Origin of the sequence: Streptococcus sp. k-402 (genome assembly GCF_013277515.1) — a bacterium.
In the GTDB taxonomy this organism is placed as follows: Bacteria; Bacillota; Bacilli; order Lactobacillales; family Streptococcaceae; genus Streptococcus.
This window is the reverse complement of sequence record NZ_VMNB01000003.1, coordinates 1-57,671: the sequence shown is the minus strand read 5'-3', so window position 1 is coordinate 57,671 and position 57,671 is coordinate 1. Positions and strand designations below refer to the sequence as shown.

Sequence of the window (57,671 nt, the reverse complement as noted above, 5' to 3'; positions counted from 1 at the left end):
CTTGTCAGCTACTGTACGATGGCGTTGGCGTAGAGCCTTGAGGTCTTCACGAGTCCAGCCTGCACGTTCTTCTAGATTTCGACGTAGGGCAGCAATCTTAACCTGATCTTTCTTGTCTTCATAAGAAAAACCAGCCCTCTCCAAGATACGAGTCGCCAAGGCATTTCCATCATGCAAAATCGCATAAAGGACGTGCTCCGTCCCTAGCACCTTAGCATGGACCACTGACGCTACATACTCTGCTTCATCAAGAAGGACCTGCAAACGATGAGAAAACGGCAATTCCGTAAAGATTTCATCCTGGCTATAGTCCGTTTCAGTCAGTTCCAAAGCGACTTCTTCTAAACGGTCCATCTCATATGGATAATCATTTAAAGTTGCCCCTGCCACACTATAACTGTGATTGGACATGGCAATCAACAAGTGCCAAGACTCTAGATAATGAGCTCCAAAATGGCCAGCCACCATGTAGGCACTTTCGATACATTCATTCAATGCTTTTGAATAGTTCATCTTACTTCCCTTTTCTATCTACCTCTTGTATAACCTGTCGTAGCATGTTTGCACGAAGGACTGGAGCTTCTTCTCCTAGAACGCGATCCAAAGCTACTGATACTAGCAAATTCATCTCCTGCTTGGTCATCAATCCCTGCTCAACCAAAAGCTGTAGAATATCCTCATAAATTTCTTGACTGACCCGCTCACCAATCGAGTAAAGCAGCTCCCTGAGCATTTCATGATGACTAGAAAACTCAATCCGTCCTATACGAATATAGCCTCCGCCACCACGCTTACTTTCAACCAAGTAGCCTCTACTTTCAGTAAATCGTGTCTTGATCACATAGTTAATCTGACTAGGGACAACCTGAAAGGTATCTGCCAACTGACTACGTTGCAACTCCACGATACCAGATTGATCTAAAATCGCCTTGATGTAGGCCTCAATATGATCCGATGTATTTTTAAATCTCATTACAAACCCACCTCTCTCTTTAAACCTTGACTATCTTTGACTATTATACCGAAATTTTCTCATTTTTAAAAGAAAAAGGGCGCTGGTAAAGGATAATCTTCACCAACTCCCTATTTTTCTACTTATCTAAGCCTAATTCTGCTAAGATTTGACGTTTGTAGGCAATCTTTTGGACTTCCTTGTCCTCATCTTCAGACCAATCTAGTTTAATTTCTGAAACAATCTGCCCAGGGCGATTTTTCAAGATATAGATGCGGTCGCTGAGACTGAGGGCCTCCTCGATACTATGCGTGATGATCAAGGTTGTTAGCTGCAACTGCTTGTGAATCTCAAGGTACCAAGCGTGTAGTTCCATCTTGGTCATCTCATCCAAGGCGCTAAAGGCCTCATCCAAGAGAAAGAGCTTGTGCCCGAAAAGGTAGGTTCGAAGCAAGGCTACACGCTGGCGCATCCCACCACTAAGTTCATGAGGATACTTGTCCCGTACAGCTGTCAACTGGAAGGTCGCAAGAATTTCATCCGCGCGAGCAATAGCTTCCGCCTTATCCACCTTTTGAATCAAGAGGGGCAGAATGATATTACCAAGCACCGTCTTGTGCTCCAAGAGCAAGTCCTTTTGCAACATATAACTCACGCGCCCCTTGGGATTTTCTTCACCATCAAGGACAATTCTCCCTGACTGAACTTCTAAAATCCCTGCGATCAGATTAAAGAGGGTGGTCTTTCCTACACCACTTGGACCTAGGATGGAAACCACTTCACCTGAAGTCACTTTCAGATTGATGTCCTCTAAAATCCTCTCCTGACCATAGGCATAACTGACGTGTTCTAGTCTAATTTCTGTCATTATTTCACAAATTCGTTAGTGAAGCCTTTATCTGTCAAGTCTTCTTTAAGGATACCATTTTCTTTATCCCATTTGTAGAAGGCATTCCAGCGAGCTGCATCAAATTGACCCCATTTTTCCTTGTCGCTTGCGTATTCTTTTGACAAGTATTTTTGAGATTCGATGACAAAGTCACGTTTTTCCTTGAGTTCAGGTGCATTCTTAATGAGGATACCCGCAGCTTCTTCTGGATGTTCCATAGCGTATTGGTAGCCTTTTTTGATAGCTTGGATAACTTTGCGAGCTTCTTCCTTGTTGTCTTTCAAATAGTCGTTGTTGGCGATGATAACTGGTGAGTAGTAGTCAAATTCTTTAACGTAGTCTTTCAAGTACATGAAATTAGCATCTACACCTTGAGATTTAGCAAGGATACCATCCCAACCGTAGTAGATCCAAGCAGTGTCAAATACTCCATTGGCAATCGGTGTGATAGAGTTTGAATCGTTGTTTGGTACTTTTTCGACTTTATCAAAGTCCCCACCTTGTGACTCTACCAATGTTTTCAACATAGCAAGTTCAGTTGGGTCATTCCAAGTTCCGTATTTCTTCCCAACCAAGTCTTTAGGACTATTGATATTGTCAGACTTACGAGAGATGATTCCTGATGTATTGTGTTCAACAATAGCTGCAACGGCAGTAATTCCTGCCCCTTTTTCCAATTTCTTAGCCATGTAGTCTTGGAAATAAACTGCAAATGGTGCCTTTCCGTTAATAACCAAGTCAGAAGAACTTTCTTCTGGTGGCAATTTCAAATCAACATCCACTCCAGCTTCCTTGAAATAGCCTTTTTCCTTGGCAACATAAAGCCCTGTGTGGTTGGTATTTGGTGTCCAGTCTAGGATAAAGTCGATCTTCTTGAGTTCTGCCTCTTTGTTGTCCTTAGAAGCAGTTCCTTGACCACAGGCTACAAGCACAACAGCTACAAGAGCTGTCACAAGCGTTAAAAACACTTTCCATGTTTTCTTCATTTTGATTTCCTCTTTTCTTTTTCAGAAACATTCTAATTCTACGAACGTTTCCATTTAATAACATATTTTTCACTGACATCGACCAATTTCATACCCAGAAGGCTGATAATCGATACCAGAATAATAATAGCAAACATGGTATCATACTGAAACAGTTTCTTGGACTGAATCATGTAGACACCTAGTCCTTCAAAGCCTCCCAACCACTCAGATACCACTGTTGTGATAAAGGCGTAGGAGACACTGACCCTCAGACCTGCATAAAAGTAAGGCAGACTGACTGGAATTTTAAAATGCCACAGGATTTGCCAAGGCTTGGCCCGCATCAGACTAAACAAGGTCAGCATATCCTTGTCACAATGCCTAAAACCGTCCAAAATGCTGACGATGATGGGGAAGGTTGTCGTCAAGATAATCAAGACAATCTTGGGCAGAATGCCATAACCTAGCCACAAGACCAGGATAGGGGCTATAGCAATAGTCGGGATAGTCTGAACAACCACCATCATAGGGTAAATCAGGTCATTGAGCCAAGTCAAACTATCCATAAGTACAGCCATGAGACAGGCAATCAAGACTCCCAAAATTAGACCTAGCAAAGCCACTCTCAAGGTCGCCCAGCTATGGTGCCAGAGAAATTCTCTATCACGCACAAAAGACTGGAGGATTTCAAGAGGTGTCGGCAGGATAAACTTGGGGAGAAGTTTAAGCAAACCTGCTAACTGCCAGATTGACAAAACTCCGAGAAAGCCCAATAGACTAATGTGTCGTCTCAGTATACTTTTCAAGTTTCTCATCAATACTTAAAATCTCTCCTACATTTATTTTGACATTGGCAAAGACATTATCTGCCTCCTGCCCTGCCACTTCCAGCGCTTCTTTGAGAATGCGCATGAGCTCATCAAACTCCCCTTCCAAGACCGTTTCAAATGGTGTCACCACCATGGTCACTTCTTGAGCTTGCAGATAAGCAATGACCTGATCGATAACAGCTATCCGATCAATCCCCTGTGCTAGGGGTAAAACTTGCAAGGCAATGCTTGCTTTCATAAAAACCTCCTCTTCTCGTTTTCCTTTGACAAAAAGAAAAACCTTTACCATATATGGAAAAGGTCAAGAATAGACTAAGTATCGTTCCCTACGCTGGCATTACCCAGATCAGGTGCGGTCGAAGTTTAACACTTCCTCTCAGACTGTACACAGACTCCCATATATTATATAGATATATGATAGCGCAAAATAAGAAAAATGTCAAGGAAACTGCTTACAGAAAAGAGCAGGAAAAATTTTCTACTCCAATTTTCTATACTCGTTCTCCATCACTGTTTACTCTGTAGCCATCCACCGTCGTATTGACAGCTAAGACGCCTGAAGAGTAAGAATAATACCACTTACCAGAAACTTGATACCAGCCTGTTTTCATTGCCCCTGGACTATCCAGATAATACCACGAGCCATTTTCCTTTAACCATCCTGTCTGCATTTCACCAGATGATTTCAAATAATACCAGCTAGAACCATCTTTCAACCATCCCGTTGATTTAGACCCATTTGATTTGAAATGATACCAACTACCATTTATTTTCTTCCAACCGACAGTCAATCCAGTATTTGAGCTATAATTAGAGCTATTTCCTGATTGATTCTGATAATTCTGTGAAGAAGTCACCCCCTCTAGCTGTATATAACGACGACTTCCGTTATAAGCCGTATAACTCAACCACTTGTAGCCATCTTTTTCGAGAATTTGATCATAATGAACCTTCTCCCCAGGATAATAGTAATCAATCGCAGTTGCGCTAACTAATGGCTGATTTTTGATAGCAGACTTAGACTTGAAATAATGTGTTCCTCCTGTTGAAACTGAGGTTTGACTATTCCCAACACTGCCACCAGCCAAATCTTTAAAATGAATAAATCCTGTCATCATATTTGCTTTTATACTTCGTTTATTATAGGCTTCTGTATAACCATAGTTATATTCCTCGATCTCAATCTGATCTCCCATTACATTTGACACCCAGGCAACATGCCCATAAATTCCTGCAGTAGACCAAGCAATAGAGCCAATCGTCGGTGTATTATCTACACGATAGCCTTCACGACGAGCACGATGTCCCCATTCATTCGCATTTCCATAAGCCTTTGCAATCTCAAAACCATTGACACTACTCAAACGAAAGGCTGCAAAAGAAGTACACTGACGAGAGTACATGCGCCACTGATCAATTTCCTGACTCCCATTTTTATAGTAAGCAGGATAATCATCCCCACGCGCAATCGATCCATTTCCTCCAGAATAGGCATATACACTATTACCCGCTGCTAACATCAATCCTACTACTAAAAAGGGAACAATCTTTTTAGCTGATTTTCTGAAAGAAAACCTTGTCTCTGTTACTTTAAACGGTAAAATTTTAATTCTTCCTCCTTGAAAAATAATATAAATCGAAGATTGCCTTCACTTAAACTATTCGGAGAAAAAAGAAAAAGTGAGAAAATTTCTCACTTTAGTCAAGATAATGAATCAAATTCTTTTCAGTAAGGATATCTGAGTAAGTAAAGGATTCAACGTAAACATTAGCTTGTTTATCTCCTTCCACATTCCCAAATTCCACAATAAATAGGGATGGATACACTTCAATTAACTTACCCAATCTATTTTTTTGGCGCTTACGTCCATTTTCCAAGGTCATTTCAATTACATGACCCTCATGTGCCTTGATTTCCTCTTTGATTTTTTTCATCTTAGCTACATCTGTAAATGCATCTGTCATTTTATGCCTCCCTTTTTGAGATACTTGAAAATTTATTGTATTCTTTTTGGAAAATCAATTCCACTGTTCCACGAGCTCCACTACGGTTTTTCTCGATAATAACTTCTACCTTATTATTTGGTATGCCTTCCTCTTCTTCACCACCACGCTCATAGTAGTCATCGCGATAGAGAAAAGCTACGATATCAGCATCCTGCTCAATAGACCCAGATTCACGAATATCAGACAAGACTGGTCTTTTATCCTGACGTTGTTCTACACCACGAGAAAGCTGACTTAGAGCAATTACAGGAACTTTCAGTTCCTTGGCTAAGATCTTCAACTGACGTGAAATTTCTGAAACTTCTTGTTGACGATTTTCTCGGCCAGTTCCCGTGATAAGCTGCAAATAGTCTATCAAAATCAAACCAAGATTTCCAGTTTCTTGAGCCAGTTTACGAGAACGAGAACGAATCTCTGTAATCCGAATCCCTGGTGTATCATCAATATAGATACTTGCATTCGCTAGATTCCCTTGAGCAATGGTATACTTTTGCCATTCCTCATCGGTCAATTGCCCCGTACGGATAGAATGCGACTCAACCAACCCTTCTGCCGCAAGCATACGGTCTACTAGACTTTCCGCACCCATTTCGAGTGAAAAAATAGCAACCGTTTTGTCCAACTTAGTCCCAATATTCTGAGCAATATTCAAGGCAAAGGCTGTCTTACCAACCGCTGGACGGGCTGCTAGAATAATCAACTCCTCCTCGTGCAGACCAGTCGTCATATGATCCAGATCACGATAACCTGTCGCAATCCCTGTAATATCGGTCGTTTGTTGCGAGCGAGCTTCCAGATTTCCAAAGTTGACATTCAACACATCTCGAATATTCTTAAATCCACTTCGATTAGCATTTTCGCTGACATCAATCAGCCCTTTTTCTGCCTGAGCAATGATTTCATCAGCTGGTTGCGAAGCCTCGTAAGCTTGATTGACAGACTCTGTCAACTTGGCGATTAAACGCCGTAGCATTGCTTTTTCTGCAACAATCTTAGCATAATACTCCGCATTAGCAGAAGTTGGCACAGAATTGACAATCTCAACCAAGTAAGACAAGCCACCAATATTCTGTAAATCACCTTGATTATCAAGAATGGTACGAACCGTTGTTGCATCTATAGCATCGCCACGATCGGATAAATCAACCATAGCTTGGAAAATCAAACGATGGGCATACTTAAAAAAGTCCCGAGACTCAATATATTCTCGTACAAAAACAAGCTTACTCTCATCAATAAAGATAGCCCCTAAAACGGATTGCTCAGCTAAGATATCTTGAGGTTGTACTCGTAACTCTTCTACTTCTGCCATCAGACTTCCCTTCCTTTTACAATCTTGTCAAGAAGGTGTAAATTTATCCTTCTTTCACACGAAGATTGATTACACTTGTGATATCTTGATAGATTTTCACTGGCACATCAATCAAACCAACTGCTCGAATCGGAGCTTGTACTTGGATATGACGTTTATCAATCTTAATTCCAAATTGCTTTTGCAATTCTTCTGCAATCTTCTTATTGGTAATAGAACCAAAGGTACGGCCATCTGGACCAACTTTTTCAACAAATTCTACAACCGTTTCTTCTGCTTCAAGTTGGGCTTTAATTGCTTTTGCTTCTGCAATCATCTCAGCGTGAGCTTTCTCTTCGGATTTTTGTTTACCACGAAGTTCACCTACAGCTTGAGCAGTCGCTTCTTTGGCTAGGTTCTTTTTGATAAGAAAGTTTTGCGCATACCCTGTTGGTACTTCCTTAATTTCGCCTTTTTTACCTTTTCCTTTAACATCTGCTAAAAAGATTACTTTCATTCTTCTTTCTCCTTTTCCTTTATTTCATTTAATACAATTTCTGTCAGTTTTTCACCTGCTTCTGACAAGGTTAAATCTTTAATTTGAGCTGCTGCCAAATTAAAGTGACCTCCACCGCCTAACTCTTCCATAATCCGTTGCACATTCAGTTTACTACGACTCCGAGCTGAGATGGATATAAAGCCTTGTGTATTTTTCGCAAGAACAAAACTCGCTTCAATACCTGACATAGCTAACATGGCATCTGCTGCCTTACTAATAACAACTGTATCATAGCATTTCGTGTCCTTAGCCTCTGCTATTAGTACATCTGAACCTAATTTACGCCCCTGTAAAATCAGTTCATTGACCTCACGATATTCTTCAAAATCTGTCGCAGCGATTTCCTGGATAGCAATACTATCGCTTCCGCGCGTTCTGAGATAGCTAGCAACATCAAATGTCCGACTGGTAACTCGCGAGGTGAAATTTTTAGTATCCAACATCATACCAGCCATTAAGACACTTGCTTGCATACGACTCAAACGATTTTTCTTAGAATTCTGGAACTGAATCAATTCTGTTACCAACTCGCTGGCACTGCTTGCACCACTTTCGATATAAGTAATAACTGCATTGTCTGGGAAATCCTGATCCCTTCTATGGTGGTCAATGACGATGGTTTGGGTAAATAAATCATAAAATTCTTTTGATAATGTTAAGGCTGTCTTTGAATGGTCTACAAGAATCAACAAAGAACGATTGGTCACCATCCCCATTGCATCCTTAACAGACAACAACTTCGTAACTCCTTCTTTTTCTAAAAATGAAACAGCTCGTTCAATATCTGGAGACATTTGTTCTTCATCATAAAGAGCATAGCTATTTTCAATCACATTGCTGGCGAACAACTGCATACCTACAGCAGAGCCCAAAGCATCCATATCTAAATTTCTATGCCCAACTACAAACACTTGATCCACACTACGAATCTTATCAGATATGGCTGTCATCATTGATCGAGTACGGGTACGAGTGCGCTTGATGGACGCAGCCGACCCACCGCCAAAGTAGACTGGATTTTTCGTTTCATCATTCTCCTTGACAACCACCTGGTCGCCACCACGTACTTCAGCCAAGTTCAAGTTGAGCAAAGCAACTTTCCCTATTTCATCATGATTTCCATCGCCATAAGAAAATCCCATGCTTAAGGTCAAGGGCAACTGTCTTTGTTTCGACTCTTCTCTGAAAGCATCAATAACAGAAAATTTATCATTCATCAAGCCCTCAAGCACCGTGTAGTCAGTAAATAGATAAAATCGATCCATACTTACCCGACGAGAAAACATCATGTATTTTTCTGAAAACTCTGATATAAAATTAGCTACAAAACTATTGATTTGACTAATATCTGACTCAGAAGTTGCATCCTCCAAATCATCATAATTATCCACAGACACAACTCCAATCACTGGTCGACTCGTTACTAATTCATCTGTTATGGCTTGTTCCCTGGATACATCTACAAAATACAAAACACCGGAAGAAGCATCCATATGAACAGCATAACGCTTCTCACCCAGCTTGGCATAAGTAGACGGATTTCCTACTGAAGCCTTGATAATCGTTTGAACAGCTTCCAAATCAAAATCGCCATCTTCCTTGGTCAAAATCAATTCGGCATAGGGATTAAACCACTCAACCTCTCCAGAAGATAAATTCAATTTCATAACACCTACAGGCATCTGTTCCAATAGAGATGTCAAACTTTCTTCCGCTTGGTGGTTTACATACTGTATCTGTTCTACATCACTCCTTGTATAATGCACTCTCAGTTTCTTAAATAAAAAAACATAGCCTCCTACAAAAAGAAACAAAATGAAAACCGTCAACAGATTATTATTAACAAAAATAATGAAAGTGGATAAGACTCCAAACGCAATCAATCCTACTAGAATAGGAAAGAATGGACTTACATAAAATTTTTTCATTCCAAACCTCTTGGCACCCATTATACCATAATACCCCTCAAAAAGCGACTTTTTAAAAGTGTAATCAGTAATTCTATCAATTATAAGAAAAAGGAGGTTTACAATTCAGCAAACCTACCTTTACACATATTGAAATTAAGATTCTTTAACTTCTAACAGACCAATTTCACCATCTTCACGACGATAAATCACATTGGTTGTTTGATCTTCAACATCCACATAGATAAAGAAATCATGTCCTAACAAATCCATTTGTAGAATAGCTTCTTCCAAATCCATTGGTTTTAAATCAATTTGTTTTGAACGAACAACTTTAGACTGGACAACATTTGAATCTTCCACCAAAGCATCTGTAAATAATTGACTAGTTGCTACCTTATTTTTATTTTTACGCTCAATTTTTGTTTTGTTTTTACGAATCTGACGTTCAATTTTATCAGTTACAAGGTCAATTGAACCATACATATCTTGAGACACATCTTCTGCGCGGAGAGTAATAGATCCAAGCGGAATCGTTACTTCCACTTTAGCCGTTTTTTCACGATAAACTTTTAAGTTAATTCGGGCATCCAACTCTTGTTCTGGCTGGAAGTACTTTTCGATCTTTTCGAGTTTAGAAACTACATAATCACGAATTGCTTCTGTTACTTCTAGGTTTTCACCACGGATACTATATTTAATCATATGAGTACCTTCTTTCTAAACATTTTTGTTTTTATGATTTTATTATAACGCTTTCATTCTATTTTTGCAAATTTTTTCCTCATCTTACAAGGGAAAATGTTTTTACATCCTCAGCACCAGCTTCTTCCAGCAGTTTCTTCACACGATTTATAGTTGTTCCTGTAGTATAAATATCATCTATAAGTAGGATTTTCTTAGGAATGCGGACTCCACTTTTAATAAAGAAAGGAAATTCTGTCTCCAAACGCTCTGAGCGACTTTTAGAAGAACTAGCTCGCTCTTCTCTCTTTTCTAATAAATCCAGATACGCAAAGCCTGCTGCATCTACCAATCCTTCAACCTGATTAAATCCTCTGTTAGCATATCTCTCCTTACTTAATGGAATAACTACAAATTGATACTCTTTGTACTTTTTTAACTCCTCACTTAAAAATGAAACAAACACTTTTCTTAAAAGGAAGTCTCCATCAAACTTATACCGACTGAAAAAATCCTTCATAGCTTGATTGTAAGTAAAAATCGCTCTATGACTGACTTCAACTCCTTCTTTACACCAAAATTGACAATCTTGACACTTTGTTGACAATCCTGTTTTCATACAGTTTGGACAGTACTCTTCTCCAATTCTCTCAAAAGTAGAATCACAATCTAAACAAAGACAGGAGACATCATTCCTCAGAAGTAAGAGACTAATAAAAGTTAAAACAGCCTTCATAGTCTCCCCACACAATAAGCACTTCACAGCCCCGCCTCCTTATTCATCTGCTGAATTTCCTTAATTGCCTTCTTGATTGAAGTATTTAACCCGTCATGGAAGAAAAATAAATCTCCTGTCGGTCTATCCATACTTCGTCCAACTCGTCCACCAATCTGAATCAAACTAGATTTGGTAAACAGACGATGGTTGGCCTCTACTACGAAAACATCCACGCAAGGAAAGGTAACTCCACGCTCCAATATAGTCGTACTGATAAGTATTGTCAGTTCTCCATCTCGAAATGCTTGCACCTGCTCTAATCGATCCTCTGTTACAGAAGATACAAAGCCAATTTTCTCATTTGGAAATTTCTCCTGTAAGATTTCTTTTAACTGCTCCCCTTTCTTAATTTCTGATGCAAAAATGAGTAACGGATAACCTGTCTTTCTCTGCTTATCAATATAGGACTTTAACTTTGGTAACAAACACTTCTTATCTAAGTAGCGATTAAAATCCGATAACCAAATTGGTTTTGGAATAATCAACGGATTTCCATGAAACCGTCTCGGTAAACTCAGTCTTTTTAGTTCTCCTAAACGGACCTTTTTATCTAACTCATCAGTCGAAGTCGCTGTTAAAAAGATTCTCAATCCATTCTCCTTTACACTATTCTTGACAGCGTGGTAAAGCGTGGGATTATCAACATAAGGAAAAGCATCTACTTCATCCACTATCAGCAAATCAAAAGCTTGATAAAACTTCAATAACTGATGGGTCGTCGCAACAACTAGTGGTGTTCGAAAATAAGGTTCCGATTCTCCATGTAGCAAAGCTATTCCGCAAGCAAAATCATCTTGCAGGCGCTTATACAGCTCCAAACAAACATCTATGCGAGGACTAGCCAAACACACTGCACCACCTCCATTAATCACTTTAGCCACTACTTGATAAATCATTTCTGTCTTTCCAGCTCCTGTTACCGCATGAACTAAGGTTGGCTTTTGCTTGTCTACTGCTTGAAGTAGTCCCTCTGACACCTTCTCTTGAAAAGGAGTTAATTGGCCGCGCCATTTGAGAACATCTTGCTTCGGAAAATCCTCCTGCGGAAAATAGTATAAAGCTTGATCACTCCTGACTCGCTTCATCAGTAAACACTCCCTACAATAGTAAGTACCGATAGGTAAATACCATTCTTCTAGAATGGTACTATTACAACGTTGACAGAAAAGTTTCCCTTTCTCCTTTCTCATTGCTGGAAGTTTCTCTGCCAACTGACGTTCTTCTTCAGTTAATTCATTCTCCGTAAACAAACGACCGAGATAATTTGGATTTACTTTCATACTTCTTTATTCGTAAAAATCTAGCGCTTTAGATGATTTTTTAGTACAATTAAATCATGGAATTTAGAACAATTAAAGAGGACGGTCAAGTCCAAGAAGAAATCAAAAAATCCCGCTTTATCTGTCATGCCAAGCGTGTTTATAGTGAGGAAGAAGCTCGTAACTTCATTACTGCCATCAAAAAAGAACACTACAAAGCTACGCATAACTGCTCTGCCTTTATTATTGGAGAACGTAGTGAAATTAAACGTACAAGTGATGATGGTGAGCCTAGTGGTACTGCTGGTGTTCCCATGCTTGGGGTACTAGAAAATCACAATCTCACCAATGTCTGTGTGGTTGTGACACGCTACTTTGGTGGTATTAAACTAGGCGCTGGAAGACTAATTCGTGCTTACGCCGGCAGTGTCGCCTTAGCTGTCAAAGAAATTGGCATCATTGAAATAAAGGAACAGGCGGGCATTGCTATTCAAATGTCTTATGCTCAGTACCAAGAGTACAGTAACTTTCTTAAAGAACATAATCTCATGGAGCTGGATACAAACTTTACAGATCAAGTCGATACGATGATTTATGTTGATAAAGAAGAAAAAGAAACTATTAAAGCTGCACTGGTAGAATTTTTTAATGGAAAAGTCACTTTAACTGATCAAGGTTTACGCGAAGTTGAGGTTCCTGTAAACCTAGTGTAAACAATAGATAATACAGTGTTTCACTGATATTTCCACCGCTACTTTAATTAGCAAAATAAAAAGATGCGTACCAAAATATACTAGAAAATGAAGCAATTCAAACGAAACCTGATATCGTTCTCCTTTACACCTATTTACTAGAATTAGCCTATCACAATCGCTTAAAAATTAATGGCTTAGACCTGTGATATAAAAAAATCCTATCACTTCGATAGGATTTCTATATTTTACAAATGGTATAGATAGCGTTATACTAGAAATATCTTATACAAAGAGGTATTCATATGTCTATTTATAACAACATTACTGAACTAGTCGGTCAAACACCGATTGTTAGACTCAACAACATTGTGCCAGAAGGTGCTGCAGATGTCTATGTAAAACTTGAAGCATTTAATCCTGGTTCATCTGTAAAAGACCGTATTGCCCTTAGCATGATTGAAAAAGCTGAACAAGATGGTATTCTGAAACCTGGTTCTACTATTGTTGAAGCAACAAGTGGAAACACTGGTATTGGACTTTCATGGGTAGGGGCTGCTAAAGGGTATAAAGTTGTCATCGTTATGCCTGAAACTATGAGTGTAGAACGCCGTAAGATTATCCAAGCCTATGGTGCTGAACTCGTCCTTACGCCTGGTAGCGAAGGAATGAAGGGTGCTATTGCTAAGGCTCAAGAAATCGCTGCTGAACGTGATGGCTTCCTTCCTCTTCAATTTGACAATCCAGCTAATCCAGAAGTACACGAAAGAACAACAGGAGCTGAAATACTAGCTGCTTTCGGTAAAGATGGACTAGATGCCTTTGTTGCTGGAGTGGGTACCGGTGGAACGATTTCTGGTGTTTCTCATGCACTCAAATCAGCAAATTCAAACATTCAAGTTTATGCAGTGGAAGCTGATGAATCTGCTATTCTATCTGGTGAAAAACCTGGTCCTCACAAAATTCAAGGTATCTCAGCTGGATTTATTCCTGATACACTTGATACTAAAGCCTATGATGGTATCGTTCGTGTAACATCAGATGATGCTCTTGCACTCGGACGTGAAATTGGTGGAAAAGAAGGCTTCCTTGTAGGGATTTCCTCAGCTGCAGCTATCTACGGAGCCATCGAGATTGCCAAAAAATTAGGTACAGGTAAAAAAGTCCTTGCTCTAGCACCAGATAACGGTGAACGTTATCTCTCTACAGCACTCTATGAATTTGAAGTTTAGTCTCCTAAATACAATTGGCCCTTATTATAGGGCTTTTTATTTTTACCTTGAAAATAGGAAGCTCTCCCTATAAGGATCGACTGCATAGAAAAAAGGAAGCAAATTTACTTCCTTTCTATAATTAGTTATTCAAGGCTGCTGCCATTGTAGCCGCAACTTCAGCTTCAAAGTCGTTTGCAGCTTTTTCGATACCTTCACCAACTTCAAAGCGAGCGAACTCAACTACTGAAGCGTTAACTGACTCAAGGTATGCTTCAACTGTCTTGCTGTCATCCATGATATAAACTTGTGCAAGAAGTGTGTAAGCTTGGTCAACTTTAGTATTGTCAAGCATGAAGCGATCCATTTTACCTGGGATGATTTTGTCCCAGATTTTTTCTGGTTTGCCTTCTGCAGCCAATTCAGCTTTGATGTCAGCTTCAGCTTGAGCGATCACTTCATCAGTCAATTGTGCTTTTGATCCATATTTCAAGTGTGGAAGAGCTGGTTTGTTAACCATTGCACGGCTTTCGTTATCTTGGTCGATAACGTGGTTCAATTGTGCCAACTCATCTTTAACAAATTGCTCATCCAATTCTTTGTATGAAAGAACTGTTGGTTTCATAGCAGCGATGTGCATTGAAATTTGTTTAGCAAGTGCTTCGTCTCCACCTTCGATTACAGAGATAACACCGATACGTCCACCGTTGTGTTGGTAGGCTCCGAAGTGTTGTGCATCTGTTTTTTCAATCAAAGCAAAGCGACGGAATGAGATTTTTTCTCCGATAGTCGCTGTTGCAGATACGTATGCAGCTTCAAGAGTTTCACCTGAAGGCATTGTCAAAGCAAGAGCTTCTTCGTTGTTAGCTGGTTTTCCTTCAACGATTGCTTTAGCTGTTGCGTTTACCAACTCAACAAATTGAGCGTTTTTCGCAACGAAGTCAGTTTCAGCATTTACTTCAACAACTGCTGCAATGTTACCGTCAACATAAACACCAGTCAAACCTTCTGCAGCAACACGGTCAGCTTTCTTAGCTGCTTTTGCCATACCTTTTTCGCGAAGCAATTCAATCGCTTTTTCGATATCGCCTTCCACTTCAACCAATGCTTTTTTAGCGTCCATAACACCAGCACCAGATTTTTCACGCAACTCTTTAACAAGTTTAGCTGTAATTTCTGCCATTTTGATTCTCCTATATTTTTTAAAAATAGGAGAGCCGGGCTAAGCCCCGCCCTCCTAGGTAATTACTATTTATTATGAATTAAGCGTTGTCGCCTTCTACAACTTCAACGATTTCTTCAATTGAATCTGCTTGAGTTTCTGAAGCTGCAAATTCTGCTTCAACTGCTACTGCATCCTCACCTTGACGTCCTTCGATGATAGCATCAGCCAATTTAGCTGTAATCAATTTAACAGCGCGGATAGCGTCATCGTTAGCTGGGATGATTACATCGATATCATCTGGATCAGTATTTGTGTCGACCATCGCTACAACTGGAATTCCCAATTTGTTAGCTTCTTTAACAGCGATTTGCTCTTTATGTGGGTCAACTACGTACATAACATCTGGGATACGAGGCATATCTTCGATACCACCCAAGAATTTTTCAAGACGTGCACGTTGTTTGTTCAGAAGTGCAACTTCTTTCTTAGGAAGAACTTCGAAAGTTCCATCTTCTTCCATACGTTTGATTTCTTTCAAACGAGCGATACGTTTTTGGATTGTTCCCCAGTTTGTAAGAGTTCCACCCAACCAACGGTGGTTGATGAAGTATTGACCTGAACGTACGGCTTCTTCAGCAACTGCATCAGCTGCTTGTTTCTTAGTACCAACGAACAATACAACTGCATCGTTAGCTGCTGCATCACGCATGAAGTCGTATGCTTGGTCAGCGTATTTTACAGTTTGTTGCAAGTCAATAACGTGGATTCCGTTACGCTCTGTAAAGATGTACTTAGCCATCTTAGGGTTCCAGCGACGAGTTTGGTGACCAAAGTGTACACCAGCCTCAAGAAGTTGTTTCATTGAAATTACTGCCATGAGTATTTCTCCTTTTTGTTTTTTCCTCTCCTTGACTTCAACTCGCAAAACGACCCAAGGGCAACTGTTTCACAATTCATCAAGAATGAGTATTATCGTTCACACGACAATTTTTATTCTACCATACTTTTTCGATATTTTCAAGCTATTTTGATGGGATTTTTAATAGTTATTGTCTCTGGTAAAACCTGAAAAAGAGGGCTCTATTCGAGTCCCTCTCTCTAATTAGTCTGCATAAATATATGTTACAAAACCTTCAGAAGTCGTTGTTGGATTAAACCATCCACGGTGGTTTCCAAGTGTACGATTACCTGCATAGTTTGATTCTGATACTTGGATACGTGTTGTTGATTCAACAGCTGTAACAACCGCTACGTGTCCATATCCACCATCGTTCCAACATGCAATTGCTCCAACTTGAGGTGTCGATCCTGTACGGAATCCTGCTGCAGCTGCACTTGTAGCCCACTGTGCTCCATTACCCCAATAGTCTCCAGCCCAAGGTGCTAATGTTTTAACTCCCCAGGTACATTCTCCAATTGGGTAAGTTGAGGCATCCGTGTTATATGTTGGACGTACTTTAGCCTGAACAGGTGCTACTGCAGATTCAGATACTGCTTGTACCTGTGCTGTTAGGTTTGTATTACCTGAAGCAAGTACTGATTGTTGTTGGCTAGCTTGTTTTTCTTTATAAGCCGCTTCTGCTGCTGCTGCTGCACGAGCCTCAGCCTCAGCTGCTGCTTTTTGCTCTAATAGGCTTGCTTTTTCCCCTTCAGCTGTCGCTTTCTCAGCAGCAAGACTCAATTCAGCAGCCTTTAGTTCTGCCTGTTTCGTAGTCAATGCTTGAGCATCATCAGCTAATTTTTGTTGATTAGCAATTACAGTATTGATAGCATCATTATTTGCTACTTGTTTTTCAGAAATAGCTTTTTTATCTGCCTTTTGTTGTTCTAACATTTTGTTATTCGCAGATACGATTTCACTCATTGCAGCAACACGTGAAATAGCTTCTGTAATTGATTTTGAGTTTACGATTGTATTGATGTAGCTAGTTGCGGCTCCATTTGTTTGAGCACTACGAGCTTGTTTTTCTAAAGATTGGTTACGAGAAACAATGTTTTTAGAAAGTTCTGTAATCTCACCCTCGAGTTTCTTAGATTCTGCTTGTAATCTATCATTTTCAGATTGCAAGTTAGATTGCTCTGCTTGAATAGCAGATACTTGCTCCTGAATTTGATCAACTTGTTTTTGTGCTTCTTCTTGTTGTGCTGTTAAGTTACTAATTTTATTATCTTGAGCAGCAATTTTGTCATCAGTCGTTTCTGCATGAGCAGTCGTCAATACTGCTGCCTGGGAAACCATTACTGTACTTAATAAAAGCGAGGCTAAGATTTTTTTCTTCATGGTTAATAAATACTCCTTCTGTTTAAGACAATACTAGTATACCAAAAAAAACTCCAATAAATATTACGCCTTTGTTACATTTATATGTCGTTCTTATAGATAATATTTTTCAAAAATAAATTGAAAAACAGTAATCCATAAAAAATTTAAAATCATCGTCGGTACCAAGCTATAGACTATAAAAATCGACATGTTATCTACTGTCAACCCTACCATAAAAGCCAAAATATAACTACACATTTCAAACAGGAAGGTCAGGACAATCATGGCTAGCATTCGTGTCCAACGATTCAATAAAATAACACTATTCAATTTATGAAGAAAGGCTCCCAATAAGATAAATAAGAGAGTTGCAATCCCTATTAGATGGAAAAAGTAAACATCGTAAACCAAGCCTATCACAAAACAATAGACTAGGTAGAGATACTCTGATACTTCTATCGTCTCAAATAAGAGAAATAGAAAAAGAAAATGACTAGCCAAATGTACATGGGGGAAAAATGAGCCCAGAAGCTGGCTAATATGGGCGTCAATTAGAACAAAGAAAGGGAGCAATAAAAACACTCCAACCCGCTTCAACTGTCTCATTATGAATTCCCCACTAATTCTATCATATCCACATTATGAGTATCTGCGCTCAATTTAACAGTTACTTCTCGTGTCAAATAGTCTGTACTATGCGTTGTGGCAACCACTTCACCTACAGGAATATCAGCAACGTTAAAGTTTCCTAATCCGCCCGTTGTCACCTTATCGCCTGTACTAATATCGCTATTACTATTTAATTGACTAATTTTAAGAACTTCATTTTCCTTGTCGTAGCCAACAATAATGCCATAAATTGTAGTAGAACCATGTTGAATTTTAACAGAAATCTTATCAGCATTTTCCGTATTTGTCAGAAGGTTGACTATAGTAGAGTTCTCCTCCACTTTTGAAACACTCCCAATCAAGCCACCATTGGCAATAGCTAACATGTTCTCAGAAGCCCCTTTTGATTTGCCTGCATCTAAGGTCAACTCCTGCTTCCAAGATACCGGAGAACGCATAATAACATCTGCTGCCAAAGTCTTTGTAGCTTGCAATTTGGACTTCATATCAAGCAATTGGCGCAGTTGTTCATTTTCCGTCTTTAAACTTTCCGCCTCATTTGATTTAACTTCTAATTGGTAAATCTGTTTCTTCAAACTTTCATTTTCATTATAAGTTCGTGTCAAATGAGCCAAATCTGATTTGACAGAATCAAACCACTGAAAAGGTTTTTGAACAACCCTATCAACCAATGAAATTCCATCTCCTAATTTTGTCACAATTGTACTTGAATAAGTCGTCGCCAAGAGAGCTGATACAAGCAGAACAGTGACAAAAACAATAATGACATATTTTGATTTTTTAAAACGGTTCATATCCCTACCTTTATAGCAAAAACTGTTACAGTAACTTTTTATCAATTCCTGAAAGCTACTAAGATTTTAAGAAAAATAAGCAACAACCAAGTGCGATAATAACAAGAATAGTCAGCGTATCCTTTCGAGTCCATTCCAATTGTCGGTATTGACTTCTGCCTTTTCCACCCTGATAACCACGCGCTTCCATAGCGATAGCCAAGGAATCCGCACGTTTTAAACTTGTTGCAAAAAGAGGAATCAAAATAGGAATCATAGCCTTTACTTTTTGAACGATGCTTCCTTCTCCAAAATCCACTCCACGCGCTTTCTGTGCATTCATAATCCGCGTCGTATCATCCATCAAGGTTGGGACAAAACGCAAACTCATAGACAGCATCAATCCAATTTCATGAACTGGAACTTTCACACGCTTTAAAGGTGCTAATAAAGCTTCGACAGCTGATGCCAAACTTAAAGGCATAGTTGTTAAGGTTAACAAAGTTGAAAAGAAAATAATCAATACAAAGCGACAAAAAATAATCCCAGCTTGTTGCAAAGCATAATCCGTGATTCTCACAACCGAAAACTCAAATAAAACATTCCCATTAGAAATGAAAAATAGTTGAAAAATAGTTGTGAAGGCAATCAAGAAAAACATAGACTTCAAGCCCTGAATAAAAAATGAAAGAGATACTCCTGACAAGGCAATAAATATCCCTGTCGCTATAAAAAGAATTAGATTCGTCAAGGGATTATTAGCCCAAAAAACGATTAAAATCAGTAACATCATAGCAAGCAATTTGCTACGTGGATCCAATCGGTGAACAATCGAATTCCCTGGGATATAACGCCCCAAAATCATACTATCCATTTAGCGACTCCTTGAACTCCTCTATCTTAATCGGTAATCGTTTAAATGACACGCCTCTATCAGCCAATCGTTTACAAAAGGCCGTAATTTTAGGTACTCCCAACTGTACTTTTTCCATGAAGACAACATCTTGAAAGACATCACTCGGTTTCCCCCTTTTAACTAAACGTCCCTTTTCCATCACATAGACTTGATTCGCATATTCGGCAACATCATCCATCAAATGTGTTACCAAGACGATGGTCATCCCTGACTGGTGGAGTTTTTTGAACAAGTTCATCAACTCTTTTCTACCCAGAGGATCCAGGCCTGCTGTGGGTTCATCTAAGACTAATACAGCTGGCTCCATGGCAAGTATGCCTGCAATGGCCACACGTCTCATTTGTCCCCCTGACAGCTCAAACGGGCTACGATTTAAAAGTGATTCATCAATTCCAACCAAAGCCAGTTTCTCACGCGCAATCTGTTCCGCATCTTCTTCAGAAACTCCAAAATTTTGCGGTCCAAAAGCAACATCTTTCAAAACCGTTTCTTCAAAAATCTGATTTTCAGCAAACTGAAATACCAAACCAACCTGTTTTCTAATTTGACGAATGTCTTTATTTTTAGAAGTCGAGGTGATTAAGGTATCAAAAACTCGCACACTCCCTTGACTTGGAACCAATAAACCATTTAAGAGTTGTAAAATAGTTGATTTACCGCTACCTGTGTGCCCAATTAAAGCTGTATAAGAACCATCTTCAATCGTCAAAGAAACATCCGACAGAGCTGCTGAAGCTAAGGGAGTCCCTTCTTGATATGTAAAACTCACATTTTCTAGAGCAATTCCCATAGCTTATCCTCTAGCTCACTTTCTGTCAAATAATTTTCAGGTAAATCATAGCCATTCTGGCTCAAGGAATGTTTTAATTGATTGGCAAAAGGATCGTCTAATCCAATTTGTTCTAAATCATTTCGAGAGAAAAGTTCTCTTGGACTACTAGTTGATTCAATTTCCCCTTTTTTCATGACCAATACACGATCACTCATGGCGACTTCTTCCAAATCATGGGTAATAGAAATGACCGTCATATCATAGTCTTTTCGAATTCCTTTTACTGTCTCAATCAGTTCTCTACGCCCCTCAGGATCCAACATACTCGTTGCTTCATCTAGGATTAAAATCGCTGGTCTTAGGGCTACAACACCTGCAATGGCCACACGTTGCTTTTGGCCACCTGATAGACGCGCCGGCTCTCTCTTTTTAAAGTCCAACATACCAACCAAATCCAGAGCTTCTTCCACTCTCTTTTTCATTTCTTGACGAGAAAGTCCCTGATTTTCCAAACCAAAGGCAACATCATCTTCAACAGTCGCTCCAACAAATTGATTGTCTGGATTTTGAAAAACCATACCGATTTGACGACGTATATTCCAAACATTTTCCTCAGTCAAACGTTGCCCATCAATTACAATCTCTCCAGATTCTGCTTCCAGTAAGCCATCAATTAATCGAACCGTCGTTGATTTACCACTACCATTATGCCCTACAATCGAAAGCCATTCTCCACGTTTCACGTGAAACGTAATATCTTTCACATCATAGTATTCCTGACTTTCCTTATAGCGAAAAGAAAGATTTTTTACATCAATTATTGATTTCATTTCGAACCAAATGTCCCTTTAAATACATAGGCACTACCCTTGAAATAATCATAGCCAGAGTAGATAGTGAAAAATAAGGCTACATAAAGTAGAACTTGACCAAGCAAAGTCCAATGTAATAGCAAAAAAATAATCGCAAACATCTGACTGAAAGTTTTAATTTTTCCAGGCATTGCCGCTGCTAAAACCGTTCCACCAGTTTCAACCAATAAAAGCCTTAAACCTGTCACAGCCAACTCTCGACAGATAATCACTGCAACAATCCAAGCCGGAGCCATACCTAACTCAATCAACATAATAAAAGCCGACATAACTAGTAACTTATCCGCCATAGGATCTGCAAATTTACCAAAATTACTGACCACATTCCATTTACGTGCTAAATATCCATCTAAATAGTCGGTAATACTGGCAATAGCAAAGATAATAGCTGCTACTATATGACTCTCTATCGAATTTCCTATCGTTAAAATAAAGATAAAAATAGGTATAAAGAGAATTCGACCTATTGTTAAGAGATTGGGAATTTGTTCTTTTTTCATTCGTTTTTCCTTAATTTTTAGTAAAGGTTACAGTGATTTGTCCAGTCTGCGCTGTTAATTTCGATAAATCAACAGTCTGATTATCTACTGTCAAAGTAACACCTTTGACAACACCTAAGGTAATGGTTACAGGACTTTTAGTTGCAACTGTTGCTTCTGCACTTTTATTATCCGGTGATAAGGTTACACCGCCCTCAAGTTCGCTTTCTGAAACGCTGACCCAACTTGTAACATCTGAAACTGCCAATTGCAATTTAACTGTTTCCTTACTTGTCTTATAAGCGATTTCTACATGATTTCCTTCGCCTGATACACTTATAGTTGATTCTACACTAGAAGAACTGCTAGATGAACTACTACTTGAAGAGTGGGGAACAGAGCTAGTTGAACTTATTGAACTTGTTGATTGAACCACACTGTAATTAGAAAGAGAAGGTCCCTCTGGTTGAGTTTGAATATAGTTCCAAACATAATAGGTCACAAAAATTAAAATCGATAAGGCGAAAAGGATAAAATAAAATAAAGGTAAAAAGGATGTTTTTTTCTTCTTTTTCTTACTTGAACGTCTACGACCTGTCAACTCATCTTCATCAACATCTACTTCCTCATAAGTAATCATACTCCCAGAATCATAAGCATCCAAAACAATTTGGTCATCTAACTCAACAGCCCATGCATATTTTCTCAAGAAAGAACGCGTGTAAAAAGGACTTGGAAGTTGATCGAAATCGTCTGCTTCCATTGCTTCCAACATATCTAACTGGATTTCTGTCTTTTTCTGCAATTCATCTAAACTCAATCCCTGATTGATTCTAGCTAATCGTAAAACCTCACCAATTGTTTTTTTCCTCATACTTGTCATTCCTTCTTTCTAGTGTCTATTATGATAGGTTACTACGATGGGAATATTGTAAAATCAACTATATCCCCTTCATCTATTAAGTGATGCCCTGCTTCAAGGACATCCTCTAAAGTAATTTCCTGTAAAATCTTTGGTAAATCAAAAATTGTCTCACCATGTTCAAAAGCATCATATTGCGTTGCAATAAATTCAAGAGAGTTCATGCTACTGAAAAATTCTCCAAACATCTCTCTTTTGATAATATCTAAATGATCCTCTGTAATATCTAAATCCTTTGTAAAATTACGAATGGCCTTCCTAAATTGATGAGATAAAGCAACTGGCTCTTTCGTATCCATTGTCAACATAACAAAATGAAAACGACTTGTTACTTCAATTTCAAGAGATAAGGAAGCATCTATTTTACCTGATTCATATAACTTTTGAAAACGATCCGAAGTCCAACCAAACATCATTGCAAACAATAATTTTAATAAAACATGATGTCGATAGCAATCCGCCTCAGCAACTTCTCGATTACCTCTAATCCCAATCGCTAGTTTGGGAGAAGATACTTCCATTCTCATACTATCTGTTGGTTTTACATCTTGTAAAAGCAACTTTTCTCTTGCTACTTCCTGAACATCTAAATCTTTCAATTCTTTTCTTTCAAAATGGTCCTGTACTTGCTCTACATCAAAATCACCAACTAAAAACAGAGACATGTTTACAGGTTTGTAAAATCTTGTAAAATTTTCTTGCAAATTAGTTAGATTTATTTGGGAAATGGACTCCTCGCTTCCAACTATATCCGTTGCTAAAGGAGTACCAGGATACAAATTCGCTAAGGTTGAAAAGAATAAACACGAATCTGGATCATCTTGATACATTTCTCGTTCTTGCTGGATAATATCCTGCTCTCTCAAAATGGAATCTTCAGTAAAGTGTGCTGATGTTACCAATTCATCAAGTAAGTCTAAATTCTCTAAGAGATAATCCGTTGCTGAAAAAAGATAGTTTGTTTTTGTAAAGCTTGTAAAGGCATTACTATCTGCACCTAGACTCGTAAAAGCAGACATCAAATCGCTAGCATCTTCTCTTTCAAATAATTTATGTTCAAGAAAATGAGCAATTCCCGCAGGATATTGTTTTACATCTCTGTCAACTTCTGTGACAAGCGTATCTACCGAACCAAACTGGACAGTTACACTCCCGTAAACCTCTTTAAATTCCTTTTTAGGCAAAAGAGCAACTGTCAATCCATTCGACAAACGAGTTCGATAAACCATTTCTTTTACAGCTGGATAGTATTTTTCTTCAAAAACAACCTTTGTCATTCTATTCCTTCCATAAAGTAAATCGCTTGTAGTTTCACATTATTAGCTGCTCTACAAATATCATCTTTGTCAACTTGCTCGAGTTTTGCAATCCAACCTTTAAAGTCTGCTGAAGATTTTCCAAGTAAGGCATTTTGATAAGCACGTTCAATCAATGAACCTTGATTATCTTGAGAAAGCAACAAAGACCGACGAATCATTTCCTTGGTCTGCTCTAGCTCAAGCTCTGTAAAATAACCTTTTTTTAAATCAAGTAATTGATTATTCATCATTTTTCGAGCCTGATTCCTATTTTCTCGATTGATACCAGCATACATCCTCAAAAATCCACTAAATAAATCAAGCTGACTTGAAATAGTATAAGCCAATCCAGCATTTTCACGGACATTTGTAAATAGTTTAGAGTGAGCAAATCCACCAAGTAAACCATTCATTACAATCATGGGTAAATGTTGCTCATCACCATATTCAGAAGGGCAATGATATCCCAACTCTAAAATAGACTGTCCCACATTTTTCCTAACCATGCCCTCTTGCAAGATATTGGAATAAGGTTGGCAATATTGAATCTTCACATCCACTTCTCGACCTTTAAAGCCAAATGATTCTAATACATTTTGAATTTCAACCTCATTAAAGTCACCTAGGAAAAAGAAATCTATTCGATCATTGGCCAAAAATTCTTTGAAACAAGAATAAGAACTTTGTGGAGTTTCAGCTAAAATACGATTTCGTAAATCACTATACTCCAATTGGAGACGTTCGTCATGAAAAAATAACTTGTCTAATTCTTTATGTGAAAAATAAAAAGAATCATCCATATCAGCTGCTAAACTTGCTAGCAATTGTTTTTTCTCAATTTCAAATAAGGCCGAATCAAACCTATTATCAAATACTACGGGTGAAAAAAGAGTTTCTTTTACAAGTTCCAAAACCTGAGAAGTTAGCACATTTTTCTTACTTAAAAACTCATCACGAACATAATTAAATGTCAATTCTACAACATGACTTTGCCCTCTTCTAAAACAATTGGTTGACATATCTGTACCATATAGACTGGCCAAGTGTCTCCTAAAATTTTGAGAAGTGGGGTACATCTGGTTGGCAGTTTCTAGCATACTCGCACTCAACATGCGACCTGCAATCGTATCGAGGGATAATGGAGCGGTAAAACGCACGGTGATTTTATTTGTTTTAAACTTTTTTGATTGGATAAAATGTGTTGAAATTCCATGCACTAACTCCATGATTTACCTCCTTATATACAGACTTCTATTATATCACGAAAACCTGAAATTTTCTTGTTCTCTGTAACGGTTTTGAAATAAAAATCGCTTACATTTCTCCCTATTTCTCTCACTATTTTTAGGAAAATATGGTATAATACCAAAGATTGAGGTGAATTATGGAATACAAACTATTTGAAGAATTTATTACCCTCCAAGCACTACTCAAAGAACTTGGAATTACACATAGCGGAGGAGCTATCAAATCATTTCTCTCTGAACATTCTGTTTACTTTAATGGGGAATTAGAGAGTCGTCGTGGTAAAAAACTTCGTATTGGTGATAAAATTGACATCCCTGACATGAATATTGACATCTTGTTGACACAACCTACTTCTGAGGAGCAAGATGAATACCAAGCTGATAAAGTTGAAAAAGAACGAATCGCTAAACTTGTTAAGGAGATGAATAAAGGAGTAAAAAAAGACAAATCAAAACCTACTTCATCACCCAAAAGCAAACAAGCTCCACGATTTCCTGGTAGATAATCATGTGGCTACAACACCTATCTCTCAAAACTTTTCGTAACTACAAAGAGACGAAAATAGACTTTAATCCTAAATTAAATGTCTTTTTAGGACGCAATGCACAAGGAAAAACAAACATGTTAGAGGCTATCTATTTTTTAGCCTTAACGCGTAGTCATCGAACTCGAACAGATAAAAATCTCATTCATTTTGATGAGGAACAACTTCATCTTTCAGGTCTTGTTCAGAAAAATACGGGATCCATTCCTCTCGAAATCGAACTCACACAAAAAGGACGTGTGACAAAAGTTAATCATTTAAAACAGGCACGACTTTCAGATTATGTAGGATACATGAATGTTGTCTTATTTGCTCCTGAAGATTTACAACTAATTAAAGGAACACCTTCAGTTCGACGAAAATTCATTGATATGGAGCTTGGGCAAATTAAGCCAATCTATTTATCAGATTTAACCAATTATAACCATATCCTAAAACAAAGAAATACCTATTTAAAATCAGCTCAAACAATAGATGAAACCTTCCTTTCAGTACTAGATGATCAGCTAGTCGATTATGGATGTCGTGTAATGAAGCACCGCTTAGATTTCATAAAAAAACTAGAGCATTTTGGGCGTAAGAAACATTTTGAAATCTCTAATCAGATTGAAGAACTGTCAATATCCTATCAATCTTCTGTCAAGCTAACTGACAAAGAAGACTTATCAGAATCTTTCAAAATTGCTTTAGAAAAAAGTAGGTCCAGAGATTTATTTAAAAAGAATACTGGTGTTGGTCCTCATCGAGATGATATTTCTTTTTATATAAATGGGATGGATGCTAGTTTTGGAAGTCAAGGTCAACATCGTAGTCTCGTCCTCTCGATAAAATTAGCAGAAATCGAGTTAATGGAAAGCATTACTACAGAATCTCCAATATTACTGCTTGACGATGTTATGAGCGAACTTGACAACACTAGACAACTAAAATTATTAGAAACGATTTCTCATTCAATCCAAACCTTTATCACAACAACAAGCTTAGACCATCTTCAAAATCTACCAGAAAATCTAAGTATCTTCACTATTCAGGATGGTAAAGTTTTTGTAAATTAAAATTGACAACATTGTAAAAGAACTCCTGTTTCCACGGGAGTTCTTTTCATTGTTTTTTTACATAGAATAATTTGGTGCCTCATTCGTAATTTGTACATCATGAGGATGGCTTTCTTTCAAACCAGCACCAGACATTTCAATAAATTGAGCATTATCGTGTAGTTCTTTAAGGTTAGCTGCACCACAGTAACCCATACCAGAGCGAATACCACCAATCATTTGGAAGACAATATCAGCTGCAGCACCTTTATAAGCAACACGACCTTCAATTCCTTCTGGAACAAGTTTGTTTGCTTCATTGACAGAACCTTGGAAGTAACGATCGCTTGAACCTTTCTTCATAGCAGCAATTGATCCCATACCACGGTAAGTCTTAAACTTACGTCCTTGGAAGATTTCAGTTTCGCCTGGAGCTTCATCAGTTCCAGCAAACATTGATCCAAGCATAACTGCATTTCCACCTGCAGCAAGGGCTTTTACAATATCTCCAGAATACTTGATTCCACCGTCAGCAATAATCGTTTTTCCATATTCACGCGCAACAGCTGCAGCATCGTAGATAGCTGTTACTTGCGGAACACCAACACCAGCAATCACACGAGTAGTACAGATAGAACCTGGTCCAATCCCAACCTTGACAACATCTACACCTGCTTCGTAAAGGGCACGTGCACCTTCAGCAGTTGCAATATTTCCAGCAATCAAAGTACGATCTGGGAAGTGAGCACGAATCTCAGCAATTTTACGCAAGACACCTGCAGAATGACCATGTGCAGTATCAATAACAATCGCATCCGCTCCTGCTTCAAAAAGAGCCTCTGCACGTTCAAATGTATCTGAAGTAACACCTACTGCACCTGCAACTAGAAGACGACCAAACTCATCTTTAGCAGCATTTGGAAACTCAATAACTTTTTCAATATCTTTGATAGTAATCAAACCAGAAAGACGGCCTTCTTCATCTACCAACGGAAGTTTTTCAATACGGTGTTCTTGAAGAATACTCTCAGCTGTTGAAAGATCTGTACCCACAGGAGCAGTCACAAGATTTTCACTAGTCATATGATTTGAGATTGGTTGGTTATAGTCTGAAATAAAACGAAGATCTCGGTTTGTCAAAATACCAACCAATTTACGATTTTCAAGTGTTTCAACAACTGGAACACCACTGATGCGGTAACGACCCATAAGCTCATCTGCTTCAGCAATTGTATGTTCAGGCGTCAAGAAGAAGGGATCAATAATAACTCCATTTTCAGAACGTTTTACCTTACGAACCTCGTCTGCTTGTTGAGCAATTGACATGTTTTTATGGATAACTCCGAGACCGCCTGCACGAGCAATAGCAATGGCCATTTGACTCTCTGTAACTGTGTCCATGGCAGCGGTAATAATTGGGATATTTAAAGTCAAATTATCTGCCAATTTAGTTGTTAAATCTGCATCGTTAGGCAACACATGACTTTCAGCTGGAATAAGCAATACATCATCAAAGGTAAAACCTTTTTTCAAAAATTTAGTGTCCCAATTAGACATTCGAAGTTTCCTCTTTTCTTTCTTTTTGAGCTTGACTCTTTTTATATTGTATCTATCATACCATTCTATAAAAATTTGTCAAATGTTACAGGGGTAAATAAAAAACTATCTTTTCTTCGAGATAGAAATGATAGTTTCTTGTAAAATAAACTTAGTTAAAGTAATGAAGTCCCATTGCCCCTTTAACCTCAGATAGGGTTTGATCTGCAACTTCACGAGCTCTTTCACTACCTTTTTGAAGCATATTATAAACTTCTCCCATATCCTTAGCAAATTCAATACGGCGCTCACGAATAGGACCAAGTTCACGTTCTAATATTTCAAGTAGATAACGCTTGGTCTTCACATCACCAAGACCACCTCGTTGATAATGTTCTTTCATGTCAGCAATTTCTTGAGCATCTTCTGGGCGACCAAAAACATCTAGATAATGGAAAACCATATTTCCCTCAATCTTACCTGGATCTTCCACTCGAATATGATTTGGATCTGTATACATACTCATCACTTTTTTACGCAAAGTATCCGCATCATCAGCTAAATAAATACCGTTATTGAGTGATTTAGACATTTTAGCATTCCCATCCAAACCAGGCAAACGCCCTGCTCTCTCATTTTCTGGATAAATACCTTCTGGTTCTACCAAGACATCACAGTTATATGCATTGTTAAAAGAACGAACAATCTCACGAGTTTGCTCAATCATTGGTTTCTGATCTGTCCCAACAGGAACATAATTGGCCTTAAAGGCTGTGATGTCAGCTGCTTGAGCGATTGGATAGACTAAGAAGCCTGTCGGAATACTTTCTCCAAAGCCTTTCTGAGCAATTTCTGTCTTGACAGTTGGATTACGCTCCAGACGTGCTAATGAAACCAGATTCATATAATACATAGACAACTCAGCCAACTCTGGAATCTGGCTTTGAATAAAGATAGTTGATTTACTTGGATCCAATCCAACTGCAAGATAATCCAAAGCCACATTTCCGATAGACTCTACAATGGTTTGAGGATCTTTGGCATGATCTGTCAAGGCTTGTTGGTCAGCCAAGAACACAAACATATCATACTTATCCTCTTCCTGTAATAATACTCGATTTTTGAGACTTCCAACATAATGTCCAATATGCAATTTACCTGTTGGACGGTCTCCTGTTAAAATAATGGGTTTAGTCATTTTGTTCTCCTTCGACATAGTCACTTCAATTATAGCATTTTTTTAATAAAATAACCGTAATTTATCAAAATAAATCAGTCTTGATGTTTACAGACTTGTGTAAAGGATGCTGTAAATATAATTTACACAAAATTGACAAATAAAAATTTGAATATTTCTGTATTTTCTAGTAGAATAAATATATTACACATATAGGAGAAAAACATTGCTTACAGTATCTGATGTTTCACTACGTTTTAGTGATCGCAAACTTTTTGATGATGTCAATATCAAATTTACAGAAGGAAATACTTACGGATTAATCGGTGCTAATGGTGCCGGAAAATCAACCTTTTTAAAAATTTTAGCTGGAGATATCGAACCTACTACTGGTCATATCTCTCTTGGTCCAGATGAACGTCTCTCTGTTCTTCGTCAAAATCACTTTGACTATGAAGATGAACGTGCCATTGATGTTGTTATCATGGGAAATGAAAAACTTTATAGCATCATGAAAGAGAAAGATGCCATCTACATGAAGGAAGATTTCTCAGACGAAGATGGGGTTCGTGCTGCCGAACTCGAAGGAGAGTTTGCTGAGCTTGGAGGCTGGGAAGCAGAAAGCGAAGCCTCTCAACTCCTTCAAAACCTAAACATTCCAGAAGAATTACACTACCAAAACATGAGCGAATTGGCTAACGGTGAGAAAGTAAAGGTTCTCCTCGCCAAAGCACTTTTTGGTAAACCAGATGTTCTTCTCTTGGACGAGCCTACCAACGGTTTAGATATCCAATCGATTACTTGGTTAGAAGACTTCTTGATTGACTTTGATAACACAGTTATCGTAGTATCCCACGACCGTCACTTCTTAAACAAAGTATGTACTCACATGGCCGACCTTGACTTTGGAAAAATCAAACTCTATGTCGGAAACTACGACTTCTGGAAGGAATCTTCTGAGCTTGCTGCTAAATTGCTAGCAGACCGTAATGCTAAGGCGGAAGAAAAAATTAAGCAACTCCAAGAATTCGTTGCTCGCTTCTCTGCTAACGCATCTAAATCTAAACAAGCAACTTCCCGTAAGAAAATGCTTGATAAGATTGAACTTGAAGAAATTGTACCATCTAGTCGTAAATATCCATTTATCAACTTTAAAGCAGAACGTGAAATCGGTAATGATCTCTTGACAGTAGAAAATCTAACTGTAAAGATTGATGGTGAGACTATTTTAGATAATATCAGCTTTATCTTGCGTCCAGGTGATAAGACAGCGCTTATTGGTCAAAATGACATCCAAACGACTGCATTGATTCGTGCAATCATGGGAGACATTGACTATGAAGGAACTGTCAAGTGGGGAGTTACTACTAGCCGTTCTTACTTGCCAAAAGATAACTCGGCAGATTTTGCAGGAGGAGAGTCAATCCTTGACTGGTTGCGTCAATTCGCAAGTAAAGAAGAAGATGACAATACTTTCCTACGTGGCTTCCTCGGCCGTATGCTCTTCTCTGGAGATGAGGTTAACAAACCTGTAAACGTCTTGTCAGGGGGAGAAAAAGTCCGCGTCATGCTTTCAAAACTTATGCTCTTGAAATCAAATGTCCTTGTACTTGATGATCCAACCAATCACTTGGACTTGGAATCTATCTCAAGCTTGAATGATGGATTGAAAAACTTTAAAGAATCAATCATCTTTGCCAGCCATGACCACGAGTTTATTCAAACTCTAGCTAACCATATCATTGTCTTATCTAAAAATGGCGTCATTGACCGTATCGATGAAACCTATGATGAATTCCTAGAAAATTCAGAAGTACAAGCAAAAGTTAAAGAACTTTGGAAAGACTAAATAAAACTTCAAAACTCAGTTGGGTTAACCAGCTGAGTTTTCTAACATTTTATGAGGTAACATGAAATTATTTTTTAAAACATATTGGACCTATTTTGTTTCTTTCATCATTCCCATAATCATTATGATAGGAGTATATCTATGTCAAGGTATCTACTGGAATAGCGACAACTCTCCTCTATTAGGAGATGGCTTTCATCAATACGTTATTTTTGATGTAGCCTTACGAAATATCCTACATGGAAATGGTAGTCTATCTTACACCTTTACAAGTGGCCTCGGATTAAATTTCTATGCCCTATCTAGTTATTACTTAGGAAGTTTCCTTTCACCTCTAGTTTACTTTTTTGATCTAACTAATATGCCAGATACTGTCTATCTGACAACTCTCTTAAAATTTGGATTGATTGGACTGTCAACTTATTTTAGTTTAAATAAATTATTTCAATCGATTCCTAATCCTTTAAAACTAGCTTTATCTACTTCCTATGCTCTGATGAGTTTCACTATCAGTCAATTAGAGATAAAAACCTGGCTAGATGTTTTTATCTTGATTCCTTTAATTATCACTGGTTTACACCTACTTATAACTGAAAAGAAACTCCTTTTGTACTTTACAAGTCTGTCAATCTTATTTATTCAAAATTATTATTTTGGATATATGACAGTATTGTTTCTTATTTTCTGGTATCTCTGCCAAATTTCTTGGGACTTTAAAACTCGAAAATCATCTTTTCCTGATTTCATAGTTATCTCCTTTTTAGCTGGTATGGCTAGTTTGATTATGACTCTTCCCACTCTGTTTGATTTACAGACACATGGGGAAAAATTAACTGAAGTTACAAAGTTTCAAACTGAAAGTAGCTGGTATCTTGATCTTTTTGCTAAGCAATTCATTGGTTCCTTTGATACAACCAAGTATGGGGCTATTCCAATGATTTTTGTAGGGCTACTTCCCTTTATTTTGACTATTTTATTTTTTACACTGAAAACTATTAAGTTTCACGTGAAACTTATCTATGCAATCTTCTTTACATTTCTAATTGCAAGCTTTTATATTGAAGCTCTTGATTTATTTTGGCAAGGCATGCATACTCCAAACATGTTTTTACATCGCTATGCTTGGATTTTCTCTACCTTGTTAATTTACACAGCAGCGGAAGTCTTAAATCGTCTGAAAGAAATTAAAATCTGGAACTTTTTAGTTTCGCTTTTTCTTATAGTAACAGGATTTTTAGCTACCATCTATCTAAAATCACATTATTCTTTTTTAACAGATTTGAATATTCTGCTGACTCTTGAATTTTTGATTGTCTATTCGCTTTTACTCCTTGCAGTTATCAAAAAGTTTATATCTGTGAATCTGTTTGCCATTCTAATCTCTTTATTTATAATAGTTGAAATAAGTTTAAATGCTTCATCTCAAATGGACGGAATTGCTAAAGAATGGGGCTTTGCTTCTCGAAGTGCATATAATCGAGATATCCCAGCTATGGAATCTTTCTCAACATATATTGGAAATCAATTTACTCGTACTGAGAAACTAGAGACTCAGACAGGAAATGACAGTATGAAATTCAACTACAATGGAATCTCTCAATTTTCATCTGTTCGAAATCGTTCAGCAAGCTCTACTTTGGATAAACTTGGGTTTAAATCCTCTGGGACTAATCTCAATCTCCGCTATGCAAATAATAGTATTTTGGCTGATAGTTTATTTGGTATCCAGTACAATATCTCAGACAGTCCTATTGATAAGTATGGTTTTAAAGATATCTATCAAAAAGATAATCTTACCCTATATGAAAATCAGTTCTCTCTTCCGATTGCCTTTGCTAGTCAATCTGTTTACAATGATGCCAAGTTCAATGAACATACCTTGGATAATCAATCCTCGTTTTTAAATCAACTTGCTAACGTCAATTTTGATTATTTTTCTCCAATACCCTATGAAAAAACAGAGAATACTGATGATTTGATTAGTGTTACAAGTTCTTCAAATGAGGATGCAGCAATCCAATATCAAATTGAAGTGCCAGAAAACAGTCAAGTTTATCTTTCTTTCACAAACCTTCACTTTTCTAATGACAAACAAAAAAAGGTTAACATCCTTGTAAATGGTGAAAAAAAGACTTTTACAACTGATAATGTCTTCTCCTTCTTTAATCTAGGATATACTAAAGAGAAAAAAACTTTCAATATCAATGTTAGTTTCCCTGAAAATTCACAAGTATCATTTGAATCTCCTACCTTCTATCGTTTAGATACCAAAACTTTCACCGAGGCAATTCAAAAAATTAAAGAACAACCTGTCACAGTATCAACTTCTAAAAACAAGGTTTTTGCTACATATGATGTCCAACAAGATACATCTATTTTCTTCACCATTCCTTATGACAAAGGTTGGTCTGCCTACCAAGATGGTAAGAAAATAGAAATTAAACAAGCTCAAACTGGCCTTATGAAAGTTGATGTTCCTAAGGGGAAAGGAACTATTACACTTTCCTTCATTCCCAATGGTTTTATTACTGGAGCAATCTGTTCCTTTACTTCTCTCTTACTATTTGGAATCTATAATCACAGACGAAAGTCATCTAAGGCATAAAAAAATCGACCAGTTGGTCGATTTTTTAATCTTCCTCCATTTTCTTAGGTTGATAGGCTAGCATACCTAAACCAGTAAATAGGGCTAATATCACAACAAGGAAAATGACTTGATGATGAATATTTCCTGTCATAGAAATTGTTTGTCGTAATCCCGAAACTGAATAACTCATTGGTAACCAAGGATTAATGGCTCTAAAGAAATCATTTGTCAAGGCAAGTGGATAAGTACCTGCACTTGATGCTAACTGTAATAAAAGCAAAATAAGAGAAAAGAAAGCTCCTATACGGCTATTCCATGTTGTTAAAGCGGTCACCATGGACATGAATACTAAACTTGTTAGGATGATGAGAATAAATGTTCTCATCTCATGATTAGCCGTTAGACCAATAAGATGAACTCCTCCATATACCAAAATCACTGCTAAAATAGCTATAATACCATTTATTTCAGCTCGAGATTTCAGCCAAGCCCAACGACTCTCTGGATGACGACCTGAAGGTAATTTAGCAAAAATCATATTTGTTGATAATGAAGCGACAAAGAGAGCGACTGATATCATATAAGGAGCCATAGCAATTCCATTTACAGGAACTTGGTCATTGTCAGTTTTGGCGAGACTGAGAGGATTTGACAAAATCACTGCATTTTTAGATTCCGTTGATGCTGATTTAAGTTGATCACTAGCATTACTTAGTTCTTGTCCTAAAGAAGCAGCTCCTGTCTGTAAACCTTCCAATCCAGAAGTTAACTTTGTTCCACCTTCTGTTAGTTTCCCAGATCCATCTGCCAATTTATTAGCTCCATTCTCTAATTGAGAAGCACCTGAAAGTAACTGACTGGATTTGTCTGCTAATTTCCCAGATCCTGATTGTAATTTATCAATTCCTGCTATCAATTCTTGACTCTTTTGATTCAATTCATTAGAGCCATTTGATAATTTTTCAATACCAGACACTAATTCTGGAGTTTTTTCAACTAATTGACCAACTCCTGTTGTCAAGCTAGAAGATTTTTGTGTCAAGATGTTTGAGCCTGAAACTAGTTGATCCAAACTACTTGTCAAGGTGGCATTCTTTTCACTTAGTTGATTTGCGCCCTGAGAAACTTTATCAACACCTGCAATATATGCGTTTACACCTAGTGCAATCGACTGACTAGCAGGAACTAATTTACTCGTCACTGCTCCCTGTATTTCTGTTAATCCACTTGACAATCCTGTCAAAGAAGTAGAAGCAAGCGGTAATACTTGATTAGCTTGATTTTTTAAAGTCGAAAGATTAGAAGATTGATTTTGTAAGTTTTCTAAACTTCCCTGTAAACCTTGTACTAAAGCTACAATTGACTGAGCCGATTGAATACTATCAGTCGAATTTTGAGATACAGAAGCGCTTATCTCAGCTTGTTGCTCACTTGTCAATGATTGATAAGCTGCTGTCGATTGAATATTAGCTAATGTAGTTGCTTTTTCAGACTGAGCACTTGCTAACATTTGATTAGAAAGAGATGCTATACTTGATAAAACAGAATCTAATTGTTTTGTATCTCCAACATCAATATTTTGAATAGCTTGATTTAACTGATTTAGACCGGAAGATAATTGATTAATTTGATCTTTTTGCTCAGACGAAGCATCTAACTTGCTAGAAAGTTGTTGAATCCCTTCATTTAATTGCTCCACACCCATTCGAAGTGTAGCTGATTGATTAGATAACTGATTAGCACCTGTTGCAAGATTTCCCACTCCATTTGTATAGGCACTAACACCAGATGAGAATTGATTCAGACCAACATTGAGTTTAGAAACACCGCCAGTATAGGACTCTACACCAGTATATAGTTGATTGATTCCTCCTACCAATTCAGGACTTTTAGAAGATAATTGACCTAATCCACTATCTAATTGACTCACTGCACCAGTATATGTAACTAAACCACTATTAAAATTCCCTAAGCCAAGATGAAGTTGTTCGACACCAGAAACATAAGAGGATAATCCTCTAGTAAACTGCTCCGTTCCATTTGAAAATCTTAAACTTGAAGCTGCTAAAGAGTGTAGGTTAGTAGTTAATGTTTGACTTCCTGCCACTAACTGATTCGCCCCATCAGTTAATTTTTCACTACCAGAAGCTGCTTGACTCATTCCATCCTTTAAATCAACCATTTTGTTAAATAAAGCCTTAGTATAGGTCTCGGTTACATTGGTAGAAACATTCTGCTTTAATTGTGTCATCGCAGAATCGCTCATCTTGCTGGCAATAAAACTATGACCACTTGAAGTCTGATAATCGATTTGCATTTGCTCTGGATGATCCGTTAAAATAGAAGCTGCTTTTTCAGATAAATCACTTGGTAAAGTCACTACCATATAGTAATCGCCATCTTCCAATCCCTTCTTTCCTTCCTCTTCATCTACAAAATGAAAATCCAAGGTTTTATTTTCTTTTAAATTGGACACCATGTCTTTTCCTATTGCCATAGTATTACCATTATAGGAAGCCTCTTTATCATTATTGACAACTGCCACAGGTAAGTCAGACAATTGACCATATGGATCCCACATTGATGACAAAAATATGATATTGTACAGAGCTGGAATAAGAGAAATCCCTATCATGACAATAATAAAGGTTGGTTTTTTAAAAATTGCTTTCCATTCTTTAAACATAGATTCTCCTTTTTTAAACATATTGTCTAAAATTTTGATATAATAGATTATACATTAAAAAATCTAAATTACAAGATAAAAAATCCATTTTTTAGACAGATAGTCTAATTTGTTTACAAGGAGGAAATATGCAAGAAAGTAACAAACGCTTAAAAACAAAGCGAACTATTGAAAATGCTATGGTACAATTACTGATGGAACAGCCATTTGATCAAATTTCTACTGTCAAGCTAGCAGAAAAAGCCGGAATTAGTCGTTCCAGCTTCTATACTCACTATAAGGATAAGTATGATATGATCGAGCACTATCAAAGCAAACTATTCCATACATTTGAATATATTTTTCAAAAACATACTCATCACAAAAGAGAAGCTATTTTAGAAGTATTTGAATATCTGGAGTCAGAACCACTTCTGGCTTCCCTTCTTTCTGAAAATGGGACTAAAGAAATCCAAAATTTCTTACGAAATAAACTTCATATCATGCTCAGTACAGATTTACAAAAGCGATTTATTCAACTAAATCTAAACACCACTGAATTAGAATATAGTAGCATCTATCTAACTCATGCACTTTTTGGTGTCTGTCAAACTTGGATTGCACATGGAAAAAAAGAAAGTCCTCAAGAAATAACAGACTTCCTTATGAAGATGCTTGGTGATGCAAATTGATATAAAAAGAGGAACACAGATGTGTTCCCTTTTATCTATACTCCGCCAGTAGGACTCGAACCTACGACATCATGATTAACAGTCATGCGCTACTACCAACTGAGCTATGGCGGATAAAATAGTCCGTACGGGATTCGAACCCGTGTTACCGCCGTGAAAAGGCGGTGTCTTAACCCCTTGACCAACGGACCTTCTATCTGTAGCAGATATAACCATTATATCAATTTCTTGCTAATTGTCAATCACTTTTGAGATTTTTTCTCTAAAATATCTTTTAATTTTCTAATTTTTAATCTTGAAATAGGACAACGATGGTCTTCATAGAAAACAATTTCTAAGTTTTTTCGATCAATCTCTCTGATATTGCCTATATTTACCAAAAATGACTTATGAGGAGAATAAAATCGCTGAGTATGTTTGTCCTTTTCCTGAATATCTGTCATGGTACCGTAAAACTCTTTGGCAAAATTCTTACCAATAATGCGCAATTTATGAGAGACTCCTGTCGTTTCAATATACAAAATATCATGGTAAGGGATTTTTAAATCATTTCCCTTGTAATTGTAGTCAAAATAGTCTACAACATCTTCATTTTCAAGTAACATACTCTTCGTGTAGAAGATATTTTGCTCAATTCTCTTCTTAAACATCTCATCATTGATATCCTTATCAACAAAATCTAGGGCTGATACCTGGTATTTATAGGTCAGAGTCGCAAACTCTGATCGACTGGTGATAAAGACGATAATAGCGTAAGGATTGTAATGACGAATGAGCTGAGCCACTTCAAATCCCTTTTTCTCAATTCCATGAATATCAATATCTAGGAAATAAAGCTGATTTACTTCATCGTTTTCAATGTATTCTTCAAATTCACGGACTTTTCCCGTTGTCTTGTATGATATTGGAATATTCGATTCTTTCGAAATTTCATCCAATATTCTCTCTAGTCTCACTTGATGTTCAATAACATCTTCTAAAATTAAAACTTTCATTCAAATTCCCTCTTACATCTAATGATTTGTCTAAATGTACTGCCTTCCATCTCTGTTTCTAAAATAATATTGTTGTACTTATTTAGTAGTTCTTTTACATTATTTAATCCGACTCCGCGATTTCTTCCCTTAGTAGAGAATCCTAAGGCAAATAGATCTCCTGAAGGAGTCATCGTCATTTTACATGAATTCTGAATCACAATAACTGTTTCAGTTTCCATCTTAATAACTGCTACTTCCATCTGCTTTTTATAGCTATCAGCTGAACCTTCAACAGCATTGTTCAATAAAACACTCATGATACGAACCAAATCCAATAGTTCGATTGGGAGCTTGGTAATCGTATCTTTTACTTCCAGTGTAAACTCTACACCATTATTTCGAGCATAGACAATGGACTGAGCAACCAAACTTCGTAAAGCTGAATCTTCTATGTTGTTCAAATCAAAGTAAGTGTACTTATCTGAACGCAGTTTATGATTGGCTTTGACCAAAACTTCATTGTAAACTCTGTCAATTTCCTGTAAATCACCACTGTCAATTGCCATCTGCATACTGACAAGCATTCCAGCATAGTCATGTCGAAAACCACGGATTTCATTATACAGTCCGACAATTTCGTCTGTATAGTTTTGTAAATGTTTCTGTTCAAATTTCTTCTGCTTCAAAGCAATCTCTTTCTCCATTTGTTCTTTATGCGAATTCATTGCAAAGAAGGTCAAAAGGAGAGAAATAAAGACAATAGATGACAAAATACTTCCAAAACTATTCAAATGTTTAACCGTACTTACCATATCTGAAACGAAAGATGCAGTATGGAGCAGTAGTAAAGCAAACAATACTTTTTTCAAGAAAGGATAAAGGTAGTCCTTATCAAAATAGGCTAGTTCTAGATGGAAATAATGAATGATTTTTAAGATAACAACATAAGTCAATACCGTTACAACGAAAAAGAATGGGTCATGATATTGTAAAACAAAATTATCTCCTGTTATAGAAGAGAAAGTTACGGACAGAAAGTTATGAGTGCTCTCATATAAAAGTGCTAGTAGTAAACTTAGGAATAATCCTCTATCCCTCTCATACTGTTTCATCCATCGAAAATAGAAATATAATCCCAAAGGAAATAAAAATCTTTCAATCCCTGCCCCATCTAAATGTAGAAGATAAAAGGAAAGTTCAAGTACTGCTTCTACTAATAATATATAGATACAAAAAAAATATAGTTCCTTTGATTTTATTTGACCTTTACAAATTAAACGGTAACTGTGACTAATAATTAAAAAATGACCAATAACTGTCCCAAATCCAAATAAATTCATTACTCTTTCCCCTTATTTCATTACTTTTTTCGTAGGAAAAGAAAATCAAGGAGGAATTTTGGCAGCCTACTTTCCCCACCTTGAATCTTTTGCAAGTCTTTTTCCTTCAAGGCTACAAACTGTTCCAATTTAACTTTGTTTTTCATAATAAAATCTCCTAAAATGTTTTTTTCTTGTAAGCTAACTTACAAAAACCATTATACAAAATGGAATTTCGTTTTAGATAAAATTCTCTCAACTGTCATTTTTTTCTCCCAAAGTGTACTTTTTTAAGAAAAAAGCCGGGAAAATTCCCAGCTTTGCTATTATATTGATCCCAGCAGGATTCGAACCTGCGACCGTTCGCTTAGAAGGCGAATGCTCTATCCAGCTGAGCTATGAGACCTAACACAATTATTCTACCAAAAAATCAATTAAAAGTCAATTTTCTATTTATGATAGGGTGATCCCTGCTGAATCGTAAAAGCGCGATAGATTTGTTCAACAAGGACTAGTCTCATTAACTGATGGGGCAAGGTTAAACGGCCAAAACTAACAGAAAGATTGGCTCTCTTTTTTACATCCTGTGCTAACCCCAGACTCCCTCCAATAATAAAGGTAAGAGTAGAAAATCCTTTTATAGAAGCTTCTTCTAACTGCTTACTAAATTCTTCTGATGAGAAAGTTTTCCCTTCAATAGCTAACGCAATAACAAAATCACGGTCACCAACTTTTGATAAAATTCTCTGACCTTCTATTTCTAAAATCTTTTGATTTTCTGACTCACTGGCCTTATCTGGTGTTTTTTCATCTGCTAGCTCAATCATTTCAAGCTTAGCAAATCGAGAAATTCGTTTTGAATACTCTGCAATACCATCTTTTAAATACTTTTCTTTCAGTTTCCCAACTGTTACAACTTTAATTTTCATGACTCTATTCTAACATATTCTCTATTTTTTCACATCTTATTCACAAAATAAAAAATAGATTTCAATTGAGAAAATCACAGTTTTAAAAGAGTTATCCACAGTTTGTGTAAAACTTTTGTGTTTAAGTTATAATTAAGCTAGTCAGTTTATACTTTCAGTAATTCAAAAATATGGAGGCAAATATGAAACATTTAAAAACATTTTACAAAAAAGGGTTTCAATTATTAGTCGTTATCGTCATTAGCTTTTTTAGTGGAGCCTTGGGTAGTTTTTCAATAGCTCAACTAACTCAAAAAAGTAGTGTAAGCAACTCTAATAACAATAGCACCATTACACAGACTGCCTATAAGAACGAAAATTCAACAACACAGGCTGTTAACAAAGTAAAAGATGCTGTTGTTTCCGTTATTACTTATTCAGCAAATAGACAAAATAGCGTATTTGGCAATGATGATACTGACACAGATTCTCAGCAAATCTCTAGTGAAGGATCTGGAGTTATTTATAAAAAGAATGATAAAGAAGCTTACATCGTCACCAACAATCACGTTATAAATGGCGCCAGCAAAGTAGATATTCGATTGTCAGATGGAACTAAAGTACCTGGAGAAATCGTCGGAGCTGACACTTTCTCTGATATTGCTGTCGTCAAAATCTCTTCAGAAAAAGTTACAACAGTAGCTGAGTTTGGTGATTCTAGCAAGTTAACCGTAGGAGAAACTGCTATTGCCATTGGTAGCCCGTTAGGTTCTGAATATGCAAATACTGTTACTCAAGGTATCGTATCTAGTCTCAATCGAAATGTATCCTTAAAATCTGAAGATGGACAAGCCATTTCTACAAAAGCCATCCAAACTGATACTGCTATTAACCCAGGTAACTCTGGTGGCCCACTGATCAATATTCAAGGACAGGTTATCGGAATTACCTCAAGTAAAATTGCCACAAATGGAGGAACATCTGTAGAAGGCCTTGGTTTCGCAATCCCTGCAAATGATGCTATCAATATTATTGAACAGTTAGAAAAGAACGGAAAAGTTACACGCCCAGCTTTGGGAATCCAGATGGTTAATTTATCTAATATAAGTACAAGTGACATCAGAAGACTCAATATTCCAAGTAATGTTACATCTGGCGTAGTTGTTCGTTCTGTACAAAGTAATATGCCTGCCAATGGTCACCTTGAAAAATACGATGTTATTACAAAAGTAGATGACAAAGAGATTGCTTCATCAACAGACTTACAAAGTGCTCTTTACAATCATTCTATCGGAGACACCATTAAGATCACTTACTATCGTAACGGTAAAGAAGAAACTACATCCATCAAGCTTGACAAGAGTTCAGGTGATTTAGAATCTTAATTGACATCTATGTAAAGAAAGCTTTACATAAGAGAAAAGATGTGTTAGTGTAGAATCATGGAAAAATTTGAAATGATTTCTATCACGGATATACAAAAAAATCCCTATCAACCTAGAAAAGAATTTGATGGAGAAAAACTAGATGAACTAGCACAGTCTATCAAAGAAAATGGGGTCATTCAACCGATTATTGTTCGTCAATCTCCTGTGATTGGTTATGAAATCCTTGCAGGAGAAAGACGCTATCGGGCTTCACTTTTAGCTGGTCTAACGTCTATCCCAGCTGTTGTTAAACAGCTTTCAGATCAAGAGATGATGGTCCAATCCATCATTGAAAATTTACAGAGGGAAAATTTAAATCCAATAGAAGAAGCACGCGCTTATGAATCTCTCGTAGAGAAAGGATTCACCCATGCTGAAATTGCAGATAAAATGGGCAAGTCTCGTCCTTATATCAGCAACTCCATTCGTTTGCTTTCCTTGCCAGAACAGATTCTCTCAGAAGTAGAAAATGGCAAACTATCACAAGCTCATGCGCGTTCTCTAGTTGGGTTGAATAAGGAACAACAAGACTATTTCTTACAACGGATTATAGAAGAAGATATTTCTGTAAGGAAGTTAGAAGCTCTGCTGACAGAGAAAAAACAAAAGAAACAGCAAAAAAATGATCATTTCATACAAAATGAAGAAGAACAGTTAAAAAAACTACTCGGATTAGATGTAGAAATCAAACTGTCTAAAAAAGATAGTGGAAAAATCATTATTGCTTTCTCAAATCAAGAAGAATATAGTAGAATTATCAACAGCCTGAAATAAGGCTGTTCTTTTATTTTTTTATCTCACAAGGTTATCCACTATTTTTTTCGATAAAAAGCTTAATAAATCAATAGTTTCTGACTTTATCCCCAACCTGTGGATAAAACTTGATAACATTGTGGATTATTTTTCACAGCTTGTGGAAAATTCTTACTATCTATGGTAAAATAAGTCTAGCATTAAACTTTTAAATAGTAAAGGAGGAGAACGGATTGAAAGAAAAACAATTTTGGAATCGTATCTTAGAATTTGCGCAAGAAAGACTGACTCGATCCATGTATGATTTCTATGCTATTCAAGCTGAACTCATCAAGGTAGAGGAAAATGTTGCCACTATATTTTTACCACGATCTGAAATGGAAATGGTCTGGGAAAAACAACTAAAAGATATTATTGTCGTTGCTGGATTTGAAATTTATGATGCTGAGATAACTCCCCACTATATTTTCACTAAACCTCAAAATACTACTATCTCACAAGTTGAAGAAGCTACAAATTCAACTCTTTATGACTATAGTCCAAAGTTAGCATCTATTCCTTATTCGGATACTGGATTAAAAGAGAAGTATACCTTTGATAATTTTATCCAAGGGGATGGAAATGTTTGGGCTGTATCAGCTGCTTTGGCTGTCTCTGAAGATTTGGCTCTGACCTATAACCCTCTTTTTATCTATGGAGGACCTGGGCTTGGTAAGACTCACCTGTTAAACGCTATTGGAAATGAAATTCTAAAAAATATTCCAAATGCGCGTGTTAAATATATTCCTGCCGAAAGCTTTATCAATGACTTTCTTGATCACCTAAGACTTGGGGAAATGGAAAAGTTTAAAAAAACCTACCGCAGTCTTGATCTTTTGTTAATTGATGATATCCAGTCACTCAGCGGAAAAAAAGTTGCAACTCAAGAAGAATTTTTCAATACCTTTAACGCCCTTCATGACAAGCAAAAACAGATTGTCCTAACGAGTGATCGTAGTCCAAAACATTTAGAAGGGCTCGAAGAAAGGCTTGTCACGCGCTTTAGTTGGGGATTAACACAAACTATCACACCCCCTGACTTTGAAACACGTATTGCCATTTTACAAAGTAAAACGGAACATTTAGGCTACAATTTCCAAAGTGATACTCTAGAATACCTAGCTGGGCAATTTGATTCAAATGTTCGAGATCTTGAGGGAGCCATCAACGACATCACTTTAATTGCCAGAGTAAAAAAAATCAAAGATATCACTATTGATATTGCTGCAGAAGCTATTAGAGCTCGCAAACAAGATGTTAGCCAAATGCTCGTCATCCCAATTGACAAAATCCAAAATGAAGTTGGTAACTTTTATGGTGTCAGTATCAAAGAAATGAAGGGAAGCAGACGCCTTCAAAATATTGTTTTAGCCCGTCAAGTAGCCATGTATTTATCTAGAGAACTAACAGATAATAGTCTTCCAAAAATTGGGAAGGAATTTGGAGGAAAAGATCATACAACAGTCATTCATGCCCATGCAAAAATTAAATCTTTGATTGATGAAGACGATAATTTACGTTTAGAAATTGAATCAATCACAAAGAAAATCAAATAACTTGTGGATAACTTTCGCATTTTTATCTTTTTTATCCACATTTTTTAAACAATCCAAAAATCTTGATATGACTTGCTTTAAGTCTGTTTTCCACAGATTTCACAGACTCTATTATTACTATTATCCTTCTAATACTAAAAATAAATAAAGGAGAATCCATGATTCATTTTTCAATTAATAAAAATTTATTTCTACAAGCATTAAATACTACTAAGAGAGCTATTAGTTCTAAAAATGCCATTCCTATTTTATCAACCGTAAAAATTGACGTGACTAATGAAGGTGTTACTTTAATTGGTTCAAATGGTCAAATTTCAATTGAAAATTTTATTTCTCAAAAAAATGAAGATGCTGGTTTGTTAATTACTTCTTTAGGTTCGATCCTTCTTGAAGCTTCTTTCTTTATAAATGTAGTATCTAGTCTACCTGATATTACTCTTGATTTTAAAGAAATTGAACAAAATCAAATTGTTTTAACCAGCGGCAAATCAGAAATTACCCTAAAAGGGAAAGATAGTGAACAATATCCACGAATCCAAGAAATTTCAGCAAGCACTCCTTTAATTCTTGAAACAAAATTACTCAAGAAAATTATCAATGAAACAGCTTTTGCTGCAAGTACACAAGAGAGTCGTCCAATTTTGACAGGTGTTCATTTTGTATTGAGTCAACACAAGGAGCTAAAAACAGTTGCAACAGACTCTCATCGCCTAAGTCAGAAAAAATTGACTCTTGAAAAAAATAGTGATGATTTTGATGTCGTAATTCCTAGCCGTTCTCTACGCGAATTTTCAGCGGTATTTACAGATGATATCGAAACTGTAGAGATTTTCTTTGCCAATAACCAAATCCTTTTTAGAAGCGAAAATATTAGCTTCTATACACGTTTGTTAGAAGGAAACTATCCTGATACAGATCGTTTGATTCCAACAGACTTTAACACTACTATTACTTTTGATGTGGTAAACTTACGCCAGTCAATGGAACGTGCTCGTCTTTTATCAAGTGCGACTCAAAATGGTACTGTGAAGCTTGAAATTAAAGGTGGCGTTGTTAGCGCCCACGTTCATTCTCCTGAAGTTGGTAAAGTAAACGAAGAAATTGATACTGATCAGGTTACTGGTGAAGATTTGACTATTAGTTTCAACCCAACCTACTTGATTGATTCACTCAAGGCTTTAAATAGCGAAAAGGTGACCATTAGCTTTATCTCAGCTGTTCGTCCATTCACTCTTGTGCCAGCAGATACTGACGAGGATTTCATGCAACTTATCACCCCAGTTCGTACAAATTAAGTTAAAGAGGTTGAGCCTAGCTCGCCTCTTTTATGATATAATCGAAAAAGAAAAGGAGAATAGTATGTATCAAGTTGGAAATTTTGTTGAGATGAAAAAACCACATGCTTGCACAATTAAGTCAACAGGAAAAAAAGCAAATCGTTGGGAAATTACACGTATAGGGGCAGATATCAAAATCAAATGTAGTAATTGTGACCATGTTGTCATGATGGGGCGCTATGATTTTGATCGAAAAATGAATAAAATTATTGACTGAGAACCCTTAGTTAGAGGGTTAGCAAGTTTTCCCTTTTTGTGTTATAATATTAGGGATTGAAATGAAAACGGAGAATGAGAAAATATGGCTTTAACAGCAGGTATCGTTGGTTTGCCAAACGTTGGTAAATCAACACTATTTAATGCAATTACAAAAGCAGGAGCAGAGGCAGCAAACTACCCATTTGCGACGATTGATCCAAACGTTGGAATGGTAGAAGTTCCAGATGAACGCCTCCAAAAATTGACTGAAATGATCACTCCTAAAAAGACAGTGCCAACAACATTTGAATTTACAGATATTGCAGGAATTGTAAAAGGAGCTTCAAAAGGAGAAGGGCTAGGGAATAAATTCTTGGCTAATATTCGTGAAGTAGATGCGATTGTTCATGTAGTTCGTGCTTTTGATGATGAAAATGTCATGCGCGAGCAAGGACGTGAGGATGCCTTTGTGGATCCACTTGCAGATATTGATACTATTAATCTGGAGTTAATTCTTGCTGACTTAGAATCAGTCAATAAGCGTTATGCACGTGTAGAAAAGATGGCACGTACGCAAAAAGATAAAGAATCAGTAGCAGAGTTTAATGTTCTTCAAAAGATTAAACCAGTCCTTGAAGATGGAAAATCAGCTCGCACCATCGAATTTACAGATGAGGAACAAAAGGTTGTAAAAGGTCTCTTCCTTTTGACGACTAAACCAGTGCTCTATGTTGCTAATGTGGACGAGGATGTGGTTTCAGAACCTGACTCTATCGACTATGTTAAACAAATTCGTGAATTTGCAGCGACAGAAAATGCTGAAGTAGTCGTTATTTCTGCGCGTGCTGAGGAAGAAATTTCTGAATTGGACGATGAAGACAAGCAAGAGTTTCTTGAGGCACTTGGGTTGACAGAATCAGGCGTTGATAAGTTGACTCGTGCAGCTTACCATTTGCTTGGACTGGGAACTTACTTCACAGCTGGTGAAAAAGAGGTTCGCGCTTGGACCTTCAAACGTGGTATGAAGGCTCCTCAAGCAGCTGGTATTATCCACTCAGACTTTGAAAAAGGTTTTATTCGTGCAGTAACCATGTCATACGATGATTTGGTGAAATATGGATCTGAAAAGGCCGTAAAAGAAGCTGGACGTTTGCGTGAAGAAGGAAAAGAATATATCGTCCAAGACGGCGATATCATGGAATTCCGCTTTAATGTCTAAAAAATTTAATGAATAGTATCAATTAGGTTGGAAAAAAATTCCAACCCTTTTGGCTTTTGAAAGGAAAAATAAATGACCAAATTACTTGTAGGCTTGGGAAATCCAGGAGATAAATATTTTGAAACAAAACACAATGTTGGATTTATGTTGATTGACCAACTAGCGAAGAAACAGAATGTCACTTTTACACATGATAAGATATTTCAAGCTGACCTAGCATCCTTTTTCCTAAATGGAGAAAAAATTTATCTGGTCAAACCAACGACATTTATGAATGAAAGTGGAAAAGCGGTTCATGCTTTATTGACTTATTATGGTTTGGATATTGAAGATTTACTCATCATTTACGATGATCTTGACATGGAAGTTGGAAAGATTCGTTTAAGAGCAAAAGGTTCAGCAGGTGGTCATAATGGTATCAAGTCTATTATTCAACATATTGGAACCCAAACCTTTAATCGTGTTAAGATTGGAATCGGAAGACCTAAAAATGGCATGTCAGTTGTTAACCATGTTTTGAGTACCTTTGACAAGGATGATTATATCGGTATTTTACAGTCTATTGACAAAGTTGACGACTCTGTAAACTACTATTTACAAGAGAAAAACTTTGAAAAAACGATGCAGAGGTATAACGGATAAATGGTGACCTTATTAGATTTATTCTCAGAAAATGATCAGATAAAAAAATGGCATCAAAATCTGACAGATAAGAAAAGACAATTAATGTTAGGTTTGTCAACTTCTACAAAAGCTTTAGCAATAGCTAGTAGTTTGAGACAGGAAGATAAGATTGTGTTATTGACGTCAACTTATGGAGAAGCAGAAGGACTTGTTAGTGATCTTCTATCTATCTTGGGTGAGGAATTTGTCTATCCATTTTTGGTAGATGACTCCCCTATGGTAGAATTTTTGATGTCTTCACAAGAAAAAATCATTTCACGGGTTGAAGCCTTGCGTTTTTTGACTGATTCATCTAAGAGAGGGATTTTAGTTTGTAATATCGCAGCAAGTCGATTGATTTTACCGTCTCCAAATGTATTCAAAGATAGTATTGTAAAAATAACAGTTGGTGAAGAATATGACCAAAACGCACTTATCCATCAGTTAAAAGAAATCGGTTATCGAAAGGTTACACAAGTACAAACTCAGGGCGAATTTAGTCTGCGAGGAGATATTTTAGATATTTTTGAAATATCCCAGTTAGAACCTTGCCGAATTGAGTTTTTTGGTGATGAAATTGATGGTATCAGGTCATTTGAAGTCGAAACACAATTATCGAAAGAAAATCAGACAGAACTCACTATCTTTCCAGCTAGTGATATGCTTTTGAGAGAAAATGATTATCAAAGAGGTCAGTCAGCTTTAGAAAAACAAATTTCAAAGACTTTATCACCTATTTTGAAATCCTACCTAGAAGAAATTCTTTCAAGTTTTCACCAAAAACAAAGCCATGCAGATTCTCGAAAGTTTTTATCTTTGTGCTATGATAAGACATGGACTGTCTTTGATTATATTGAAAAAGATACTCCAATATTCTTTGATGATTATCAAAAATTGATGAATCAGTATGAAGTCTTTGAAAGAGAATTAGCGCAGTACTTTACAGAAGAATTACAGAATAGTAAAGCATTTTCTGATATGCAGTATTTTGCTGATATTGAACAAATCTATAAAAAACAAAGTCCGGTGACCTTTTTCTCTAATCTTCAAAAGGGGCTAGGAAATCTCAAGTTTGACCAAATTTATCAATTTAATCAATATCCTATGCAGGAGTTTTTCAATCAGTTTTCTTTTCTAAAAGAAGAAATTGAACGATACAAAAAAATGGATTACACTATTATTCTGCAATCTAGCAATTCAATGGGAAGTAAGGCATTGGAGGATATGTTAGAGGAATATCAGATTAAATTGGATTTCAGAGATAAGTCAAGAATCTGTCAACAATCTGTAAACTTAATTGAGGGTAACCTAAGACATGGTTTTCATTTTGTAGATGAAAAAATTCTGGTGATTACTGAACATGAGATTTTTCAAAAGAAATTAAAACGTCGTTTTCGAAGACAACATGTTTCGAATGCAGAGAGATTAAAAGATTACAATGAACTTGAAAAAGGGGACTATGTTGTCCATCATATCCATGGGATTGGTCAATATCTAGGAATTGAAACCATTGAAATCAAGGGAATTCATCGTGATTATGTTAGTGTTCAATACCAAAACGGGGATCAAATTTCTATCCCAGTAGAACAGATTCATCTACTGTCTAAATATGTTTCAAGTGATGGGAAAGCTCCTAAACTCAATAAATTAAATGACGGTCATTTTAAAAAAGCCAAGCAAAAAGTTAAGAATCAGGTAGAGGATATAGCTGATGATTTAGTCAAACTCTATTCTGAACGCAGTCAGTTGAAGGGCTTTGCTTTCTCAGCCGATGATGAAGAGCAAAATGCCTTTGATGATGCTTTCCCTTATGTTGAAACGGATGATCAACTTCGCAGTATTGAGGAAATCAAGAGAGATATGCAGGCTTCTCAGCCAATGGATCGACTTTTGGTTGGGGATGTTGGTTTTGGAAAGACTGAAGTTGCAATGCGAGCAGCCTTTAAGGCAGTCAATGATCACAAACAGGTTGTCGTCTTAGTTCCGACGACGGTTTTAGCGCAACAGCACTATACGAATTTTAAGGAACGATTCCAAAATTTTGCAGTTAATATTGATGTGTTGAGTCGCTTTAGAAGTAAAAAAGAGCAGACTGCAACACTTGAAAAATTGAAAAACGGTCAAGTCGATATTTTGATTGGAACCCATCGTGTTTTGTCAAAAGATGTTGTGTTTGCTGATTTGGGCTTGATGATTATTGATGAGGAACAACGATTTGGTGTCAAGCATAAGGAAACCTTGAAAGAACTGAAGAAACAAGTGGATGTCCTGACCTTGACAGCAACGCCAATTCCTCGTACCCTTCACATGTCTATGCTGGGAATCAGAGATTTGTCTGTTATTGAAACTCCGCCGACTAATCGTTATCCAGTGCAAACCTATGTTTTGGAAAAGAATGAGAGTGTCATTCGTGATGCTGTTTTGCGTGAAATGGAGCGTGGAGGTCAAGTTTACTACCTTTACAACAAAGTTGACACGATTGACCAGAAGGTTTCAGAATTACAGGAGTTAATTCCAGAGGCTTCGATTGGTTATGTTCATGGTCGCATGAGTGAGATTCAGTTGGAAAATACTCTATTAGACTTCATTGAAGGACAATACGATATTTTAGTAACGACTACCATTATTGAGACAGGAGTGGATATTCCCAATGCCAATACTTTATTTATAGAAAATGCGGACCATATGGGCTTGTCAACCTTGTATCAGTTAAGAGGAAGAGTCGGTCGTAGTAATCGTATTGCTTATGCCTATCTCATGTATCGTCCAGAAAAATCAATCAGTGAAGTCTCTGAGAAGAGATTAGAAGCGATTAAAGGATTTACAGAATTGGGATCCGGATTTAAGATTGCTATGCGAGATCTTTCGATTCGTGGAGCAGGGAATCTCCTAGGAAAATCCCAGTCTGGTTTCATTGATTCTGTTGGTTTTGAATTGTATTCGCAGTTACTAGAGGAAGCTATTGCTAAACGACATGGTAATGGGAATACAAGAACCAAAGGTAATGCCGAATTGATTTTACAAATTGATGCCTATCTTCCTGATACTTATATTTCTGATCAACGACATAAGATTGAAATTTACAAGAAAATTCGTCAAATTGACAACCGTGTCAATTACGAAGAGTTACAAGAAGAGCTGCTGGACCGCTTTGGAGAATACCCAGATGTGGTAGCCTATCTTTTAGAGATTGGTTTGGTTAAGTCTTATCTTGACAAGGTCTTTGTTCAACGTGTGGAAAGAAAAGATAATAAAATTACAGTTCAATTTGAAAAAGTCACTCAACGACTGTTTTTAGCTCAAGATTATTTTAAAGCTTTATCCGCAACGAACTTAAAAGCAGGCATCACTGAGAATAAGGGATCAATGGAGCTTGTATTTGATGTCCGAAATAAGAAAGATTATGAAATTTTAGAAGGTCTGCTGATTTTTGGAGAAAGTTTATTAGAGATAAAAGAGTCTAAGAAAGAAAATTCCATTTGATATTTTTCTTCTATAAAATAGATAAAAATGGTACAATAATAAGTTGAGGTAATAAGTATGAGATTAGACAAATATTTAAAAGTATCACGAATTATCAAGCGTCGTACAGTCGCAAAGGAAGTAGCAGATAAAGGCAGAATTAAGGTTAATGGAATCTTGGCCAAAAGTTCAACGGATTTGAAAGTTAATGACCAAGTTGAAATTCGCTTTGGCAATAAGTTGCTACTTGTAAAAGTACTGGAGATGAAAGATAGTACAAAAAAAGAAGATGCAGCAGGCATGTATGAAATTATCAGTGAAACACGGGTAGAAGAAAATGTCTAAAAATATCGTACAATTGAATAATTCTTTTATTCAAAATGAACACCAACGCCGTCGCTACCTGATGAAAGAACGGCAAAAACGGAATCGTTTTATGGGATGGGTATTGATTTTGATTATGCTATTATTTATCTTGCCAACTTTTAATTTAGCGCAGAGTTATCAGCAATTACTCCAAAGACGTCAGCAATTAGCAGACTTGCAAACTCAGTATCAAACTTTGAGTGATGAAAAGGATAAGGAAACAGCATTTGCTACCAAGTTGAAAGATGAGGATTATGCTGCCAAATATACACGAGCGAAGTACTATTATTCTAAGTCGAGGGAAATAGTTTATACGATTCCTGACTTGCTTCAAAGGTGATAAAATGGAAAACTTACTAGACGTAATAGAGCAATTTTTGAGTTTGTCAGATGAAAAGCTGGAAGAATTGGCTGATAAAAATCAATTATTGCGTTTACAAGAAGAAAAGGAAAGGAAGAATGCGTAAATTCTTAATTATTTTGTTGCTACCAAGTTTTTTTACCATTTCAAAAGTTGTTAGTACAGAAAAAGAAGTAGTCTATACTTCAAAAGAAATTTATTACCTTTCACAATCTGACTTTGGTATTTATTTTAGAGAAAAATTAAGTTCTCCCACGGTTTATGGAGAGGTTCCTGTTTATGCGAATGAGGATTTAGTAGTGGAATCTGGAAAATTGACTCCCCAAACAAGTTTTCAAATAACTGAGTGGCGCTTAAATAAACAAGGAATTCCGGTATTTAAGCTATCAAATCATCAATTTATAGCTGCGGATAAACGATTTTTATATGATCAATCAGAGGTAACTCCAACAATAAAAAAAGTATGGTTAGAATCTGACTTTGAACTGTATAATAGCCCTTATGATTTAAAAAAAGTGAAATCATCCTTATCAGCTTATTCGCAAGTATCAATCGACAAGACCATGTTTGTAGAAGGAAGAGAATTTCTACATATTGATCAGGTTGGATGGGTAGCTAAAGAATCAACTTCTGAAGAAGATAATCGGATGAGTAAAGTTCAAGAAATGTTATCTGAAAAATATCAGAAGGATTCATTCTCTATTTATGTTAAGCAACTGACTACTGGAAAAGAAGCTGGTATCAATCAAGATGAAAAGATGTATGCAGCTAGTGTTTTGAAACTCCCTTATCTCTATTATGCGCAAGAAAAAATAAATGAGGGTCTTTATCAGTTAGATACGACTGTAAAATATGTATCTGAAGTCAATGATTTTCCAGGTTCTTATAAACCAGAGGGAAGTGGTAGTCTTCCTAAAAAAGAGGATAATAAAGAGTATTCTCTCAAGGACTTAATCACAAAAGTATCTAAAGAATCTGATAATGTAGCTCATAATATATTGGGATATTACATTTCAAACCAATCTGATGCCACATTCAAATCCAAGATGTCTGCTATTATGGGGGATGATTGGGATCCAAAAGAAAAATTGATTTCTTCCAAGATGGCCGGGAAGGTCATGGAAGCTATTTATAATCAAAATGGATTTGTGTTGGAGTCTTTGACTAAAACAGATTTTGATAATCAGCGAATTGCCAAAGGTGTTTCTGTGAAGGTAGCTCATAAAATTGGGGATGCGGACGAATTTAAGCATGATACGGGTGTTGTCTACGCAGATTCTCCATTTATTCTTTCTATTTTCACTAAGAATTCTGATTATGATACAATTTCTCAGATAGCCAAGGATGTTTATGAGGTTCTAAAATGAGGGAACAAGATTTTTTAAATCATTTTCTCAAGAAGGGATATTTCAAAAAGCATACTAAGGTGGTGTTAGCTCTTTCTGGCGGGTTAGATTCTATGTTTCTATTTAAGGTATTGTCTACTTATCAAAAAGAGTTAGAAATTGAATTGATCTTAGCTCATGTGAATCATAAGCAGAGAGTAGAATCAGATTGGGAAGAACAGGAATTAAGGAAGTTGGCTGCTGAAGCAGAGTTTCCTATTTATATCAGCAATTTTTCAGGAGAATTTTCAGAAGCGCGTGCTCGAAATTTTCGTTATGATTTTTTTCAAGAGGTCATGAAAAAGACAGGTGCGACAGCTTTAGTCACTGCCCACCATGCGGATGATCAGGTGGAAACGATTTTGATGCGTTTGATTCGAGGCACTCGTTTGCGCTATCTATCAGGAATTAAGGAGAAGCAAGTAGTCGGAGAGATAGAAATTATTCGGCCCTTCTTGCATTTTCAGAAAAAAGACTTTCCACCAATTTTTCACTTTGAAGATATATCAAATCAGGAAAATCATTATTTTCGCAATCGTATTCGAAACTCATACTTACCAGAATTAGAAAAAGAAAATCCTCGATTTAGAGATGCAATCTTAAGTATCGGAAATGAAATTTTAGATTATGACTTAGCTATAGCTGAATTATCAAAGAATATTGATGTAGAAAATTTAGAGCAGCTATTGTCTTACTCTGAGTCGACACAAAGAGTTTTACTTCAAACTTATCTGAATCGTTTTCCAGATCTGAATCTTACAAAAGCTCAGTTTGCTGAAGTTCGGCAGATTTTAAAATCTAAAAGTCAGTATCGTCATCCGATTAAAAATGGCTATGAATTGATAAAAGAGTATCAACAGTTTCAGATTTGTAAAATCAGTCCGCAGGCTGATGAAAAGGAAGATGAACTTGTGTTACACTATCAAAATCAGGTAACTTATCAGGGATATTTATTTTCCTTTGGGCTTCCATTAGAAGGTGAATCAATTCAGCGAATACCTGTTTCACGCGAAACATCCATACACATTCGTCATCGAAAAACAGGAGATGTTTTAATTCAAAATGGGCATAGAAAAAAACTCAGACGTCTATTTATTGATTTGAAAATCCCTATGGAAAAGCGGAAATCTGCTCTGATTATTGAGCAATTTGGTGAAATTGTCTCAATTTTGGGAATTGCGACCAGTAATTTGAGTAAAAACACGAAAAATGATATAATGAACACTGTACTTTATATAGAAAAAATAGATAGGTAAAAAAATGTTAGAAAACGATATTAAAAAAATCCTCGTTTCACACGATGAAATTACAGAAGCTGCTAAAAAATTAGGTGCTCAATTAACCAAAGACTATGCAGGAAAAAATCCAATCTTAGTTGGGATTTTAAAAGGATCTATTCCTTTTATGGCTGAATTGGTTAAACATATTGATACACATATTGAAATGGACTTCATGATGGTTTCTAGCTACCATGGTGGAACAGCAAGTAGTGGTGTTATCAATATTAAACAAGATGTGACTCAAGATATCAAAGGAAGACATGTTCTATTTGTAGAAGATATCATTGATACAGGTCAAACTTTGAAGAATTTGCGAGATATGTTTATTGCAAGAGAAGCAGCTTCTGTTAACATTGCAACCTTGTTGGATAAACCAGAAGGACGTGTTGTAGAAATTGAGGCAGACTATACCTGCTTTACTATCCCAAATGAGTTTGTAGTAGGTTATGGTTTAGACTACAAAGAAAATTATCGTAACCTTCCTTATGTTGGAGTATTGAAAGAAGAAGTGTATTCAAATTAGAAAGAACAATTTTTAATGAAAAAACAAAATAATGGTTTAATTAAAAATCCATTTCTATGGTTATTACTTATTTTTTTCCTAGTTACAGCTTACCAGTATTTTAGTACAGGTAGTGTTGCAGGGAAAAGTGAGCAAATTAATTATACAGAATTGGTAAAAGAAATTACCGATGACAATGTAAAAGAATTAACCTACCAACCAAATGGCAGTGTTATCGAAGTTTCGGGTGTCTATAAAAATCCTAAAGCAAGTAAAGAAGAAACAGGCATTCAGTTCTTTTCTCCATCTGTTACAACAGTAGAGAAATTTTCAAGTATTATTCTTCCCTCTGATACCACAGTATCAGAATTGCAAAAGCTTGCTTCTGATCATAAAGCGGAAGTAACTGTTAAGCATGAAAGTTCAAGTGGTATGTGGATTAATCTACTCGTATCCATTGTACCATTTGGGATTCTTTTCTTCTTCCTATTCTCTATGATGGGAAATATGGGAGGAGGAAATGGCCGTAATCCAATGAGTTTTGGACGTAGTAAGGCTAAAGCTGCAAATAAAGAAGATATTAAAGTAAGATTTTCAGATGTTGCTGGAGCTGAGGAAGAAAAACAAGAACTAGTTGAAGTTGTTGAATTCTTAAAAGATCCAAAACGATTTACAAAACTTGGAGCCCGGATTCCAGCAGGTGTTCTTTTGGAGGGACCTCCGGGAACAGGTAAGACATTGCTTGCTAAGGCAGTCGCCGGAGAAGCAGGCGTTCCATTCTTTAGTATCTCAGGTTCTGACTTTGTAGAAATGTTTGTCGGAGTTGGAGCTAGTCGTGTTCGTTCTCTTTTTGAAGATGCCAAAAAAGCAGCGCCAGCTATCATCTTTATCGATGAAATTGATGCTGTTGGACGTCAACGTGGAGTCGGTCTTGGTGGAGGTAATGATGAACGTGAGCAAACCTTGAACCAACTCTTGATTGAGATGGATGGTTTTGAGGGAAATGAAGGGATTATCGTCATCGCTGCTACAAACCGTTCAGATGTACTTGATCCTGCCCTTTTGCGTCCAGGACGTTTTGATAGAAAAGTATTGGTTGGCCGTCCTGATGTTAAAGGTCGTGAAGCAATCTTGAAAGTTCACGCTAAGAACAAGCCTTTAGCAGAAGATGTTGATTTGAAATTAGTGGCTCAACAAACTCCAGGTTTTGTTGGTGCTGATTTAGAGAATGTATTGAATGAAGCAGCCTTGGTTGCCGCTCGTCGTAATAAATCGATAATTGATGCTTCAGATATTGATGAAGCAGAAGATAGAGTTATTGCTGGTCCTTCTAAGAAAGATAAGACTGTTTCACAAAAAGAACGTGAATTAGTTGCCTATCATGAGGCAGGCCATACCATTGTTGGTCTAGTTTTGTCGAATGCCCGTGTTGTACATAAAGTTACTATCGTACCACGTGGTCGTGCAGGTGGTTATATGATTGCACTTCCTAAGGAAGACCAAATGCTTCTATCTAAAGAAGATATGAAAGAGCAATTGGCTGGCTTAATGGGTGGACGTGTAGCTGAAGAAATTATCTTTAATGTCCAAACTACAGGAGCTTCAAACGACTTTGAACAAGCGACACAAATGGCGCGTGCAATGGTTACAGAGTACGGTATGAGTGAAAAACTTGGCCCAGTACAATATGAAGGAAATCATGCTATGTTTGGTGCACAGAGTCCTCAAAAATCAATTTCAGAACAAACAGCTTATGAAATTGACGAAGAGGTTCGTTCATTATTAAATGAAGCACGAAATAAAGCTGCTGAAATCATCCAATCAAATCGTGAAACTCATAAGTTGATTGCAGAAGCATTATTGAAATATGAAACATTGGATAGTACACAAATTAAAGCTCTTTATGAAACAGGAAAGATGCCTGAAACCGTAGAAGAGGAGTCTCATGCATTATCTTATGATGAAGTAAAGTCAAAAATGAATGACGAAAAATAACCCAAAGAGAGGCTTGTCCTCTCTTTTTTGTGCAGTTGAGGATCTAAAGGGTGCAGAATGGAGGAAATGTGCCAAAAGTGTTTCTGAATCTGTTAGACTGTATCTAGAAAGGGGAAGATTATGCTTAAAAAAATGTATGAAGAAGTCCAAGGAATTGTATACAAGTGTAGAAATGAATATTACCTTCATTTGTGGGAGCTATCGGATTGGGACCAAGAGGGCATGATATGTCTACATGAATTGATTAGTAGAGAAGAAGGGCTGGTAGAAGATATCCCTCGTTTAAGGAAATATTTCAAAACAAAATTCCGGAATCGAATTTTAGATTATCTTCGTAAGCAAGAAAGCCACAAACGGAGATATGATAAAGAACCCTATGATGAAGTGGGTGATATAAGTCATCGTATAAGTGAGGGCGGTCTGTGGCTAGATGATTATTATCTCTTTCATGAAACACTAAGAGATTATAGAAACA

56 protein-coding genes, 3 tRNA genes, 1 pseudogene and 1 riboswitch (1 of these 61 running past the window's edge) are annotated in these 57,671 nt (G+C 36.8%); of the genes and pseudogenes, 24 read left to right on the top strand and 36 right to left on the bottom strand.

Features of this window, described 5'->3' with window-relative positions; all coding sequences use genetic code 11:
- The 14 genes from HT724_RS01495 to HT724_RS01430 form a co-directional block, all read right to left on the bottom strand.
- On the bottom strand, positions 1–513 hold the start of the coding sequence (locus HT724_RS01495; protein ID WP_173276017.1) for an ATP-dependent Clp protease ATP-binding subunit. Its footprint begins 1,920 nt before the window's first position; 513 of the gene's 2,433 nt are visible here — the first part of the coding sequence; it begins with the start codon at positions 511–513; its stop codon lies off the left edge, out of view.
- 1 nt (position 514) lies between these two features.
- Positions 515–973, bottom strand: coding sequence for a CtsR family transcriptional regulator (locus tag HT724_RS01490; protein WP_173276015.1), 459 nt, complete (start codon positions 971–973; stop codon positions 515–517).
- 118 nt (positions 974–1,091) lie between these two features.
- Positions 1,092–1,820, bottom strand: coding sequence for an ABC transporter ATP-binding protein (locus HT724_RS01485; RefSeq protein WP_061438563.1), 729 nt, complete (start codon positions 1,818–1,820; stop codon positions 1,092–1,094).
- Positions 1,820–2,827 (bottom strand): ABC transporter substrate-binding protein, encoded by a 1,008-nt coding sequence (locus HT724_RS01480; protein ID WP_173276013.1) that lies wholly within the window; start codon positions 2,825–2,827, stop codon positions 1,820–1,822. Before HT724_RS01480 ends, HT724_RS01485 begins: the two co-directional genes overlap by 1 nt.
- 38 nt (positions 2,828–2,865) lie before the next feature.
- Positions 2,866–3,624, bottom strand: a complete 759-nt coding sequence (locus HT724_RS01475) for an ABC transporter permease (RefSeq protein ID WP_173276011.1) — start codon at positions 3,622–3,624, stop codon at positions 2,866–2,868.
- Complete coding sequence (locus HT724_RS01470) at positions 3,587–3,877, bottom strand: thiamine-binding protein (RefSeq protein WP_000647659.1); 291 nt, start codon at positions 3,875–3,877, stop codon at positions 3,587–3,589. The genes HT724_RS01475 and HT724_RS01470 overlap by 38 nt, the downstream gene beginning before the upstream one ends.
- 68 nt (positions 3,878–3,945) lie before the next feature.
- A riboswitch (TPP riboswitch) is annotated at positions 3,946–4,048 on the bottom strand.
- A gap of 82 nt (positions 4,049–4,130) precedes the next feature.
- The gene (gene cbpD / locus HT724_RS01465; protein WP_173276171.1) at positions 4,131–5,249 is read right to left on the bottom strand and encodes a choline binding-anchored murein hydrolase CbpD; all 1,119 of its coding nucleotides are present in this window, start codon (positions 5,247–5,249) and stop codon (positions 4,131–4,133) included.
- Between the two features lie 88 nt (positions 5,250–5,337).
- Positions 5,338–5,604, bottom strand: a complete 267-nt coding sequence (locus HT724_RS01460) for a Veg family protein (RefSeq protein ID WP_000128619.1) — start codon at positions 5,602–5,604, stop codon at positions 5,338–5,340.
- A 1-nt stretch (position 5,605) separates the two neighbouring features.
- Positions 5,606–6,958, bottom strand: coding sequence for a replicative DNA helicase (dnaB, locus tag HT724_RS01455; RefSeq protein ID WP_000852490.1), 1,353 nt, complete (start codon positions 6,956–6,958; stop codon positions 5,606–5,608).
- Between the two features lie 43 nt (positions 6,959–7,001).
- Complete coding sequence (gene rplI / locus HT724_RS01450) at positions 7,002–7,454, bottom strand: 50S ribosomal protein L9 (protein WP_000864214.1); 453 nt, start codon at positions 7,452–7,454, stop codon at positions 7,002–7,004.
- Complete coding sequence (locus tag HT724_RS01445) at positions 7,451–9,424, bottom strand: DHH family phosphoesterase (RefSeq protein ID WP_173276010.1); 1,974 nt, start codon at positions 9,422–9,424, stop codon at positions 7,451–7,453. The genes rplI and HT724_RS01445 overlap by 4 nt, the downstream gene beginning before the upstream one ends.
- Before the next feature lie 135 nt (positions 9,425–9,559).
- Positions 9,560–10,108, bottom strand: coding sequence for a ribosome-associated translation inhibitor RaiA (gene raiA / locus HT724_RS01440; protein WP_050073478.1), 549 nt, complete (start codon positions 10,106–10,108; stop codon positions 9,560–9,562).
- A gap of 79 nt (positions 10,109–10,187) precedes the next feature.
- Entirely contained in the window at positions 10,188–10,850 is a 663-nt protein-coding gene (locus tag HT724_RS01435) for a phosphoribosyltransferase family protein (RefSeq protein WP_173276008.1), read from the bottom strand.
- Positions 10,847–12,145 (bottom strand): DEAD/DEAH box helicase, encoded by a 1,299-nt coding sequence (locus tag HT724_RS01430; RefSeq protein ID WP_173276006.1) that lies wholly within the window; start codon positions 12,143–12,145, stop codon positions 10,847–10,849. Before HT724_RS01430 ends, HT724_RS01435 begins: the two co-directional genes overlap by 4 nt.
- Positions 12,146–12,201: 56 nt before the next feature.
- Between HT724_RS01430 and HT724_RS01425 the strand changes: the two genes are divergently transcribed.
- The 3 genes and pseudogenes from HT724_RS01425 to cysK all read left to right on the top strand — a co-directional run bounded on the left by HT724_RS01425 (position 12,202) and on the right by cysK (position 14,048).
- On the top strand, positions 12,202–12,837 hold the full coding sequence (locus HT724_RS01425) for a YigZ family protein (protein WP_173276003.1): 636 nt from the start codon (positions 12,202–12,204) through the stop codon (positions 12,835–12,837).
- 104 nt (positions 12,838–12,941) lie between these two features.
- A pseudogene (locus HT724_RS10135) lies at positions 12,942–13,025 on the top strand (PH domain-containing protein); the annotation flags it as partial.
- Between the two features lie 96 nt (positions 13,026–13,121).
- A complete protein-coding gene (gene cysK, locus HT724_RS01420; RefSeq protein ID WP_023940641.1) occupies positions 13,122–14,048 on the top strand; it encodes a cysteine synthase A in 927 nt (308 codons plus the stop codon).
- 121 nt (positions 14,049–14,169) lie between these two features.
- Here cysK and tsf read toward each other — a convergent pair whose 3' ends face one another.
- The 12 genes from tsf to HT724_RS01360 all read right to left on the bottom strand — a co-directional run bounded on the left by tsf (position 14,170) and on the right by HT724_RS01360 (position 25,343).
- Positions 14,170–15,210 carry a translation elongation factor Ts gene (tsf, locus tag HT724_RS01415; protein ID WP_050223249.1) on the bottom strand — a complete coding sequence of 347 codons (1,041 nt, stop codon included), beginning with the start codon at positions 15,208–15,210 and terminating at the stop codon, positions 14,170–14,172.
- Positions 15,211–15,289: 79 nt separating this feature from the next.
- The gene (rpsB, locus tag HT724_RS01410; protein WP_173276000.1) at positions 15,290–16,069 is read right to left on the bottom strand and encodes a 30S ribosomal protein S2; all 780 of its coding nucleotides are present in this window, start codon (positions 16,067–16,069) and stop codon (positions 15,290–15,292) included.
- 225 nt (positions 16,070–16,294) lie between these two features.
- A complete protein-coding gene (locus tag HT724_RS01405) occupies positions 16,295–17,473 on the bottom strand; it encodes a CHAP domain-containing protein (protein ID WP_112445445.1) in 1,179 nt (392 codons plus the stop codon).
- Positions 17,474–17,566: 93 nt separating this feature from the next.
- Positions 17,567–18,061 carry a rod shape-determining protein MreD gene (gene mreD / locus HT724_RS01400; RefSeq protein ID WP_173275998.1) on the bottom strand — a complete coding sequence of 165 codons (495 nt, stop codon included), beginning with the start codon at positions 18,059–18,061 and terminating at the stop codon, positions 17,567–17,569.
- Entirely contained in the window at positions 18,061–18,879 is an 819-nt protein-coding gene (gene mreC, locus HT724_RS01395) for a rod shape-determining protein MreC (RefSeq protein ID WP_173275995.1), read from the bottom strand. The genes mreD and mreC overlap by 1 nt, the downstream gene beginning before the upstream one ends.
- A gap of 58 nt (positions 18,880–18,937) precedes the next feature.
- Positions 18,938–19,732 carry an energy-coupling factor transporter transmembrane protein EcfT gene (locus HT724_RS01390; protein ID WP_173275992.1) on the bottom strand — a complete coding sequence of 265 codons (795 nt, stop codon included), beginning with the start codon at positions 19,730–19,732 and terminating at the stop codon, positions 18,938–18,940.
- Entirely contained in the window at positions 19,725–20,564 is an 840-nt protein-coding gene (locus HT724_RS01385) for an energy-coupling factor transporter ATPase (protein ID WP_173275990.1), read from the bottom strand. The genes HT724_RS01390 and HT724_RS01385 overlap by 8 nt, the downstream gene beginning before the upstream one ends.
- Positions 20,549–21,376 (bottom strand): energy-coupling factor ABC transporter ATP-binding protein, encoded by an 828-nt coding sequence (locus HT724_RS01380; RefSeq protein ID WP_173275987.1) that lies wholly within the window; start codon positions 21,374–21,376, stop codon positions 20,549–20,551. Before HT724_RS01380 ends, HT724_RS01385 begins: the two co-directional genes overlap by 16 nt.
- Positions 21,373–21,918 (bottom strand): CDP-diacylglycerol--glycerol-3-phosphate 3-phosphatidyltransferase, encoded by a 546-nt coding sequence (gene pgsA, locus HT724_RS01375; RefSeq protein WP_000712127.1) that lies wholly within the window; start codon positions 21,916–21,918, stop codon positions 21,373–21,375. Before pgsA ends, HT724_RS01380 begins: the two co-directional genes overlap by 4 nt.
- Positions 21,919–21,928: 10 nt before the next feature.
- Entirely contained in the window at positions 21,929–22,771 is an 843-nt protein-coding gene (gene rodZ / locus HT724_RS01370) for a cytoskeleton protein RodZ (RefSeq protein WP_173275984.1), read from the bottom strand.
- A 41-nt stretch (positions 22,772–22,812) separates the two neighbouring features.
- On the bottom strand, positions 22,813–24,096 hold the full coding sequence (locus HT724_RS01365) for a pitrilysin family protein (protein WP_173275981.1): 1,284 nt from the start codon (positions 24,094–24,096) through the stop codon (positions 22,813–22,815).
- On the bottom strand, positions 24,093–25,343 hold the full coding sequence (locus HT724_RS01360; protein ID WP_173275978.1) for a pitrilysin family protein: 1,251 nt from the start codon (positions 25,341–25,343) through the stop codon (positions 24,093–24,095). Before HT724_RS01360 ends, HT724_RS01365 begins: the two co-directional genes overlap by 4 nt.
- A gap of 158 nt (positions 25,344–25,501) precedes the next feature.
- On the opposite strand from HT724_RS01360, the gene yaaA reads away from it, so the two are divergent.
- Both yaaA and recF read left to right on the top strand, forming a co-directional pair.
- The gene (gene yaaA, locus HT724_RS01355; protein WP_004255298.1) at positions 25,502–25,870 is read left to right on the top strand and encodes a S4 domain-containing protein YaaA; all 369 of its coding nucleotides are present in this window, start codon (positions 25,502–25,504) and stop codon (positions 25,868–25,870) included.
- 2 nt (positions 25,871–25,872) lie between these two features.
- Entirely contained in the window at positions 25,873–26,964 is a 1,092-nt protein-coding gene (recF, locus tag HT724_RS01350; protein ID WP_173275975.1) for a DNA replication/repair protein RecF, read from the top strand.
- 57 nt (positions 26,965–27,021) lie between these two features.
- On the opposite strand, the gene guaB is transcribed toward recF, so the two are convergent.
- Both guaB and trpS read right to left on the bottom strand, forming a co-directional pair.
- Positions 27,022–28,500 carry an IMP dehydrogenase gene (gene guaB, locus HT724_RS01345; RefSeq protein ID WP_000073430.1) on the bottom strand — a complete coding sequence of 493 codons (1,479 nt, stop codon included), beginning with the start codon at positions 28,498–28,500 and terminating at the stop codon, positions 27,022–27,024.
- 151 nt (positions 28,501–28,651) lie between these two features.
- Positions 28,652–29,677 (bottom strand): tryptophan--tRNA ligase, encoded by a 1,026-nt coding sequence (gene trpS / locus HT724_RS01340; RefSeq protein WP_173275971.1) that lies wholly within the window; start codon positions 29,675–29,677, stop codon positions 28,652–28,654.
- A 205-nt stretch (positions 29,678–29,882) separates the two neighbouring features.
- Here trpS and HT724_RS01335 point away from each other — a divergent pair, with 205 nt between their 5' ends.
- A complete protein-coding gene (locus HT724_RS01335; protein WP_173275968.1) occupies positions 29,883–31,505 on the top strand; it encodes an ATP-binding cassette domain-containing protein in 1,623 nt (540 codons plus the stop codon).
- A gap of 61 nt (positions 31,506–31,566) precedes the next feature.
- Complete coding sequence (locus tag HT724_RS01330; RefSeq protein WP_173275965.1) at positions 31,567–34,110, top strand: YfhO family protein; 2,544 nt, start codon at positions 31,567–31,569, stop codon at positions 34,108–34,110.
- Between the two features lie 25 nt (positions 34,111–34,135).
- On the opposite strand, the gene HT724_RS01325 is transcribed toward HT724_RS01330, so the two are convergent.
- Positions 34,136–36,778, bottom strand: coding sequence for a YhgE/Pip domain-containing protein (locus HT724_RS01325; RefSeq protein ID WP_173275962.1), 2,643 nt, complete (start codon positions 36,776–36,778; stop codon positions 34,136–34,138).
- 128 nt (positions 36,779–36,906) lie between these two features.
- On the opposite strand from HT724_RS01325, the gene HT724_RS01320 reads away from it, so the two are divergent.
- Positions 36,907–37,449, top strand: coding sequence for a TetR-like C-terminal domain-containing protein (locus HT724_RS01320; RefSeq protein WP_173275959.1), 543 nt, complete (start codon positions 36,907–36,909; stop codon positions 37,447–37,449).
- Positions 37,450–37,489: 40 nt separating this feature from the next.
- Here HT724_RS01320 and HT724_RS01315 read toward each other — a convergent pair.
- The 7 genes from HT724_RS01315 to rlmH form a co-directional block, all read right to left on the bottom strand.
- Positions 37,490–37,563: transfer RNA gene (locus HT724_RS01315), tRNA-Asn, on the bottom strand.
- A 5-nt stretch (positions 37,564–37,568) separates the two neighbouring features.
- Positions 37,569–37,640, bottom strand: a tRNA-Glu gene (locus HT724_RS01310).
- A gap of 51 nt (positions 37,641–37,691) precedes the next feature.
- On the bottom strand, positions 37,692–38,444 hold the full coding sequence (gene comE, locus HT724_RS01305; RefSeq protein WP_000866065.1) for a competence system response regulator transcription factor ComE: 753 nt from the start codon (positions 38,442–38,444) through the stop codon (positions 37,692–37,694).
- Positions 38,441–39,766, bottom strand: coding sequence for a competence system sensor histidine kinase ComD (gene comD / locus HT724_RS01300; RefSeq protein ID WP_173275956.1), 1,326 nt, complete (start codon positions 39,764–39,766; stop codon positions 38,441–38,443). Before comD ends, comE begins: the two co-directional genes overlap by 4 nt.
- Positions 39,767–39,786: 20 nt before the next feature.
- Positions 39,787–39,912, bottom strand: a complete 126-nt coding sequence (comC, locus tag HT724_RS01295; protein ID WP_173275953.1) for a competence-stimulating peptide ComC — start codon at positions 39,910–39,912, stop codon at positions 39,787–39,789.
- Positions 39,913–40,077: 165 nt separating this feature from the next.
- Positions 40,078–40,151, bottom strand: a tRNA-Arg gene (locus HT724_RS01290).
- A 43-nt stretch (positions 40,152–40,194) separates the two neighbouring features.
- Complete coding sequence (gene rlmH, locus HT724_RS01285) at positions 40,195–40,674, bottom strand: 23S rRNA (pseudouridine(1915)-N(3))-methyltransferase RlmH (protein WP_050252625.1); 480 nt, start codon at positions 40,672–40,674, stop codon at positions 40,195–40,197.
- Between the two features lie 182 nt (positions 40,675–40,856).
- Between rlmH and HT724_RS01280 the strand changes: the two genes are divergently transcribed.
- The 16 genes from HT724_RS01280 to HT724_RS01210 all read left to right on the top strand — a co-directional run.
- Positions 40,857–42,038: a S1C family serine protease gene (locus HT724_RS01280; RefSeq protein ID WP_173275950.1), complete on the top strand. Its 1,182-nt coding sequence runs from the start codon at positions 40,857–40,859 to the stop codon at positions 42,036–42,038.
- A 57-nt stretch (positions 42,039–42,095) separates the two neighbouring features.
- A complete protein-coding gene (locus HT724_RS01275) occupies positions 42,096–42,854 on the top strand; it encodes a ParB/RepB/Spo0J family partition protein (protein ID WP_173275947.1) in 759 nt (252 codons plus the stop codon).
- A 212-nt stretch (positions 42,855–43,066) separates the two neighbouring features.
- Entirely contained in the window at positions 43,067–44,428 is a 1,362-nt protein-coding gene (gene dnaA, locus HT724_RS01270; RefSeq protein ID WP_173275944.1) for a chromosomal replication initiator protein DnaA, read from the top strand.
- 158 nt (positions 44,429–44,586) lie between these two features.
- Positions 44,587–45,723: a DNA polymerase III subunit beta gene (gene dnaN / locus HT724_RS01265; protein ID WP_173275941.1), complete on the top strand. Its 1,137-nt coding sequence runs from the start codon at positions 44,587–44,589 to the stop codon at positions 45,721–45,723.
- Between the two features lie 64 nt (positions 45,724–45,787).
- A complete protein-coding gene (locus HT724_RS01260) occupies positions 45,788–45,982 on the top strand; it encodes a DUF951 family protein (RefSeq protein WP_173275938.1) in 195 nt (64 codons plus the stop codon).
- Positions 45,983–46,066: 84 nt separating this feature from the next.
- Complete coding sequence (gene ychF, locus HT724_RS01255) at positions 46,067–47,182, top strand: redox-regulated ATPase YchF (RefSeq protein WP_001218712.1); 1,116 nt, start codon at positions 46,067–46,069, stop codon at positions 47,180–47,182.
- 72 nt (positions 47,183–47,254) lie between these two features.
- On the top strand, positions 47,255–47,824 hold the full coding sequence (gene pth, locus HT724_RS01250) for an aminoacyl-tRNA hydrolase (RefSeq protein ID WP_000163938.1): 570 nt from the start codon (positions 47,255–47,257) through the stop codon (positions 47,822–47,824).
- Positions 47,825–51,328 carry a transcription-repair coupling factor gene (mfd, locus tag HT724_RS01245; RefSeq protein WP_173275935.1) on the top strand — a complete coding sequence of 1,168 codons (3,504 nt, stop codon included), beginning with the start codon at positions 47,825–47,827 and terminating at the stop codon, positions 51,326–51,328.
- A 57-nt stretch (positions 51,329–51,385) separates the two neighbouring features.
- Positions 51,386–51,652 (top strand): RNA-binding S4 domain-containing protein, encoded by a 267-nt coding sequence (locus HT724_RS01240; RefSeq protein WP_001234978.1) that lies wholly within the window; start codon positions 51,386–51,388, stop codon positions 51,650–51,652.
- Complete coding sequence (locus HT724_RS01235) at positions 51,645–52,013, top strand: septum formation initiator family protein (RefSeq protein ID WP_000041903.1); 369 nt, start codon at positions 51,645–51,647, stop codon at positions 52,011–52,013. The genes HT724_RS01240 and HT724_RS01235 overlap by 8 nt, the downstream gene beginning before the upstream one ends.
- A 4-nt stretch (positions 52,014–52,017) precedes the next feature.
- Positions 52,018–52,140, top strand: a complete 123-nt coding sequence (locus HT724_RS10355) for an SP_0009 family protein (RefSeq protein ID WP_000429334.1) — start codon at positions 52,018–52,020, stop codon at positions 52,138–52,140.
- Positions 52,133–53,401 carry a serine hydrolase gene (locus tag HT724_RS01230; protein ID WP_173275932.1) on the top strand — a complete coding sequence of 423 codons (1,269 nt, stop codon included), beginning with the start codon at positions 52,133–52,135 and terminating at the stop codon, positions 53,399–53,401. The genes HT724_RS10355 and HT724_RS01230 overlap by 8 nt, the downstream gene beginning before the upstream one ends.
- Entirely contained in the window at positions 53,398–54,675 is a 1,278-nt protein-coding gene (gene tilS, locus HT724_RS01225; protein ID WP_173275929.1) for a tRNA lysidine(34) synthetase TilS, read from the top strand. Before HT724_RS01230 ends, tilS begins: the two co-directional genes overlap by 4 nt.
- A 4-nt stretch (positions 54,676–54,679) precedes the next feature.
- Positions 54,680–55,222, top strand: a complete 543-nt coding sequence (gene hpt, locus HT724_RS01220) for a hypoxanthine phosphoribosyltransferase (RefSeq protein WP_000892176.1) — start codon at positions 54,680–54,682, stop codon at positions 55,220–55,222.
- A 15-nt stretch (positions 55,223–55,237) separates the two neighbouring features.
- Entirely contained in the window at positions 55,238–57,196 is a 1,959-nt protein-coding gene (gene ftsH / locus HT724_RS01215) for an ATP-dependent zinc metalloprotease FtsH (protein ID WP_173275926.1), read from the top strand.
- Between the two features lie 120 nt (positions 57,197–57,316).
- Positions 57,317–57,671, top strand: a 355-nt coding sequence (locus tag HT724_RS01210) for a sigma-70 family RNA polymerase sigma factor (RefSeq protein ID WP_173275923.1), incomplete at its 3' end; no start/stop codon positions are given.

Bases quoted from the DNA above. Each gene is read 5' to 3' on its own strand.
- HT724_RS01490 (WP_173276015.1), bottom strand. From the start codon at position 973: ATGAGATTTAAAAATACATCGGATCATATTGAGGCCTACATCAAGGCG.
- HT724_RS01485 (WP_061438563.1), bottom strand. From the start codon at position 1,820: ATGACAGAAATTAGACTAGAACACGTCAGTTATGCCTATGGTCAGGAG.
- HT724_RS01480 (WP_173276013.1), bottom strand. From the start codon at position 2,827: ATGAAGAAAACATGGAAAGTGTTTTTAACGCTTGTGACAGCTCTTGTA.
- HT724_RS01475 (WP_173276011.1), bottom strand. From the start codon at position 3,624: ATGAGAAACTTGAAAAGTATACTGAGACGACACATTAGTCTATTGGGC.
- HT724_RS01470 (WP_000647659.1), bottom strand. From the start codon at position 3,877: ATGAAAGCAAGCATTGCCTTGCAAGTTTTACCCCTAGCACAGGGGATT.
- HT724_RS01460 (WP_000128619.1), bottom strand. From the start codon at position 5,604: ATGACAGATGCATTTACAGATGTAGCTAAGATGAAAAAAATCAAAGAG.
- dnaB (WP_000852490.1), bottom strand. From the start codon at position 6,958: ATGGCAGAAGTAGAAGAGTTACGAGTACAACCTCAAGATATCTTAGCT.
- rplI (WP_000864214.1), bottom strand. From the start codon at position 7,454: ATGAAAGTAATCTTTTTAGCAGATGTTAAAGGAAAAGGTAAAAAAGGC.
- HT724_RS01445 (WP_173276010.1), bottom strand. From the start codon at position 9,424: ATGAAAAAATTTTATGTAAGTCCATTCTTTCCTATTCTAGTAGGATTG.
- raiA (WP_050073478.1), bottom strand. From the start codon at position 10,108: ATGATTAAATATAGTATCCGTGGTGAAAACCTAGAAGTAACAGAAGCA.
- HT724_RS01430 (WP_173276006.1), bottom strand. From the start codon at position 12,145: ATGAAAGTAAATCCAAATTATCTCGGTCGTTTGTTTACGGAGAATGAA.
- HT724_RS01425 (WP_173276003.1), top strand. From the start codon at position 12,202: ATGGAATTTAGAACAATTAAAGAGGACGGTCAAGTCCAAGAAGAAATC.
- cysK (WP_023940641.1), top strand. From the start codon at position 13,122: ATGTCTATTTATAACAACATTACTGAACTAGTCGGTCAAACACCGATT.
- tsf (WP_050223249.1), bottom strand. From the start codon at position 15,210: ATGGCAGAAATTACAGCTAAACTTGTTAAAGAGTTGCGTGAAAAATCT.
- rpsB (WP_173276000.1), bottom strand. From the start codon at position 16,069: ATGGCAGTAATTTCAATGAAACAACTTCTTGAGGCTGGTGTACACTTT.
- HT724_RS01405 (WP_112445445.1), bottom strand. From the start codon at position 17,473: ATGAAGAAAAAAATCTTAGCCTCGCTTTTATTAAGTACAGTAATGGTT.
- mreD (WP_173275998.1), bottom strand. From the start codon at position 18,061: ATGAGACAGTTGAAGCGGGTTGGAGTGTTTTTATTGCTCCCTTTCTTT.
- mreC (WP_173275995.1), bottom strand. From the start codon at position 18,879: ATGAACCGTTTTAAAAAATCAAAATATGTCATTATTGTTTTTGTCACT.
- HT724_RS01390 (WP_173275992.1), bottom strand. From the start codon at position 19,732: ATGGATAGTATGATTTTGGGGCGTTATATCCCAGGGAATTCGATTGTT.
- HT724_RS01385 (WP_173275990.1), bottom strand. From the start codon at position 20,564: ATGGGAATTGCTCTAGAAAATGTGAGTTTTACATATCAAGAAGGGACT.
- HT724_RS01380 (WP_173275987.1), bottom strand. From the start codon at position 21,376: ATGAAATCAATAATTGATGTAAAAAATCTTTCTTTTCGCTATAAGGAA.
- pgsA (WP_000712127.1), bottom strand. From the start codon at position 21,918: ATGAAAAAAGAACAAATTCCCAATCTCTTAACAATAGGTCGAATTCTC.
- rodZ (WP_173275984.1), bottom strand. From the start codon at position 22,771: ATGAGGAAAAAAACAATTGGTGAGGTTTTACGATTAGCTAGAATCAAT.
- HT724_RS01365 (WP_173275981.1), bottom strand. From the start codon at position 24,096: ATGACAAAGGTTGTTTTTGAAGAAAAATACTATCCAGCTGTAAAAGAA.
- HT724_RS01360 (WP_173275978.1), bottom strand. From the start codon at position 25,343: ATGGAGTTAGTGCATGGAATTTCAACACATTTTATCCAATCAAAAAAG.
- yaaA (WP_004255298.1), top strand. From the start codon at position 25,502: ATGGAATACAAACTATTTGAAGAATTTATTACCCTCCAAGCACTACTC.
- recF (WP_173275975.1), top strand. From the start codon at position 25,873: ATGTGGCTACAACACCTATCTCTCAAAACTTTTCGTAACTACAAAGAG.
- guaB (WP_000073430.1), bottom strand. From the start codon at position 28,500: ATGTCTAATTGGGACACTAAATTTTTGAAAAAAGGTTTTACCTTTGAT.
- trpS (WP_173275971.1), bottom strand. From the start codon at position 29,677: ATGACTAAACCCATTATTTTAACAGGAGACCGTCCAACAGGTAAATTG.
- HT724_RS01330 (WP_173275965.1), top strand. From the start codon at position 31,567: ATGAAATTATTTTTTAAAACATATTGGACCTATTTTGTTTCTTTCATC.
- HT724_RS01325 (WP_173275962.1), bottom strand. From the start codon at position 36,778: ATGTTTAAAGAATGGAAAGCAATTTTTAAAAAACCAACCTTTATTATT.
- HT724_RS01320 (WP_173275959.1), top strand. From the start codon at position 36,907: ATGCAAGAAAGTAACAAACGCTTAAAAACAAAGCGAACTATTGAAAAT.
- comE (WP_000866065.1), bottom strand. From the start codon at position 38,444: ATGAAAGTTTTAATTTTAGAAGATGTTATTGAACATCAAGTGAGACTA.
- comD (WP_173275956.1), bottom strand. From the start codon at position 39,766: ATGAATTTATTTGGATTTGGGACAGTTATTGGTCATTTTTTAATTATT.
- comC (WP_173275953.1), bottom strand. From the start codon at position 39,912: ATGAAAAACAAAGTTAAATTGGAACAGTTTGTAGCCTTGAAGGAAAAA.
- rlmH (WP_050252625.1), bottom strand. From the start codon at position 40,674: ATGAAAATTAAAGTTGTAACAGTTGGGAAACTGAAAGAAAAGTATTTA.
- HT724_RS01280 (WP_173275950.1), top strand. From the start codon at position 40,857: ATGAAACATTTAAAAACATTTTACAAAAAAGGGTTTCAATTATTAGTC.
- HT724_RS01275 (WP_173275947.1), top strand. From the start codon at position 42,096: ATGGAAAAATTTGAAATGATTTCTATCACGGATATACAAAAAAATCCC.
- dnaN (WP_173275941.1), top strand. From the start codon at position 44,587: ATGATTCATTTTTCAATTAATAAAAATTTATTTCTACAAGCATTAAAT.
- HT724_RS01260 (WP_173275938.1), top strand. From the start codon at position 45,788: ATGTATCAAGTTGGAAATTTTGTTGAGATGAAAAAACCACATGCTTGC.
- ychF (WP_001218712.1), top strand. From the start codon at position 46,067: ATGGCTTTAACAGCAGGTATCGTTGGTTTGCCAAACGTTGGTAAATCA.
- pth (WP_000163938.1), top strand. From the start codon at position 47,255: ATGACCAAATTACTTGTAGGCTTGGGAAATCCAGGAGATAAATATTTT.
- mfd (WP_173275935.1), top strand. From the start codon at position 47,825: ATGGTGACCTTATTAGATTTATTCTCAGAAAATGATCAGATAAAAAAA.
- HT724_RS01240 (WP_001234978.1), top strand. From the start codon at position 51,386: ATGAGATTAGACAAATATTTAAAAGTATCACGAATTATCAAGCGTCGT.
- HT724_RS01235 (WP_000041903.1), top strand. From the start codon at position 51,645: ATGTCTAAAAATATCGTACAATTGAATAATTCTTTTATTCAAAATGAA.
- HT724_RS10355 (WP_000429334.1), top strand. From the start codon at position 52,018: ATGGAAAACTTACTAGACGTAATAGAGCAATTTTTGAGTTTGTCAGAT.
- HT724_RS01230 (WP_173275932.1), top strand. From the start codon at position 52,133: ATGCGTAAATTCTTAATTATTTTGTTGCTACCAAGTTTTTTTACCATT.
- tilS (WP_173275929.1), top strand. From the start codon at position 53,398: ATGAGGGAACAAGATTTTTTAAATCATTTTCTCAAGAAGGGATATTTC.
- hpt (WP_000892176.1), top strand. From the start codon at position 54,680: ATGTTAGAAAACGATATTAAAAAAATCCTCGTTTCACACGATGAAATT.
- ftsH (WP_173275926.1), top strand. From the start codon at position 55,238: ATGAAAAAACAAAATAATGGTTTAATTAAAAATCCATTTCTATGGTTA.